The organism is Rhodanobacter sp. sgz306013, assembly GCF_057031145.1.
Window position 1 is genome coordinate 283,570 of record NZ_JBXCIJ010000004.1, and the last position, 57,671, is coordinate 341,240.

Consider the following 57,671-nt stretch of genomic DNA (forward strand, 5'->3'; position numbering starts at 1 on the left):
GGTCGGCGGGGATCTGCGCGGTCTTCAGCCAGCCGCCGTTGGCGTAGTCGAAGAAGTTGTCGCCCGGCTTCACCGCGTGGTCGATGCCGGCGAGGTCGATGCCGATGTCGGCGCCATGCGCGGCAGGCGCCGCCAGGGCAGGGGAGCCGCAGAGCACGGCGGCGATCGCCGCAGCCAGGATCCATCGGGTGCGTTGCATGGGTCACCTCGTCAGTGTCAGGGGAGTGGTGCGGCCGTGGCCGACGCGCCAGCATGCCATTGTGCGGGGTGGCGGGCATGCGGCGTTGCAGGATGGCGGCGCAGGTTTTTACTTCTCGTAGCGGTAGTTGAAGCTGGCGCGGTTGAATTCGGTGGCGCTCTGCGCCTCGAAGTTCCAGCGGTGGCTGAGCCGGTAGCGCAGGGTCACCACCTCGCCGGGTTCGAACAGGCCCACGCCATAGCTGAGGTAGAGCCGCGGCGAGAGGTACTTGCCCACGGTGAACGCGGAGTTGCCGCCCAGTGCCTCGTTGCTGGAGACGCCGATGTCGTCGACGCCGATCTTCGAGCCGATGCTCTTCGCCAGCAGGTTGCCCGCCGCCGAACCCAGCGCCTGCGCGGCGGCGCCCAGCATGTCGCCCTCGCCACCCTTCACCTGTGACAGCGGCTTGCCGGTGACCAGGTAGGAGAGCGCGTCGGACTGTTCCATCAGCGGATTGGAGAACACCGTGAGCACCGGCCGCTGCGCCGTGCCGGAAATCTGCAGGCCCACTTCCTGGCCCTCGTCGACGGTGGCGTTGGGGTTGAGCTTGCGGACCGCGCGGATGTCCAGGCCGGGGTTGTCGATCGGGGTGCTGGCGAACAGCAACCTGCCGCGCTGGATCGCGAGGTTCTGGCCGTAGGCCTTGTAGGTGCCGCTCACCGTGACCTGACCCTGGCCGGTGGTGGCGCGGCCGGGGCGCTCGTTCACCGTGAGCACGCCCGCGAGCCGCCCATCCAGGCCCATGCCGGCGAGATGTGTCTTGCGGCCCAGGTCCACCTTCACCGTGGCGGTTAAGGGCAGCGATGCGCCGGGCTCGGGCTGCGGGCGGTCGACCACCACCACGTCGCGCGAGGCCTTGCTGGCGCCGGCGCCGGGCAGCTTGTCGAGGTTCACGTCGGCGCTGTCCAGCAGCACCGAGCCGCCGAGGTCCAGGCCTTGCGCGTTGCGCCGCAGGCGCAGGTCAGGGCTGATCGCAACCTTGGCGGCGGGGATGTCGGCGGCGCTGAACTGGCTGCCCCTGATCGCGATGTCGGTGGCGGCATCGCCGCCCAGGCCGGCGACGCCGGCCACCGTCAGCGTGCCCGCGCCGGATTGCACGCTGCCGTCCACCCGCAGGTTGCGGGCGTCGAGCGCGCTCACCACCAGCCGGCCGTTGCCCAGCTTGAGTCCCGCCGCCGGCACTTCCGCGGCGAAGTCGGTCACCGAGGCCTGGCCGCTCACGGCCGGCTGCGCCAGCGTGCCGCCGAGGCGGAAGTTGCCGGCGGCCTGGCCGTGCACGTTCGCCAGTGTGTTGCCGAACAGTTCCAGGAAGGCAAGGTTGTTGAGGCGCAGGTCGAGCTGGCCGGCCAGCGCCTGCTGCCTGCCGCTCACGCTCACGTGGCCGGCGAGGCTGCCGCCGTGGTCGAGATTGGCGCGCAGGTCGAGGCGCTGGCTGTTCGCGCCAAGCTCGGCGTCCAGCGCGAAGTGGTCGTAGCTCAGCAGCGGCGCGTCGGCATGCTCCACATAGGTGACGCTGCCGCGGTCGGAGCCGAGGCTGGCGTGGCCGCTCAGCACGCCGGCGGCGCTGCGGCGCAGCTGGCCGTCGCCCCGCAGGTTGCCGTCCGCGCGCAGCGGCAGGTCGGCCTCGCCGGCGGCGTTGAGCAGCAGCGCCAGCGGTAGCGCGCGCAGCCGGTAGCTGGCGTCGAGGTTGCCGGCCTTGTCCTGCTTCGCGCTCGTGCACAGCAGCGGGTCGCCCGCGCTGAGGCAGGTCTCGGACAGGCTGAAGGCACCATCGCGCCACGCCAGCTGGCTGGGGTGTTGCAGGCGCCAGCCGGGCAGGCCCCGCGGTTCGAGGTCCAGTGTGCCCAGCGTGCCGTTCCAGGCATGGTTCTTCAGTGCGCCGTGCAGCGACAGCGTGCCGGAGAGCTGGGCGCCGCGGGCCTCCAGTTCCAGCCGATGGTCGCCCTGGCTGCCCTCGGCCAGCAGGTGGAGGCGCGCGAACACCAGGCCGCCGAGATGGGCGCCGCCGGCGGTGACTTCCAGCTTGCCCGCGGGATGGCTGATGTCGGGAATGCCGGCGACCAGCTGCAGCGTGTCCACGCGCTGTTGCTGCCAGGCCAGTGCGTTGCCGCGCAGGTGGCCGTTGACGGCCAGCCTGGGCAGCAGGCCGCGGACGCTGAATTGGCCGTCCAGACGACCACCCGCAGCGGGCAGCCAGTCGCCCAGCGAGGCGATGGCGAGCTTGAGCTCGGCGTCATTGACGCGACCCGGTTTTGCGTCGAGTTGCACCGTGCTGCCGCCGGAGGCCAGCCGCAACCGGCCGTCGACCACCTTGCCGGGCGACAGGTGCAGCTTCGCCTCGCCGGCTATCCTGCGCTCGCGCAGGCGGCCGGCGAGTTGTGCAAGGTCCAGCGTGGCGTCGGGGCCGGCCGGCGTCAGCTTGCCCGCGCTGGTGAGCGTGAAGTCCAGCGCGCCGCTCCAGCCCGCGAACAGCTGGCCGGGGTCGAAGCGGTTGGCCCGGGCCTCGAGCTGCCAGCCCAGCGCAGGTTGCAGTTGCAGCGTGCCCTGCGCCTGCAACTGCCCTTGCGCCTGCTGCAGGGCGAGCGGATGCAGGGCGATGGCCTGCGGCGTGCCGTCGAGGTCCAGTGCGAGGTGTGCGGGTTTGCCGGGCGGCCCGAGTGTGACGTCGCCGGCGACATGGAAGCGCTCGACGCTGCCGCTGGCATCGAGCTTGCCCGTACTGGCCAGCGGTTGGCCGACCAGGTCGGCGGGCAGTTGCAGGTCGCTCCACTGGATCGCGAGCTGGCCGCCCAGCGGTTTCGCGTCCAATCGCAGCGTGCCGCTGGCGTCGAGCCGGCCACGGATCTGCGGCGAGCCCAGCGCGAGTTGCTGCAGCGCCAGCGTCTTGCCGTCGTCGCTGATGCGGGCGCGCAGCGGCTGCAGCAGCACGCGGTAATGGTTCAAGTCCAGCGTGCCGTCGAGTTCGCCGCCATGGCGGTCGCCGTGGCCCTGCAGGTCCAGCGCGACAGATTTCAGTGCGCTTTCGCCCAGCAACGGTCCGGGGTCGAAGCGCGGCGCGCTCAGCGTGGCCTTCCAGTCGTAGTCACGGCCCTGGCCCAGTTCGAGATGCAGGCGTGCCGTCATCGGCTGCTGCAGGCCGAGGTCGAGTCGCGCCAGCTTGCCGTCGCCGCTGGCGACCAGCTGGCCCGCATACGTGGTGCCGCCCAGCTTCCAGGCGAAGTCGGCCTTGCCCTTGCCGAGCGGGCGGCGCGCGAACACGAGTCGTCCTTCGAGATCGGCATGGCCGTCCGGCGTGCGCAGCTTCAAGGTCTCGATGGCGATGCCGACCTGCGTCCAGCGGCCGGCAAGGTCCAGGCTGTCGGAGGCGAACACGGGCTGGCCGGCCTGGCTCACGCGCACCGTGCCCACGTGGACGCGATCCAGCAGCAGGTCCACCGGTGGCTTGAGCGAGAGGCTGCCGGAGCCGCTGCTGTTCTCCGCGCTTTTCGGCAGCGCCACGTCCACGCCTTCCACGTCGAGGTCGCGCACATGCACGCGGCCCGCCAGCAGTGGCCAGAAGCGCAGGTCGAGCCGTGCCCGTGCCGCGTCCGCCACGGTGCCGTGGCCGTCGTCGTAGCGCAGCCCGTCAAGCTGCAGCGGTCCGAGCAGCGAACCCCGTGCCTGCTTCCATTGCAGCGCGCCGTGCGTGGCCGATTGCGCGCGCGCCAGCGCGAAGCGCAGGCCGGCGCCGGTGGCGAGCAGCCACCACGTTGCCGTTGCCAGTACCAGCAGCAGGGCGGCGAACGCGACGGCGAGGCGCTTGAGCCACTTCATGGTGCGGGAGGCCTCCGTGGCGGTGTTGTCGCGGTGCTTTGGTGAGTGTTGAAGCCAGAGCCTTCACCCATGCCGAAGCACGGGCTCCTGCCCGCGCTTCGGCTCGCCCTGCCCGCAGGCGGGCAGGGCTCCCCTGCGCAGCCGCTACGCGGCTGCGCAGGGTGCGGCCCATCCATGGGCCGCCCGTTCACAGGTCGGGCCCGATGACGAGGTGCAGCACCACGCCGTGCCGCTGCGAATCGTGGATCGGCGTGCCCAAGTCCACCCGGATCATGCCCACCGGCGAGCGCCAGCGCACGCCGATGCCGGTGCCGAGCTTCGGGCGGTAGTCGGTGCCGTCGAAGGCGTTGCCGGCGTCGATGAAGGTGGCGATGCCCCAGTTGCTCGTGACGTAGTGCTCCACCTCGGCGCTGGCGACCAGCAGGTTCGTGCCACCGAGCACGCGGCCGTAGCTGTTCTCCGGACCGATGGACTGGTAGCCGTAGCCGCGTACCGAGCGGTCGCCGCCGGCGAAGAAGCGCAGCTGCGGCGGCAGCGCGGCGAAGTCGTCGGTCCAGATCTTGCCGGCGCTGCCGCGCAGGATCAGCCGGTTGCGCCGCTTCGCGCCGAACGCATGGATCCATTTCGCGTCGGCGGTGAGCTGGCTGAAACTGGCCGAGGAGAGCAGGTCGCCCGCGGTGCTGCGCGCGGCGACGTTCAGCGACCAGCCGTCGTGCACGAAGTTGAAGTTGTCCGCCTGCTTGCGCGACAGCGAGGCTTCCGCGAACAGCAGGGTACTGCGGCCGTGTTCGATGCCGGGCGTGCTGTCCGGTTCGTCGCCGCGCTTGCCCACGGTGAAGGTGCCGGACAGCGCGTGCAGGCCCACGGTGCGGGTCCAGCCGTGCCACAGCCGCGTCTCGTTGCCCACCAGCTCCAGCGTGCGCGACTGCGAGGTGCTGGTGTTCGCGTCGCGGAAGTTCGCGCCCACGTTGAAGCTGCGCTGGTCGTTGCCCGGCATCGGGATGGAGTACAGCGTCGACAGCGTCTTCAGCCGCTGCGCCAGCACCAGTTCGTTCTTCCACTTGTGGCCGCGCCGGTTCACCCAGCGCCGCTCCACGCCGGCGCGGACGCCGAAGCCGGTGTCGGTGCCGATGAACGGGCCGCCGGTGTAGATCGTGCGCTTCGCAGGCGCCAGCTCGACATTGATGTCGACCTTGCCGTCGGCCTTCTCGTCGATCTGCGGCAGCACGTTCACCACGGCGAAGTAGTCCGCGCCGTTCAGCGCCTGCTGCAATTGCAGCAGCTGGTCCTGGTCGAAGTAGTCGCCGGACTTGAACGGCAGGTAGCGGTCCAGGAAACCCTGCCTGAACTGCGATCCCTCGAAATGCACCGTGCCGTAGCGGTAGCGCGGGCCCACCTGCCAGGCCAGCCGGATCGCCGCGCTGTGCTGCGCGGTGTTCACTTCCACGCGATGCGTCACCAGCTTCGCGTCGAGGAAGCCGCTCGCGGTGAGCGCGGCCGACAGCGCGTCGCGCGCGGCGTCATACGTGGCATCGTCCAGCCGCTTGCCGCGCATGCGCTCGATCGCGCTGCGCGCCCGGCGAACCGGGGGCAGCGCGAGCGCCGCGGCGTCGAGCTGCACGTCCACCGTGACGACCTTGACCGGTTCGCCCGTGCGCACGTCCAGCGTTACCTTCCAGTCCCTGCCCGCCGGCTGCAGCTGCGCGGCGACATCCGCCTCGTAGTAGCCGTAGGGTTCCAGCGCCGCCTTCGCCTGCGCCGGCGCCTGCGCGACCAGGCGCCGGATCTGCGCCTCGCTGACCTCGCGGTGCGTGTACTGCGACAGCTCCACCGAGGCAGTGACCGCCTGCTGCAAAGGCTCATCCACCCCGCGCACCACCAGCTGCACGCCGGCCCGCGCCAGCGACGCGAACAGCAGCATCGGCAACAGGACAAGCAGTGCCAGGCGTCGGCGGGGGCGGCGCATGCGAAGGGGATCCATCCTCGTGGGGGCGTTGGCGGAGCCGGGACAGCTTACCGAAGCGGGGATGGGTTGCGGATGAATCCGCGCCGCGCCGTACTCCCATCGCCCGCTGGCCGTTCTCTCTCTCCCCCAGCAGCTTCATCGTTGGGGAAGAGGGTTGGGGGGAGGGAGCTTCTGCTTCTGCGCGTTGGCGAGTGTCAAAGCAGTTTCGTGCGCCCTTTGAGCGCCCGAGTTACTTCTCCTTTGCTTGTCCAAAGGAGAAGTAACCAAGAGGAAACGACACCCCGATGGCGCGCCCTGCGCCCATCCATGGGCTCCGGGTGCGCGGGCGGGTTCCGGGGTTTTTCGACGGCACGTCCCTGTACCGGCGAAAAACTGGCCGGCTTCCTGCCGGCCATCCTGCGGACTTTCCTCCACCCACCCGCCGCGCCATAGGGGCCCCGGTCAAAGCAGCGCGCTCCTGGCGCGCACTCGGACGCAGCCGCTGCGCGGCTGCGGGCGCGTCATGCGGTGTGCTTCTGATTGGGATCGCTGAGAGGGTGATGCTGGAGTTAAGCGGCATGCGGTACGCGTGTCCGCGCGGGCGAGTGGTGTAGGAGTTAGCCTAAAGCGGCAGATCCTCTGAAAGCTTGCCACGCCTGTCAAACACTTTGGCCGCTTCGCCTGCGCGCGAGACAAAATCCGCCCATTCGCTCATTTTGAACACATCGGAGTCGCGAGTGATGTGGCTTGGCGTTGCGGAGCAGAGTAGCTCCCAAGCGGTGTCTAGACAATTTAGAGTATTGATCTCGTCAGCCGTAAAGACAGGAATCGGAAAATTGCCATCACCGATTGGACGTGTAATGAAGTCCTCCCACTGGTTGAGCAACTCGCCCATCCCTATCCTTGGCTCACTTTCGCTTTCATATCCTCGTACCCATTCAACGTACTCGATAAGACGGTTGCGGATACGCTGCTCAATCAATCGAGGGTCTATTGCGTCCATTGAGCGAATCACTCAGAGTTGTAGTCCTAACGCTGGAATTGAGCGGCGGCGAAGCCGTCCGCCTCGAATGAGAGGTTAGACATCATTCCTCGTACCCCATTACTGTTAGCCATTCGGAACCTGAGATCTGATAGTTACGTTCGGAAATTAAGTACTGGAGCGCAGAGCGCATGTGCGCTGCGCCGTACACTACCCCAACCGTTTGTGACGCGCCTCCCTCATGTATCATTTCGTCGATGCATGACATCAGCTTTCGATCTCTTGCACCATGAAAGGCTCGTTCGACGCCAGTCCTTTGCTCTTGGTGGAGAGCTTCCTCTCGACTGGGAAGGTCCTCCAGCCCAAGATGTTTGCCTAGCGACTCTCGACTTGCGGTGAGGTAGAGCCAAAATCCGTAAAGCGGGGAAAGACACATGAGAGCAACTCGCTGTGTCTTGGGAATTTGGCGCCAGCCTTGCTCGAATTCTCCCCCTGTAACGTCCGCGTGTACGAGACGCAAAGGAAGATCGGACAGCTTCAAATCTTGGGATTGAGTGGCTAGGTCAAGGCGAGAGCGTTTGGCAACCCAACGATAGGATGTTGTAAGAAGGCGAGTCCGGAAAGAATGGACTCCTTCAAACAGCACCACGTCACATTCAGAAAGACGTGAGCAAACATCTCGGTAGTACTCCGAGGTTCCGATATGAATCATTGGAAACAGGAGAAACACGGCTTGGTGCCTTTCGCTACATAAGCGATAGCAGGCGGCTCGCAAGCCCATGATGCTGTTCTCGATAAATTGCAGGGCACGGCTCCGTCTGTGTGACGCCTAACGCTAAGTAGATCCAAGATCGGGGCATATGCATGAATGTCCATGCCTTCCGCCTTCATGTCAAGTAGGTGAATCACCTAGTGTGATCAACGGCTTGCTGGCCCACTTCGGTGGCAGCGGTGTTATAGACTGGCATGCATATCACGTAAAACGAGGTGATATCACTTATCGCTGCGAAGCGCGGAATATACAGAGCGATTCGAAGAAAACGGTGTGTTCTCGCTTTTGCTTCTGCGCGCAGGAGCGCGTTGCTTTTCCGGGGCCCCTTTGGCGCGGCGGGTGGGTGGAGGAAAGTCCGCAGGATGGCCCGCAGGGATGCGGGCCAGTTTTCCGCCGGTACAGGGATGTGCCGTCGGAAAACCCCGTAAGCCGCCCGCGCACCCGGAAGGCAGGATGCCTGGAGGGCGCGCTATCGGGGTGTCGTTTCCTCTTGGTTACTTCTCCTTTGGACAAGCAAAGGAGAAGTAACTCGGGCGCCCAAAGGGCGCACGAAACTGCTTTGAACGTCGCGCATTGACGCCGGATCTGGCGAGGGACCGTACCCTCATCCACCCCTTCGGGGCACCTTCCTCGCTCCTCAAAACGGCGCCATCCATGGCGCCTCTCCGCTTCTCCCGGAGGGAGAAGGTAATCCGCGAAGCGTCATTCCCTCATCGGAAACCACATCTCCGCCGTCGGCTGGAACGCCCGCGGCGTCACTCCCAGCAGACGTTCCAGCTCGCCGTTGTCCGCGATGAGGTCCGCATCGAGCCGCGCCAGCGGTCCACGCAGTTTCGCGGGAGCGAGGTGCTGGCCTGCATGCAGCAGCCACGAGGGCAGGGGCAGCGGCAGGTTGGCGTGGGGCAGGGTGCGGCGGACACGGGCGAACATCTCGCCTACAGTGAGGCGTTCGCCGCCGCCGATGGGCAGGATGCGGCCCGCACTGGCGGGGTGGTCCAGTGCGGCGAGCACGGCGAGGGCGATGTCGTCGGCGTGCACCGGCTGGCGCAGGCCGCGGCCGGCAGGCAGCGGGAACACGCGCGTGCGCCAGGCGCGGCGGGCGATCGGGCTGAGGCTCTTGTCGAGTCCGGCGCCGTAGATGAGGGTGGGGCGCAGCACGGTCCACGGTGCGCCATGGCGCGCGCAGGCGGCGGCCAGTGCCTGTTCGCCGTCGCGCAGCTGCTGCGCGACGGCGCGTTCGGCGGCCATGGTGGAGTCGCGTTTGGTTTCCGCGCTCATCGAGCTGGTGGCGATCACGCGCGGCGGTTCGCTGCCGAAGTCGGCGCGGGCCAGCCATTGCGCGAAGGGACCGATCGGGCCGAAGGACACGATGGCGGCGGGATGCGGCAGCTCGGCGGGCAGCGCGTCGGGCAGGCGGCCTTGCAGCCAGCGCAGGCCGGGTTGCGAAGCGTGGGCGCGGCGGCTGAGCGCCGTTGCCGTGGTGCCCTGGGCGAGCAGGCGTGGCAGCAGGAAATGGCCGATCTGGCTGCTGCCGCCGAATACCAGGACCGTCATCAGGAACCCGACTACAGACGGGCGGTGAGGTCGAGTACGCGCGGATGGTTCGGCGCGAGCTTGCGCGCCTGTTCCAGCGCTTGCGCGGCGCCGGCGCGGTTGCCGCTGGCGAGCTGGCGGTCGGCCTGGTCCAGCCAGGCGGTGGCGAGGCGCTGGCGCAGGACGTTCTGCGCGTTGTCGCCGGGAGCGAGGTCGGCGAGGTTGTCCAGCATCTGGCCGGCGCGGGCGAGGTCGCCGGCGGCCAGCGCGCGGTTGAACAGCTGCAGCACCACGCCCGGCAGGGCTTGCAGGCCGTGTTGCGCGACGGCGCTGTTGCCATCGATCGCCAGCGCGTTGCGGTAAAGGTCGTAGGCGCAGTTGCCGGGCGGCAGCATGATGTCGCCGCGTTGCGTGGCGGCCTGCGCCTGTTGCAGCAGGCTGGCGACCTGCTCGCTTTGCTGCGGCGTCAGTGCGGGATGCAGCATGCCGGCGTCGGCGTCGGAATCTTCGTTCGCGGGTGCGGCGGCTTTCGGCGCGGCGCCGGGCGTGGGCGTGGGACTGGACTTGGCTTGCGTCATGCCTTGCAGGCGCGCGCGGGCGGCAGCGAGGTCGGCGGATTTGGGCGCCAGCGCCGCGGCGTGGTCGAGCAAGGTGCCGGCCTGTGCGGCGTCGCCGGCGTCCATGGCCGCGTTGGCCTGTACCGTCAGTGCTTGCGCCACCTTGCCCAGCCCGGCCTCGGCCTGCGGATTGCCCGGGGCGATCGCGAGTGCGGCCTTGTAGTGCGCCAGTGCGGTGTCGTCGCCGGGGCCGTCGATGCGGCCGGCACGCAGCGCCTCGTCGCCTTGCTGCAGGGTGGTGTCGAGCGCGGCGCTGTCCTGCTGGCGCGCCTGTGCGCGGGCGGCGCGCAGGCCGGGCAAGGCGGCGTTGTTCGGCTGCAGCGCGGCGAGCTGTTCGATGTCGGCGTCGGCGGTGGCGCCGTCGTTCGCGTCCAGCGCTTTCTGCGTCTGCGCGGCCAGCGCGTCGCCGACCTGGTCCAGGCCGTGGCGCGCCACCGCGTTGCCGGGATCGGCCGCGAGCACCTGCCGGTACAGCGCGCCGGCGCCGTGCTCGCCGCCGTACTGGCCGGCGGCAAAGGCCTGCTGCGCCTGATCGACCAGGGTCGGGACCTGCACCTGCGAGCCGCGTTTCGCGGCGATCATCCGGTCGAGCCGGTCGACGTCGCTGCCGCCGCCCAGCAGTTCGCGCGCCACCGCCGCCTTCTGCGCGGCCACGTCGAGCCGGCCGGCCTGCAGCGCGGCGTCGGCCTGCGAGACTTCGGCCATGCCGACCTGGTGCAGGCCGTTGCGCGCGGCGTCGTTGTCCGGCTCCAGCGCCACCGCGGCCTGGAACAGTTCGCGCGCGCTGTTGCCGTCGTCGCCATCCAGGTTGCCGGCGGCCAGCGCCTGCTGCGCGCGGCTGAGCACGTCGTTGAGCTCGGTGCGCGGCAGCAGGCTGCGCAGGCGGTTCTGTTCGATCCACGCGCCGCCCACCACGCCGACCAGCGCCAGCACCAGCACGGGAACCAGCCAGCCGCGACGACGCGTGCGGCGCGACAGCGCCGAGGCGCGGCGCCAGCGGCGCGGCTCGGCGTCGACCTCAGGCAGGTCGTCGGGCGGTGCGGCGTCGCGCGGCGGTTCGTCGAGCCCGCCGAGGTCGCCCAGCGTGGGCTCGGTGCGTCCACGGCGGTCGGATTCGTGCTGGTCGCGGCGTCTGCTCATGGGGGTTGGCACGTGGGGAAGGGGGACGACCTGCTTCTTGCTCGTCATTCCCGCGAGGGGCGGAAGCGCGTCATCGCCGCGAAGCCGGTCATCCGGTGGCGTTGCGTTCAGTGGGGCGAAGGCGGGATGACCGGCTTCACCGTTGCGAGGCGCCTCCGGCTTTCGCCGGGATCACAGCCAGGATCAGGGGTTTCAGTGACTTGCTGCAGCTTAGCATTGCCCCGCCACGTCGCCGCGCCGCGCAGGAACGCGCGTTCAGGCAGGCGTGCGCGAGCCGCCGATGCGCCGCGCCTCCAGCACGTTCGGCAGCGCCAGCAGGCGGCCGAGCAGGGTGGAGAGCTGTTCGAAATCGCGCACGCGCAGGGCGAAGCGCATCTCCACCTCGCCGCTTTTCGCGAGGGCGCGGCTGGAGGAGGCCAGGATCGGCGTGCCGGCATTGCTGATCACGCCGGTGACGTCCTTCTGCAAGCCCTTGCGGTCGTAGCCGCGCAGCTCGATGTCCACCTCGTAGGCCTGGGCGCTGGCCTTGCCCCAGCTCACCTCGATCACCCGGTCGGGGTCGCGCCGCGCCAGCCGCGCGAGGCTGGCGCAGTCGGTGCGGTGCACCGACACGCCGCGGCCGCGGGTGACGAAACCACGCACCGGGTCGCCCGGCAGCGGCTGGCAGCAGCGCGCCAGCGTGGTGAGCAGGTTGCCGATGCCCTCGATGCTGAGCGCGCCGGGGTCGCGCGCGGGCGCCGGCCGCGCGGGCGCCAGCGGCACGGCATCGTCGGCCAGCGGCTGCGCGGCTTCCTGCAGCGCCCGCGCGATCTGGCCGGCGCTGATCTCGTTGAGTGCCAGCGCCACCAGCAGCTCGTCCTGGTTCTTCAGGTGGAAATGCGCGGGCAGCTTCGCCAGGTCGACCTCGGGCAGGGCGAGGCGCTTCAGTTCGCGCTCGAACATCACGCGGCCCACCGCGAGGTTGGCGTCGTGCGCCAGCCGGCGGAACCAGGCACGCACCTTGTCGCGCGCGCGCGAACTGTTGAGGTAGCCGTGGTGCGGCGACAGCCAGTCGCGGCTGGGCTCGGCCTGCTTCGCGGTGAGGATCTCCACGCGGTCGCCGCTCTGCGGCTGGAAGGTGAGCGGCACGATGCGGCCGTTGACCTTGGCGCCGCGGCAGCGGTGGCCCACCTCGGTATGCACGTGGTAGGCGAAGTCCAGCACGGTGCCGCCGTGCGGCAGGTCCACCACCTCGCCCTTGGGGGTGAGCAGGTAGACGCGGTCCTCCATCAGCTCGGTGCGCAGGTCGGTGGCCAGCGTGCCCTCGTCCTCGCTGCGCGTCTCCAGCAGCTTGCGCATCCAGGCGACCTTGGCCTCGAACTCGGCGTCGGCGCCGCCGCCTTCCTTGTAGCGCCAGTGCGCGGCCACGCCCAGCTCGTTGGCGCGGTGCATCTCGTGGGTGCGGATCTGCACCTCCAGGGTCTTGTCGCGCGGGCCGACCACCGCGGTGTGCAGCGAGCGGTAGCCGTTGCCCTTGGGGCGCGCGAGATAGTCGTCGAACTCGCGCGGCAGGTGCGGCCACAACGTGTGCACCACGCCCAGCGCGGCATAGCAGTCGGCCACCGAGTCCACCAGCACGCGTACCGCGCGGATGTCGTACAGCTCGGCGAACTCCACGCCCTTTTTCTGCATCTTCTTCCAGATGGAATAGATGTGCTTGGGCCGTCCGGCCAGTTCGGCGCGGATGCCGGCGGCGGCCAGCGCGCGGCCCAGCTCGTCCAGCGATTCGCGGATGAAGGCTTCGCGGTCGGCGCGGCGCTCGTCGAGCAGTCTGGCGATGCGCCGATAGGTGTCCGGTTGCAGGTGGCGGAAGGCGAGATCCTCCAGCTCCCACTTCAGCTGCCAGATGCCGAGGCGGTTGGCGAGTGGCGCGTGGATGTCGCGGGTGAGCCGCGCCAGTTCCTGCCGTTCGGCCTCCGGCAGCGCCGCCGCCGCACGCAGGCGCGCGAGCTGGCGCGCCAGCAGCACGAACACCACGCGCAGGTCGCGGATAATCGCCAGCAGCAGCCGGCGCAGGCCCTCGGAGCCGCCGCCCTGCGTGCGCTGCGCGTGCAGCGCCCAGACCTGCTCGGCGGCTTGCTGGCCTTCCACCAGCCGGCGCACGTCCGCCGGCAATCGAGAAGCCTCGGCCTGCCACGACGCGGCATCGACGCGCGACAGCTCGAACCACAAGGCCGCCGCCTGGGTGGGGGCATCGCAGCCCAGCATCGCCAGCAGGTCGAGCACCTCGGCGCATTCGGCCTGGTCGACCGGCCGTGTCAGGCATGCGTCCAGTGCCGCGGCCAGCGTGGGCGGCGGCGTGCCGGCGCGGTCACGCCAGGCTTGCAGGCGGGCGGGATGCGAAGGTGTGGTCATGGCCGGCATCGTATCGGGTGCGTCCATTTTAGGTGGATCGCCCGTGCCTCGCTTCGCCGGCCGTTGGGCACGGAATCGCGCCGACTCCTCTCACGGTCCCGGCAGGACTCGCTTATGCGCTGCTTGCGTTCCCTGTGGGCGGTGCTGCTGGCCGCCGGCATCACCTTGTCCGGCGCCTGGCCGGTGATGGCATGGAGTGACGCGGGCGCGCCATCACTGCCGGACGCGATGCATCGGCACCCTGCGCCGGGCCCGGCCTCCGGCGTGTTTTCCAACGGGTTCGTGGTGGCGTCGGCGTGGTGACGGCGCCGGCGGCGCAAGTCACGCTGAGGCGATGGCTTCCAGCGCCTTCGCCAGGCGCTTCGCCGATACCGGCTCGGCGGTCTTCAGTTCCTGCGCGAACAGCGACACGCGCCATTCCTCGATCAGCCATCGCAGTTCGTCCAGGCCTTCGCTGCCGGCGGCGCGGTGCTTCAGGTACTCGCGCCAATACGGCAGCACCTGCAGCATGCGCTGCTGGTCCTTGGCCGGGTCCTGGCGCAGGCGTTCGCCGCGCAGGCGCATCGCCTTGAGGTAGCGCGGGTAGTGCGCCAGGCGGGTCGTCGGCAGTTCGCGCAGGAAACCGGGGGCGAGCAGGGCGTCGAGCTGTTCGTACAGGTCGTCGTAGCTGGCGCGGGCGAAGCCCAGCAACGGCGGCTGCAGCCACGGCCGCAGCTCCGCCTGCGCCTCGATGACGGGCTCGGCCAGTTTCAGCCGTTCCACCGCGGCGGCGAACAGCTCGCGTGCGGCCCGCGTGCGCAGCGCCTCGAACGCGCCGGCGCTGCGGACATCGAGATCGAGGCGCGCCACAAGGTCGGCGAGGCCGCCTTCCACCAGGTCCTCGCGCAGGCCTTCCACGCCGCCCAGCGACGCGTATTTCAGCGCCAGCGGGTTGCCGATGGGCAGGCGCCGGCGCGCCTGCTTGAGCTCGCCGGCCAGCGCGTTGCGCAGCAGGCGCAGCACGCCGCCGAGGTGCGCGGCGGCGGCCTCGTCGCGGCGCTCGAACACGCGCAGCGCCACCGCGTCGCCGAGATCCACCAGGGCCGGGAAGGCGAGCAGGTTGCCCTTGGAGCGCACTTCGCGCGGGATCTCCTCGAAATCCCACGCGGTGACGTCTTCGCGGGCGAGCGCCACGTCGGTCTTCCTGGAGAATGCCTCGCGCGCGCGGCCTTCCCATTCGGCGCGCAGCGCGGCGAGGTCGCGGCCGGCGGCCAGCGTGCGGCCGCTGTCGTCGTGCACCCGGTAGCGCATCAGGAAGTGCGGCGCGAGTTCGATGGCTGCGAATTCGGCCGGATCGAGCGCGACGCCGGTGGTGCGCGTGAGAAAGGCGGCCAATGCCTTCGCCAGCGGCTCGTCGCGCGGCGCCTCGGCCGCGGCGAAGGCGCGCGCGAAGTCCGGTGCGGGCACGAAGTTGCGGCGCAGCGCCTTGGGCAAGCCGCGGATCAGTTCGGCGGCCTTGTCGGCCAGCAGGCCCGGCACCAGCCATTCGCAGCGCGCGGCAGGCAGGGCATTCAACATCGCCAGCGGCAGGTGCAGGGTGACGCCGTCGGCCTCGTCGCCGGGCACGAAGCGGTATTCGAGGCGGTGGCGCTGCACGGGACCGTCCTTCGGGGCGATCTCCAGCGCCGCGGGAAACGCCCGCGGGTCCAGCCCCGCCCCGCCCACCATCACGTCGTCCAGCGACCAGCGCAGCGCGGCCTGCTCGGCGGGGCGGGCATGGCGATACCACGCATCCAGCGCGCGGCTGGAAGAGATGTCCCCCGGCAACTTGCCGCGGAAGAAGTCGACCAGCTCGTCCTCGTGGCGGATCAGCCCTTCGCGGCGCTGCTTCGCCTCGATGCCTTGCGCGTCCTCCAGCACGCGCTGGTTGGCACGCACGAAGTCGGCTTTCGCCTCGATGTCGCCGCGCGCCAGCGCCTCGCGCAGGAAGATGGCGTGGGCCAGCGCGGGGTCCTGCTTCTCGAACGTCACCGCGCGGCGCTCGACCAGGTTCAGGCCGAACAGGCTCACTTGCTCATAGGCCACCACGCAACCGCGCTTCTTCGACCAGTGCGCGTCGCGGCAGCTGGACTTCAGCAAGTGCGCGGCCTGCTGCTCGATCCAGGCCGGCTCGATGCGCGCGCACATCATGGCCCATACCTTGCCGCCGACATCCAGGATCTGCGCCGCGAACACCCAGTTCGGCGGCACTTTCGACAACGCGGAGCCGGGAAACACCTGGAACTTGCGCTCGCGCGTGCCCTGGAAAACGCCGCGCTCGTCCTTGCGGCCCACCTGGGTGGGCAGGCCGGCAAGGAGCGCGCGATGGATGTTCTCGAATTGCCGGGCAGCCTCGTCCTCGCTCCCTCTCCCCTGCGGGGAGAGGGTTGGGGTAAGGGTTTGGGGCTTGCGGGAACGTTCGTGTGAGGCGCGCTTGTTCTTTCCAACACCTCGCGAGTTCGGTCCCTCACCCCGGCCCTCTCCTCGCTCCTCAAAGCCGGCGCCATCCCTGGCGCCTCCCCGCGTGCCCCGCAGGGGAGAGGGGGTGCCAGCATGGCCTCCCCGCAGTGGAGCGACAGCGTCGAGCTTCCACCCCAGCTCCTGCACCACCAGCAGCAGCTGCCGGTGCAGCTCGCGCCACTCGCGCATGCGCATGAAGCTGAGGAAATGCCGCGAGCACCAGTCGCGCAATTTCGACTGGGTGAGTTCCTCGTGTGCCTGGTCGTACGCGCGCCACAGGTTCAGCACGCCGACGAAGTCGGATTTCGGGTCGGCGAACGCGGCGTGCGCGGCGTCGGCCTGCTGGCGCGCGTCGGCGGGGCGCTCGCGCGGGTCCTGGATGCTGAGGAAGGCGACGACGGTGAGCAGCTCGCGCAGCGCGCCGAGCTTTTCCGCTTCCACCAGCATGCGCGCCAGCTGCACGTCGATGGGCAGTTTCGCCAGCGTGTGGCCGATGCGGGTGAGCGCGCGCGCCGCGTCGATGGCGCCGATCTCGGCAAGGCGGCGGTAGCCGTCGGCGACCACGCGCGGATCGGGCGCATCGAGGAAGGGGAAGTCGTCCACCTCGCCCAGCTTCAGCGCCAGCATGCGCAGGATCACGTTGGCCAGCGAGGAGCGCAGCAGTTCGGGGTCGGTGAATGCGTTGCGCGTGGCGAAGTCCGCCTCGTCGTAGAGGCGGTAGCAGATGCCGGGACCGATCCGGCCGCAGCGGCCCTTGCGCTGGTCGGCGGCGGCCTGCGAGACCGGCTCCACGTGCAGGCGTTCGAGCTGGCTGCGCTGGCTGTAGCGCTTCACGCGCGCGCTGCCGGTGTCGACCACGTAGCGGATGCGCGGCACGGTGAGCGAGGTCTCGGCCACGTTGGTGGCCAGCACCACGCGCCGCTTCGGGCCGGGCTTGAACACGCGGTCCTGGTCGGCGGCGGAGAGCCGCGCGTACAGCGGCAGGATCTCGGTTTCGCGGTACTGGCGGCGCGACAGCAGCAGGTGCGCGTCGCGGATCTCGCGCTCGCCAGGCAGGAACACCAGCACGTCGCCGGGGCCGCCGCCCAGGCTGCGGTCGGCCATGATCTCGTCGAGTACGGCGGCGATGTGCTCGGCGCCGCCTTGCTGAATGTTCGATCGTAGGAGCGCACCCTGTGCGCGATCGCTTTTTGCTCCGCTCGAAGCATCAGAGCCGTCGCGCACGGGGTGCGCTCCTACGGGCACGTCGGCCGGCCGCCAGCGCAGCTCCACCGGATACGCGCGCCCCTCCACCGACACCACCGGCGCGCCGCCGAAGTGTTCGGCGAAGCGCGCGGTGTCGATGGTGGCCGAGGTGACGATGATCTTCAGCTCGGGGCGTTTCGCGATGAGGCGCTTCAGGTAGCCCAGCAGGAAGTCGATGTTGAGGCTGCGCTCGTGCGCCTCGTCGATGATCAAGGTGTCGTAGGCGCTGAGCCAGGGATCGCCCTGGGTCTCCGCGAGCAGGATGCCGTCGGTCATGAATTTCACCAGCGTGCGTTCGCTCACCTGGTCGGTGAAGCGCACCTGGAAGCCCACCTGGTCGCCGAGCGGGGTGCCCAGTTCCTCCGCCACGCGGCGCGCCACCGAGCGCGCGGCGAGGCGGCGCGGCTGGGTGCAGCCGATCATGCCGGCTTCGCCGCGGCCGGCGGCGAGGCACAGCTTGGGCAGCTGGGTGGTCTTGCCCGAGCCCGTCTCGCCAGCGATCACCACCACCGGGTGCTCGCGGATCAGCTTGACGATCTCGTCGGCGCGCGCCGTGATCGGCAGCGACTCGTCCAGGCGGATCGCCGGCTTGGCCGCGGCGCGCGCGCGGCGCTTCGCCGCGGAGGCCTCGATGTCCGCGGCGAGCGCCGCCAGTTTCTTCCCGTCGGGCCGCTTCGACAGCCCGCGCCAGCGGCCCAGCAGACGGCCGAAGTCGCGGCTGGCCACGCCGTCCAGCGCCCGGCGCAGGTCGCGCAGGGAGCGGTCGGCGGCGGGTGCGGGGCGCAGTGGGGTCGTGTCACTCATGGAACCCGACATGATAGCGGCAGGCGCCGCGGTCGACCGATAGCCCGCCCCTATCGCGGGCATCGCGAGGATTCATTTCTTCTGCACGGCATGCGTCGCTACTGTTGTCCCATCCCGTCCAAGCAACGCAACCGGAGGAGTACGCCATGGCCACGAACATCGGAATCGCCAGGAAGGACCGTGAAGCCATCGCCAGGCAGCTGTCCAAGCTGCTGGCCGATACCTATTCGCTGTACCTGAAGACCCACAGCTTCCACTGGAACATCACTGGGCCGCAGTTCAACAGCCTGCACGCGATGTTCGAGACGCAGTACAACGAGCTGTGGCTGGCCGCCGACGAGGTGGCCGAGCGCATCCGCACGCTGGACATGTTCGCGCCCGGTTCCTACAGCCAGTTCGCCAAGCTCACTTCGATCAAGGAAGAGGTCGGCGTGCCGGATTGGAAGGTGATGGTGGGCCAGCTGGTGGAAGGCCACGAGATCGCCGCACACACCGCGCGCGCCGCGATCAAGGTGGCCGGCAAGGCCGGCGACGAGGGTACCGCCGACATGCTCACCGGCCGGCTGAAGGCGCACGAGAAGACGGCGTGGATGCTGCGCTCGCTGCTGAAGTGAGCCGGTAGGAGCGCACCCTGTGCGCGATGGCCCTGGCTTCGATCAAGAGCCAGGGCCATCGCGCACGGGCTGCGCTCCGGTGGCGGAGGGGTCAGCCCTTCGGCGCCGGCCCTTTCACTGCGGTGACCAGGCCGTCGGGCCGCACATACTTCGCGAAGGCCTGCTGCACTTCGGGTGCCGTCAGCGATAGGTAGTGCTGTCCGGCGATGGTCATCGCATCGAGCGGCTTGCCTTGCTGCGCCAGCGTGAGCAGCTGGCTGCCGATCGCGCCGAAGCTGGATTCGCCGAGCGGGATGCGGCGCAGCAGGATGCCCTTGGCCTGCTTCAGCTCGGCGTCGCTCACCGGCTGCTGCTGCATCTGCTTCAGGTCCTGCACCACCAGCGTGCTGGCGGCGCCGACCTTGTCCGGGTCGCAGCCGAAGAACACCTTGTAGCTGCCGCGGTGCTTGCGCGCGTCCAGGCCCACACCCACGGTGTAGACCAGGCCATGCTTCTCGCGCAGGTCGCGGGTCAGCCGCGACGCGTAGAAGCCGCCGCCCAACACCTGGTTGCCCAGGTTGATCGCGAAGCGCGCCGGATCGTTGAAGGTGATGTCGATGGTCTGCGCCATGTCCACGCTGTCCTGCACCGCGCTGGTGTCGGGCACGTGCAGCTTGCCGGGCCGGTTCGCCGGCACGGCGGCGTAGTTTGTGTCGGGCTTCGGGCCCGTGGCCTTCCAGTCGCCGAAGGCCCGCTCGATCACGTTCTTCGCCTGCGCCGGATCGACCTTGCCGACCACCACGATGATGGTGAGGTCGGGGCGGAAGGTCTGCGCGTAGTACGCCTTCACCTTGTCCAGGGTCAGCGCCATCACGTTCTGCGGCGTGGGGTGGCGCAGCGAGGGATCGCTGGCGGGCAGCAGGGCCTTGCCCAACCCCTGCTCGAACAGGAAGCCGGGCGACTGCAATACACCGGCCGCTGCACCCGCAACCTGCCGTTGCACCACCGCGAAGGCCTGCGCGGGAAGGGCGGGATGCAGTTCGTTGTCGGCCAGAAGCTTGACGCCCTCGGCGAAGTGCGCGGACGGCACCGCCAGCGAGAAGCTGCTGCCCGCGCTCTCGTGCGCGCTGATCCCGTCCAGCGCCTGCTGGAACGCGAGGCGGTCCAGGTGTTCGGTGCCGAACGGGAACAGGCCCTCCAGCACGTCGGCCACGCCTTCCTCGCGCTTGGGCGCCTGCAGGTCCTGGTTGGTCTGGACGGCGCCGAAGAGCTCCACGGTGTCGCTGGTGGTCTCCGGCTGCACGATCAGCCTGAGGCCGTTCGGCAAGGTGTAGGCGACGGGCTGCAACGAGGACTTCGGCACCTCGAGTTTCGCGAACGCCTGCGCGGCCCAGGCCGGCAGTTGCACCGGCTTGTCGGGCGTCGCCGAGAAGCTCTCGGCGCCGCCGAAGCCCTTGCCCGCCACCGGCTTGCCCGAGCTTTCCGGGGTGAGGATCGCGGTGATCGCGTGCGCCGGATCGAAGGTCTGCTTCGCCAGCGCATCCACCGCCGCCGGCGTCACCGCCTCGATCGCGGCCTTGATCGCATCGGGCGATGCCGCGCCCTGGAAGGCCAGCGCGCTCGACCAGGCATTGGCGAGGCCGTCCACCGAATTCTTCTTGAACTCCAGGTCGGCGATGGCGTTGCGCTTGGCCGCGTCCACCAGTGCGGGATCGACGCCCTTGGTCGCCGCCTCGGCGAGGATGGCCTGCATCTTCGCGAGGATCGGCTGCGGGTTGCCGCCCTTGGGGAAGATGCCCACCGCCATGCCCACGCCGGCCTGCGGCATGCTCTGGTCGAAGAAGCCGCCGTACAGCGCGGTGCCGTCAAAGCCCATGCCGGCCAGAGCCGCGCGCTGCGAGCCCAGCGCCTGGCTCATGACCAGCGCGGTGGCGTAGTCCTTCGAGGTGAGGCCCGGCAGGCGGTAGCCGAGGTAGACCGAGCCGTAAGGGCTGTCGGTGGGCAGTTGCACCGTCTTCGCCGTCACCGGTTTGAATGCGAACGCGGGCCGCGCGGGCAGCGCCTTCCTCGCGATGCCGCCGAACTCCTGCTTCACCTTGGCCAGGGTGGCGGCGGGGTCGACGTCGCCGGCGATCACCAGGATCGCGTTGTTCGGCGCATACCAGGTGTCGTGGAATTGTTTCAGCATCGCCGCCGTGGTCTTGTCGAACGAACCGCGCGTGCCCAGCGGCGTGTGCGCGTACGGCGTGCCGGCGAACATCTGCTGCAGCAGCTGCGAGTAGAACCGGAAGTCGGGGCTGGACAGGTCGCGCGAGACTTCCTGCTCGATCGCGCCGCGTTCCTTGTCCCATTCCTTCGGGGCCATGTCCACGCCGCGCATGCGCAGCGCCTGCACGTGCAGCGCCACGTCGAGATCCTGCGCGGGCGCCAGGAAGTAGTACTGCGTCACGCCCTGCGTGGTGTCGGCGTTGAACGCGCCGCCCATGTTCGCCGCGATCGCCGCGAGCTGGTCCTTGCTGAGCCCCGGACTGCCGCGGAACATCATGTGTTCCACTGCGTGCGCGGTGCCGGGGAAGCCCCCGGGCACCTCGTCGGAGCCGGCGAGGTAGTTCATCTCCGTGGTGACCACCGGTGCCAGCGTGTCGCGCACGATCACCACGCGCAGGCCGTTGTCCAGTGTGGCGCGGGTGACGTCGGCGCCGCCGGCGGCGGCCATCGCGCTGCCCGCCGCCAGGGCCAGGCCGATCGCCGCGGCCAACCGCAGTGCTCGCTTCTTCATCGTTCGATCCTTGGGTTGTTTGCGAAGCGGACGCGAGCCCCGCGTCCCGGGGGTTGCAACGATAGCCCGTGCCGTCAGCCTGCGGGTGCGCCGCGATGCGCTAGGCCGTGCGCGCCCGCGAGGTCGGGCACTCGCTTGCCGGTGTCAGCCCGGAAGCCCGGCGGTGCCGGCGCACGGGCTGATGCTCCCGCTCTGTTCCAGGGCATGGGTCGTGCACTTCGGAATCGAATTCGCCGCGCCACGATTCTGCCGGCGGATCGGCCCGGAGCCTTACTCTAGATGGTGTGCTGGGGGGATCGGTGCATATCCGTACAACAATACACGTCGGCCGGTGGCAAACACGACCCGCAGCGGGGCGTCGTTGTTCCCGCGGAGCCTGTGCCAGACTTGGCCTCTTGCCTGCCAACCCCACGAGGAATCGCCATGGTGACCCGCCGCCGCATGTTGCAAGGTGCCGGAGCGCTGGCCTTGCTGGCTCCTCTCGGCAAGGGCATCGGCGGGGAACAGGCGAAGGACACCGCACAGGTGGCGCAGCAGGAGCATGCCAAGCCCGCGGGCGACGAGTACGTGCCGGCCACCGATCCGTTGGTGAAGGCGAAGCTGGCGCAGTGGTCGGACTGGAAGTTTGGGCTCATCCTGCACTGGGGCATCTACAGCGTGCTCGGCATCGTCGAGTCGTGGACGCTGTGCTCGGAGGACTGGATCACGCGCCCCGGCGGGGTCGGCTACGTGGAGTGGAAGCGGCGCTACGAGCAGCTGCGCACGCAGTTCAATCCGGTGAAGTTCGATCCCGCGCAATGGGCGCAGGCCGCGCACGCCGCGGGCATGCGCTACCTGGTGTTTACCACCAAGCACCACGACGGCTTCTGCATGTTCGACACGGCGCAGACCGCCTACCGCGTCACCGCGCCCGAGGTGCCGTACCACGCCAACCCGCGCGCCAATGTCACCAGGGCGGTGTTCGACGCGTTCCGCCAGCGCGGCTTCGGCATCGGCGCGTATTTCTCCAAGGCCGACTGGCACCACCCGGACTACTGGTCGCCGCTGTGGGCCACGCCGGACCGCAACAACAACTACGACGTGCGCAAGTATCCGGAGATGTGGCAGCGCTTCGTCGGGTTCACCCATGCGCAGGTCAACGAACTCACCACGCAGTACGGCCGCGTCGACCTGATGTGGCTGGATGCCGGCTGGGTGAATGACCGGCCGCACCCCGACGCGAAGGCTCATGGCATGGAAGTGCCGTGGGCGCAGAACATCGACATGCCGGGGCTGGCGGCGATCGCGCGCCGCAACCAGCCGGGCATCGTGCTGGTCGACCGCGACGTCAGCGGCCCCTACGAGGACTACCGCACGCCCGAGCAGACCGTGCCCGACAAGCCGCTGCCGTACCCGTGGGAAACCTGCATGACGATGGGCGGCTCGTGGTCGTGGAATCCGCACGACACCTACAAGTCGCCGCGCGAACTGGTGCACATCCTGGTCGGCATCGTGGCCAAGGGCGGCAACCTGCTGCTGGGCGTCGGCCCGCAGCCCGACGGCGAATTGCCGGCGGCGGCGCTGGAGCGCCTGCGTGCCATCGGTGCCTGGATGCAGGTCAACGGTCCGGCCATCCATGGCAGCCGGGCCATCGCGCCCTACGGCGAGGGCCGGTTCCGCTTCACCCAGGGCAAGGACGGCAGCGTCAATGCGATCTGGCTCGCCGACGAGGGCGAACAGGGACCGCCTGCCAGCCTTGTGCTGCGCTCGCTGCGGCCGGCGCCTGGCGCACGCCTGCAGGTGCTGGGCGCAGTCGGCGAGTTGGCCTGGCGGCAACGCGATGACGGCGTCCACGTCGACGTGCCGGAGGGGGTGCGCCGGAAACTGGCGGGTTCGCTGGCGTGGACGCTGCGCATCTCGGCCGTGCACGCCTGATCCCGAGGGCGCTTTCCTGCTTCGTGCGACCGGCTGCCCCGCTTGTGCGAGGCCCGGCCTGAGCTTGCGCTGACCGCCATCGCCGGCTTTTATTGAGCCTGCCGCCGTGCATTGGTTAAGCTCATGCGGCTTGATCCGCGCCCGGAATGGCGCCCACGGGGACTTTCTTGAGCGCCGATCCTTCCACCCAACGCCGCCCTTCGCTGTTTGCCGCCGTACTGCTGGCCCTGGTGGTGGCCGCGCTCAACATCGGCCTGTGGTGGTGGGGCAACCGCCCGCACGGCCCCGAGGATTGGCATGGTCCGATCGGCGGCTTCGCGTTTGAGCCGTACCAGCGCTACCAGGATCCGCTGAAGGACAGGTTCCCCAGCGACGAGCAGGTCGACGGCGACCTCAGGCTGGTGCGCCAGTACACCTCCAACATCCGCACGTACTCGATGCTACAGGCTCCGCAGATTCCGCGCCTGGCGGAGCGCGATGGGCTGAAGCTGCTGGCCGGCGCGTGGATCGACACCCGGCTGGACAACAACGACAAGGAAATCGCCGCGCTGATTGCGCAGGCACGGCGCTACCCCGGCACCATCAACCGGGTGCTGGTGGGCAACGAGGTGCTGTTCCGCAACAACGTCCCGCCCGAGCAGCTGATGGCCTACCTGGACCGGGTGCGCGCCGCGCTGCACCAGCCGGTGTCCACCGCCGAGCCGGACTACATCTGGGTGAAATACCCGGAGCTGGCCGAGCACGTGGACTTCATCACCGTGCACCTGTTCCCGTACTGGAACGGCATCCCGCGCAAGGACGCGATCGGCGCCGCACTGGGCAGCTACGAGAACCTGCAGCGGCTGTTTCCGAACAAGCACATCGTGATCGGCGAGATCGGCTGGCCGTCCAACGGCGACCGGCACGAATACGCCTACCCGTCGGTGTCCGACGAGGCGATCTTCCTGCGCCAGTGGTTCAACGTGGCCAAGCAGCTGCACCTGGACTACTACGTGATGGAGGCGTTCGACCAGCCGTGGAAGGAGCAGCTCTCGGGCCGCACCGAGGCGTACTGGGGCATGTTCAACGCCGACCGCCAGCCGAAATTCCCGTTCACCGGCCCGGTGACCGAGGACACCGCCTGGCCGTGGAAGGCCCTGGCGGCGAGCCTGCTGGCGCTGCTGCCGATGATCTGGTTCGCACGGCGCTTCGCCCGTTTCAAGCTCACCGGACGCTTCTTTTTCTGTGCGCTGATCCAGCTCGCCTGCGGCCTGATCGTGTGGTCGGCCACGCTGCCGTTCCAGTTCTACCTGAGCTGGGTGGACTGGACGATGCTGGTGCTGCTGTTCCCGGCGCAGATCGCGATCCTCGCCATCCTGCTGATCAACGGCTTTGAGTTCACCGAGGTGCTGTGGCGGAGGGAGTGGATCCGCGAGGCGGGCATGCTGCGCCCGGACATCCCGGAGAAGCAGCCGTTCGTCTCCATCCACCTGGCCTGCTACAACGAGCCGCCGGAGATGGTGCAGGTCACCCTGGACTCTCTGGCGGAGCTGGACTACGCCAACTTCGAAGTGCTGGTGATCGACAACAACACCAAGGACCCGGCGGTGTGGGGCCCGGTGAAGGACTACTGCGAGAAACTGGGCAAGCGCTTCCGCTTCTTCCACCTGGAGCCGTGGCCGGGCTTCAAGGCGGGCGCGCTGAACTTCGGCCTGAAGGAAACCGCGCCCGAGGCCGACGTGGTCGCGGTGATCGACGCCGACTACGTGGTGCGGCCGGACTGGCTGTCCACCCTCACCGGCTACTTCCATGACCCGAAGGTGGCGGTGGTGCAGTGCCCGCAGTCGCATCGCGATTTCGAGCACAACCGGTTCCGCCGCATGACCGCGTGGGAGTTCGACGGCTTCTTCCGCATCGGCATGCACCACCGCAACGAGCGCAACGCGATCATCCAGCACGGCACCATGACGATGGTGCGCCGCTCGGCGCTGGAAGGCACCGGCGGCTGGTCGGAGTGGACGATCTGCGAGGATGCGGAGCTGGGCCTGCGCCTGATGCACGCGGGCTACGAGCTGGTCTACGTCGACGAGCTGATGGGCAAGGGCCTGACCCCGGCCGACTTCAAGGCGTACAAGAGCCAGCGCTACCGCTGGGCCTTCGGCGCGATGCAGATCCTCAAGGGTCGCTGGCGCTGGATGACGCAGAAGGGCCCGCTCTCGGCCGGCCAGCGCTTCCACTTCCTCACCGGCTGGTTCAGCTGGTTCGCCGACGCGCTGCATCTGATCTTCACCCTGATGGCGCTGTTCTGGACCGCGGGCATGGTGGCGTTCCCGCAGTACTTCACCCTGCCGATGCAGCTGTTCCTGATCCCGGTGATCGGCTTCTTCTTCGCCAAGGCGATCTTCGGCATCGTGCTGTATCGCGCCCGCGTGCCCTGCGGCTGGTACGACACCTTGATGGCCTCGCTGGCCAGCATGGGCCTGTCGCACGCCATAGCGCGCGGCATCCTGCACGGCCTCACCCGCGAGAAGACCTCGTTCGTGGTGACTGCCAAGAGCCGACGCATGGGCGGTTCCGGCTTCGCCGCGTTCGCGCCGGTGCGCGAGGAGCTGCTGATGGCGATCGCCCTGGTGCTGTGCATCGTGGGCATGGCGCTGGGCTACGGTACGCACTACATCGAAAGCACCTTGTGGATGTTCATCCTGGCCGCGCAGTCGATTCCCTACGTGTCGGCCGTGGTCGGCGCCTGGATCGCGCACACGGCGGGGGACAAGGCCGGCTGACGCCCGCGGGTCCCCCTCTCCCCCAACATCGTTGGGGGAGAGGGTTGGGGTGAGGGGGCTCTTGCTTCCGTGCTCTGGCGAGATTCAAAGCGGTTTCGTGCGCCCTGCGGGCGGCCGAGCTACTTTTCTCTGCGTGGCCAGAGAAAAGTAGCCACGATCGCCGCAGGAGCGGCGGCGAACGGCGAAGCCGGCCCGCAGGGCGGAGGGCAGGATGCCCGACGTAAAAGAGAGGCCACCCCGATGGCGCGCCCTCCGCCCATCCATGGGCTACGGGTGCGCGGACGGGCCACGGGGTTTTCCGACGGCACATCCCTGTGCCGGCGGAAAACTGGCCCGCATCCCTGCGGGCCATCCTGCGGACTTTCCTTCGCCAACCCGCCGCGCCATAGGGGCCCCGGAAAAGCAGCGCGCTCCTGCGCGCAGAAGCAAAAGCACAGGCACGCCGCCTCCATCGGATCGATGTGCATATCTCGCATTTTGCGGCGATAAGCGATATCAATCACGTTTCGTGCGATATGCACGGCAACCATGCTCGCCATTCAAGCGCAGGTACGGCATGAACGACCGCAAGATCACGTTCGCCAATCAGGAAGATTGGGAGGCATGGCTCAGCTCGAATGGAGACACTGTCGCCGGCGTTTGGCTGCGCATCGCGAAGAAATCCGCGGAGCGGTCGAACCTTACTTATGCCCAGGCGCTTGAGGGCGCCATTTGCCATGGCTGGATAGATGGCCAAAAGCAGGCAGAGAGTGAGCACTATTGGCTTCAACGATTTACTCCCAGAACAACCAAAAGCATTTGGTCGAAAATCAACAAGGCGAAAGCCGAGGCATTGATGTCGGCCGGAAGGATGCGTCCGGCAGGGCTTCGCGAAATCAATCGCGCGAAGCAAGATGGGCGCTGGGACGCCGCTTATTCATCGGCAAGCACATCAACGGTACCTGATGACTTGCAGGAGGCTCTGGACAGGAATCCGAAGGCCAGGCGGTTCTTCGCGACCCTCGACAGGCAGAACCAGTACGCAATCCTGTTCAGAATCCAGAATGTGAAAAAGGCCGAAACGCGTGCGAGAAAAATCTCCCAATTCATTGACATGTTGGGCAACGGCGAAAAAATTCATCCGTAGCTGGAGCCGGCCTGGCAAGGCTCTGCAGCCGCTTACCATCCGCTACGCACTCTGTCGGCGGCAGAGCTTCGGCGTGGTGCCTCGGCAGCGTCCTTGTGCGCTCTTCGATAGCCGCGAAGCCCCCGAAAGCGCCGATTTCGTTCAGATGCGCGCCGGGTAGCAGGCCCTATCATCGGCGCCTGTATGTTCAGGATTCCCCCGCCTTGCTGACCCGCACCCGCTCCTTCCTGCGCGCCGCGTGGCCGTGGCTGCGCATCCCGTTCTGGATTTGCCTGGGCCTGCTGGTCGGCTTCGTGCTGCCGTACACGCTGGTGCTCAACAAGCGCGTGCAGGAGCGCTTCAACGACCTGGTGTTCGCGGTGCCCACCCGCGTGTTCGCGCGGCCGCTGCCGCTGGCGGCAGGCGAGCCGATGACGCCGGCGGCGCTGCAGCTGGAACTCACCTTCGCCGGTTACAGCGAGGACGGCCACGGCCAGGTGCCCGGCAGCTGGGCGCGGCAGGGCACGCGCTACACGATCTCCTCGCGCGGCTACGCCGGACCGGAGGGCGGCGAGCTGCCCAAGCGCATCGAGGTGCGCCTGGGCAACGGTGCGGTCGCCTCGCTGCGCGACCTCGCCACCGGCAAGCCAGTCGAACTCACCCATCTCGATCCCGCGCGCATCGCCACTGTGTACGGTGCGCAGCAGGTCGACCGGCGCATCGTGCACCTGGCCGACCTGCCCCCGCTGCTGGTCAGCGGCCTGCAGGCGGTGGAAGACCGCACTTTCAAGCACAACATCGGCATCGACTTCGGCGGGATCGTGCGCGCCGCGTTCGCCAACCTGCGCGCCGGCCACACCGTGCAGGGCGCTTCCACGCTGACCCAGCAGCTGGTGCGCAACCTGTACCTCAGCCGCCAGCAGACCTTCACACGCAAGATCAACGAGGCGCTGATGTCCCTGCTGCTGGAGATGCATTACAGCAAGGACCGCATCCTGGAGGCCTACGTCAACGAGGTCTTCCTCGGCCAGCAGGGCGGACAGGCGGTGCACGGCTTCGCCGCCGCCGCCGAGTTCTACTACGGCCGCCCGCTGCGCGACCTGCGCCCGCAGGAGATCGCGATGCTGGTGGGCCTGGTGAAGGGGCCGAGCTACTACGATCCGCGCCGCTACCCCGACCGCGCGCTGGCGCGCCGCAACCTGGTGCTGCAGGAATTCGTCGACACCGGCCTGCTCTCGGCGGAGCAGGCCAAGGCTGCGCAGGCCGCGCCGCTGGACGTGATCAGGAACGGCCAGCTGCCGCATGACCGCTTCCCTGCCTTCATGCAGCTGGTGCGCCAGCAGATCACCAGCGATTTCGACGAGGACACGCTGCGCGCGGGCAATCTGTCGATCTTCACCACGCTGGATCCGGCGGCACAGCTGTACACCGAGCAGGCCATCGACACCACGATGAAGGAGCTCGGCAAGCGCGCCGACCCGCTGCAGGCGGCCGGCGTGGTCACCGATGCCCACGACGGCAGCGTGCTGGCGGTGGTGGGCAGCAAGATACCCGGCGACCAGGGCTTCAACCGCGCGCTGGATTCGCAGCGGCCGATCGGCTCCACCATCAAGCCGTTCGTCTACCTGGTGGCGTTGACCGACCCCGCGCGCTGGAACCTCGCCACCGCGCTGGACGACAGCCCGATCAGCATGCGCATGCAGAACGGCACGCTGTGGGAGCCGCACAACGACGACAACCAGAGCCATGGCATGGTGCCGATGGTGGACGCGCTGGCGAAGTCATGGAATCTCGCCAGCATCCGCCTCGGCCTCGCGGTGGGGCTGCCGCGCATCCGCGCGTTCCTGCAGTCCTTCGGCCTGGCCGATGTCAACTCTGGCCCCTCGCTGCTGATCGGCGCGCTGGATCTCTCGCCGCTGCAGGTGGCGCAGCTCTACGAATACATCGCCTCCGACGGCCATGCGCTGCCGCTGCTTGCGGTGCGCGGCGTGGTCGACGGCAACGGCCGCACCATCAAGCGCTACGAGGTGCAGAGCGGCAAGGGCGAGTACCAGGAGGCGGTACGCCTGGTGACCTGGGCGATGCAGCAGGTCACCACCTACGGCACCGCGAGCTCCCTCGGCAGTTCCAGCTTGGCCTCGCTGCACGTCGCGGGCAAGACCGGCACCAGCAACGACCTGCGCGACAGCTGGTTCGCCGGCTTCACCGGCGGGCATCTCGGGGTGTTCTGGATGGGCCGCGACGACAACAAGCCCGCCCACCTGTTCGGCGCCACCGGCGCGCTGCGCGCGTGGCGCAACCTGTTCGCCAAGCTGCCGACCCGGCCGCTCTCCGCCGCGCCGGGCGACGGCCTGCAGATGGCCTGGATCAACCCCGTCGACGGCAAGCCCACCGAGCCGCAGTGTTCGGGCGCGAAGCAGGTGCCGGTGGTGAGCGGCTCGCTGTCCGCCGACGTCGAAGGCTGCGGCTTCTGGCAGACCCTGTTCGGCGGCGGCAGCCCGGCGCCTTCGTCCAGCAGCGGCGGCCCGTCCAGTCCGGGCGTGACGGCGGCCGTCGACCACCCCCTTCCTGGCGGAAACTGACATGTCACGAGTTCGTCGTACCCTGCGCGCTTGGCCGCTGCCCCTGGCGGCAACCCTGCTGGCGGCCTGCAGCACGCCTGGGCCGGTCGAGTCGCCGAAACAACCCGCGTTGGCACCCGCCGCCATGGTCGCGGCGATCCGTGTCGCCGGCGAACGCGAGCAGTCCGTGATCGCGGTGCAGCCGCTGGCCGATCCCGGCATCGAGGCCTGGAAGCAGGCCGCTCGGGCCGACAGCGACGCCGGCCATTACGACGCTGCCGCGGCCAAGCTCGACCAGGCGCTCAAGCACAGCCCCGATTCGCCCGAGCTGCTGCAGGATCGCGCCGAGGTGGCGGTGTACCAGCGCGACTACGCGCTGGCGCAGAAGCTGGCCCGGCAGTCCTGGACGCTGGGCCCCAAGCTCGGCCCGCTGTGCGCGCGCAACTGGGAAACCGTCGCCCAGCTGCGCCAGGAAGCCGGCGACGAGGCCGGCGCCGCCACCGCGCAGAAGTGGGTGGCGAAATGCCACGTGCAGGGCATCAACCGGTTCTGAGCCGGTAGCCGCGGTTCCGCGTGAGCCCGGCCAGGCCCGGGCCGCGGCCATTCCCGCCGGGTGACGGCCGCCATTTCAATTTTCCGTCCCTCATACGTCCAGCTCCCGAGACGGGTTGGAGCGCGTCGCTGCGGCCGTGGCCGGTCCGGGCATCCCGGGCTGTCGCCGCCGTACCCCGCGCGGCCGACCCGACGGATGGGAGTGGTATGCACGCCTTGCCTGGCAAGCGTGCAGGTCTGCGTCGGGAGGGCGCGTTCCGGCTACCCGGCGGTGCCCCCGCACCGCCGGGTGGTCGGAGGACTTCCACCGTTTCGAGGCCCCGGCCGCCGCCGCGCGGACCGGTGCGGCCGGTTTGCCGCGCGCAGCCCCTGGGCGATACTGCGGCGATGATAGCTTCCGACGACACGCTGTCCGACAGCGCCGCTGCGCTGCTGGGTCCCGAGGGTCCGTTCGCCCGCGAGCTGCCCAACTTCGTGCCGCGCGCCGCGCAGCAGGCGATGGCGACGGCGGTGGCGCAGGCCATCGCCGGGCGCGAGACGCTGATCGCCGAGGCCGGCACCGGCACCGGCAAGACCTACGCCTACCTTGTGCCCGCCCTGCGGTCGGGGGAGCGGGTGATCGTCTCCACCGGCACCAAGGCGCTGCAGGACCAGCTGTATTTCCGCGACCTGCCGAAGGTGCTCGGCGTGCTCGGCATGCGGCTGAAGACGGCGCTGCTGAAAGGTCGGGCGAACTACCTCTGCCTGTACCGGCTCGACCAGGCCGTGCGCGACGGCGCGACCTTCGACAAGGCGCAGGCCGCGCACCTGGCGACGATCCGTGCCTGGTCCGCGCGCACGCGCCGCGGCGACCGCATGGAGCTGGCCGAGGTGCCGGAGGAATCGCCGCTGTGGCCGCGCGTTACCTCCACGCCGGAGAACTGCCTGGGCGTGGAGTGCCCGTTCTACGACGACTGCCACGTGGTGAAGGCACGCCGCGAGGCGCAGGAGGCGCAGCTGGTGGTGGTCAACCATCACCTGCTGTTCGCCGACCTTGCCCTGAAGCAGGAGGGCTTCGGTGAGATCCTGCCTGGCGCCGCGGCCTTCGTGCTCGACGAGGCGCATCAGCTGCCCGAGCTGGCCGGGCAGTTCTTCTCGCAGAGCGTGAGCGCGCGCCAGCTCACCGAACTGGCGCAGGACAGCTTGCGGGAATGCGGCGGCGTCACCGGCGCGATCGGCCTGCTGCTGGAGCCGGTGGAAGCACTGCAGGACGCCCTCAGGCGCTTGCGCCTGGCGATGGAGCCGCTGCCGCCGCGCGGCGCGTTCGGCGCGCTCGAAGCCGTGGCCGAGGTGCGCGCAGGGCTGCACGAAGTCGGCGAACTGCTGTCCACGCTCGCCGACCTGCTCGCCTCGCAGGCCGAGCGCTCGCGCGGCCTGGCCAATGCGCACGAGCGTGCCGCGCTGCTGGCCGAGCGGCTGCAGCGCATCGCGGAACAGGCGTCCGAACGCGACGTGCGCTGGTACGAGCTGTTCCCGCGCGGCTTCGCGCTGTACGCCACGCCGCTGGACCTCGCCGCGCCGCTGCGCGCCATGCGCGAACGCAGCGAGGCCGCCTGGATCTTCACCTCGGCCACGCTGTCGGTGGCGGGGCAGTTCGATCATTTCGCGCGCCAGCTGGGCCTGGACGAGCCGCAGGCCCTGGCGCTGGAAAGCCCGTTCGACTATGCACGGCAGGCACTGTGCTACCTGCCGGACGGCTTGCCCGACCCGGCCGCGCGCGACTACACGGAACGCGTGCTCGACGCCGTGCTGCCGGTGCTGCAGGCCTCGAACGGCCGCGCCTTCCTGCTGTTCACCTCGCACCGCGCGCTGCGCCGCGCCGCCGAGCTGCTGGCCGCGCGCGTGCCCTGGCCGTTGTTCGTGCAGGGCACGGCGCCGCGGCACCAGTTGCTGGAGGAGTTCCGCCATTCCGGCCACGGCGTGCTGCTGGGCGCGGCCAGTTTCTGGGAGGGCGTGGACGTGGTGGGCGACGCGCTCAGCGTGGTGGTGATCGACAAGCTGCCGTTCGCGGCGCCCGACGATCCGGTACTGGTGGCGCGGCTGGAAGCGCTGGAACGGCAGGGCGTCAATCCCTTCATGGGCTGGCAGGTACCGGCCGCGGCGATCGCGCTGAAGCAAGGTGCCGGCCGGCTGATCCGCAGCGTCACCGACCGCGGCGTACTGGTGCTGTGCGACCCGCGCATCGCCGGCAAGGGTTACGGCAAGCTGTTCCTCGCCAGCCTGCCGCCGATGCCGCGCACGCGCGCGCTGGCCCAGGTGCAGGCGTTCTTCGCGCCGCCCGTCGAAGACCGCCGGGAGTCGATCGCATGAGCCACGAGCCCGAACTGCGCACCGATCCCGCGCTGGTCGAAGTGCTGGACGAACTGCGCCGGCGCGAGCCGATCTTCCATCGCCCGGAGTTCGGCACGCATCGCGAAGACCATCTCGCGATGACGGCGGAGGATTTCTGGGAGGTCGGCGCCTCCGGTCGCCGCTACAGCCGCGACTACGTGCTCGACGTGCTGGACGAGCGCCAGCGCGACCCGCAGCCCGATCCGTGGGAAACTGCCGACTTCCATTGCCGCCGGCTTGCCGATGCGGTCTACCTGCTCACCTACACCTTGCGCCAGTGCGAACGGCTGACCCGTCGCGCCACGATCTGGCGGCGCGACCCGGACGGCTGGAAGATCCTGTACCACCAGGGCACCGTGGTCGCCGAACCCTGAATCGCCATGCGCGTCTTCTCCCATACCTGTTCCAACACCGAGATCGTCTGCGCGCTTGGCTGCGCGTCGATGCTGGTCGGCGTGGACGCGGATTCCGATTACCCGCCCGAAGTCGTCGCCGGCCTGCCGAAGACGGGGCGCGACCTCGATCTCGATGTGGATGCGGTGCGCAGTCTCGGACCCGACCTGGTACTGACCTCGCTGACCGTGCCCGGCCACGAGCGCGTGGTGGATGCGCTGCAGGCGGCGGCCATGCGGACCCTGGTATGCGATCCGCAATCGCTGGACGACGTGTACGGCGACATCCGCCGCATCGCCGCCGCGCTGGGCGTGCCGGCGCGCGGGGAGGCGCTGGTGGCGTCGATGGAAGCCGCGATGCCCCAGGTGGACGTCGATGGCGCGCGGCCGCGGGTGCTGGTGGAGTGGTGGCCCAAGCCGGTGATCGCCGCGGCGCGCCATTCGTGGGTCAACGACCTCATCCATCGCGCGGGCGGGGTGAATCCCTGGGTCGACGTGGACGCCAGGAGCGTGCCGCTGGAAAACGCCGCCGCGGCGGCGCAGCGGCCCGACGTGGTGGCAATGAGCTGGTGCGGGGTGAAGGTGGCCAACTACCGCGCCGACAGGGTGCGTGCCCGCGAAGGCTGGGGCGAGGTGCCGGCGGTGCGCCACGGCCGCATCCACGCCATCAGCGAAGCGTTCCTGGGCCGCCCCGGCCCGCGGCTGGTGGAAGGCTACCGGCAACTGCGCCGGGCCATCGCCGCCGCTGTGGCGTGAGCCGCCGACATTGCGCGGGGCACCTGCCCGTAGCACAGTGCCGCGCATGATCATTTCCTCGACGCTGGACTATCGTGCGGCTGCGCAGCGCCGCCTGCCGCCCTTCCTGTTCCACTACATTGACGGCGGCGCCTACGACGAGCAGACCCTGCGCCACAACGTCGATGACCTGCGCAGCCTCGCCCTGCGCCAGCGCGTACTGAAGGAAGTCGGCGAGGTCGATCTCTCTACCGAGCTCTTCGGCGAGAAGCTGAGCCTGCCGCTGGCGTTGGCGCCGGTGGGCCTCACCGGCATGTACGCGCGACGCGGCGAGGTGCAGGCGGCGCGCGCGGCGGCGGCGAAGGGCGTCCCGCTCACCCTGTCCACCGTGTCGGTGTGCCCGATCGAGGAAGTGCAGGGACACGCGCGGCCGCTGTGGTTCCAGCTCTATGTGCTCAGGGATCGCGGCTTCATGCGTAACGCGCTGGAACGCGCCTGGGCCGCCGGCGTGCGCACCCTGGTGTTCACCGTGGACATGCCGGTGCCGGGCGCGCGCTACCGCGACAGGCATTCGGGGATGTCCGGCCCGCACGCCGCCTTGCGCCGCGCGTGGCAGGCCTGCCTGCATCCGCACTGGGCCTGGCACGTGGGCGTGCGCGGCCGCCCGCACGACCTCGGCAACGTGTCGGCCTACCTCGGCCATCGCATCGGCCTGGAGGATTACATCGGTTGGCTGGGCAAGAACTTCGATCCCGCGATCGGCTGGCGCGACCTGCAGTGGATCCGCGACGCCTGGAAGGGCGCAATGGTGCTCAAGGGCATCCTTGATCCCGGGGATGCGCGCGAGGCCGCCCGTTTCGGCGCCGACGGCATTGTGGTTTCCAACCACGGCGGCCGCCAGCTCGACGGCGTGCTGTCCTCCGCGCGTGCGCTGCCCGCCGTCGCCGATGCGGTAAAGGGCGAGCTCGCCATCCTCGCCGATTCCGGCGTGCGCTCCGGTCTCGATGTAGTGCGCATGCTGGCGCTGGGCGCCGACGGCGTGCTGCTGGGCCGCCCCTTCGTCTATGCGCTGGCCGCGGCCGGCGAACGCGGCGTGGCGCACCTGCTCGACCTCATCGCCGCCGAGATGCGCGTGGCGATGACGCTGACCGGCGCGAAGTCGATTGTCGAAATCACGCGGGACAACCTGGCCACCGTCTAGTGCGCATGGCGACGGCGCTTCCCGGGCCACGCCATCGCGCCGGCCCGGAATGGGCCGTTGCCGCCTCCGGCAACGCCCGTCGCAATGCTGTGATGTGCACTTCCTGGCCAGGCGCATGCACATGATCTTTCCGGCACGCGGTTGCATGGCGGCAAGTGGCCGAGGCCTGGCCGGCGGGGTCCGGGCATGGCGCCTGCCGCCAGCCGCTATCATGGTGCGGCCATGAACCTGCTCGCGATCGAAACCGCCACCGAAGCCTGCTCTGTCGCCCTGGTCCACGGCGACGAAGTGATCGCGCGCAGCGAACTCGCGCCGCGCCGGCACGCCGAGCGCGTGCTGCCGATGGCGGACGCGCTGCTGGCCGAAGCCGGCCTGGGCAAGCACGCGCTGGACGCCATCGCCGTGGGCCGCGGCCCCGGCGCGTTCACCGGCGTGCGTCTGGCGGTGTCGCTGGCGCAAGGCATGGCGCTGGCACTGGACCTGCCCGTGGTCACCGTCTCCTCGCTCGCCGCGCTGGCGCTGGAGGCGCCGGACGACGTCGACGTCGACAGCGCCATCCTCGCCGTGATCGACGCGCGGATGGGCGAGATCTACGCCGCCTGCTACCGCCGTGACGGCGAAGGCGGCCTGCTCGCACTGGACAACGAACGCGTGTGCACCGCCGACGCGCTGCTGCTGCCGGAAGCAGCAGCGTGGCAAGTGGTGGGTAGCGGCTGGGCCACCTACGGAACGGTGCTGCGCGAAAAGCTGGGCGACGAGCCGCGCTACGCCGACGGTGCCCGCTACCCGCAGGCCGTGCACGTCGCCGAGCTGGCCGTCCGCGAGTTCAAGGCCGGCCGTGCGCAGGCACCGGAACTGGCCTTGCCGGTGTACCTGCGCGACAAGGTGGCGTTGACGCTGGTGGAGCAGGGGAAGGCTTGAGGCGCTGACAGCCAAGGTTACTCGCAAGTCCCGGCGAGAGCGACGCCGGGGGAGTGCGATCTCAACGGGGCGGCGCGCCAAGCGTCTTGCGGAAGAACGCCAGTGCGTCGGCATCCACTTGCCGATGGACCGCGACACGGTCCACGCCGGCGGGATCGATGCAAAGCTCCGGCGCCTCTTTCTTCAGCTGCGGCGAGCAGGGCGACAGGAAAACATAGTGGCCGGCCGCAGGAATCATCCTGATCCCGGCTAGCGTCTTGATTAGCGGTGCAATGTGCAACGCGTTGTAGCGAGGCACCAGCACCTGGTCGTGTTGACCGTAGTACAGGAATACCGGGCGGTTGATATGTGCCAGCCCCGTCCGGTCGAAGGGCAGGCCCAAGGGTGCCATCGAGAAAGCCGCCTTGACGCGCGGGTCATCGGTCGTACCCCAGCGATCGAGCTCTTTCTGCATCGCGTCCATGTACGCCCGTACGTTGGGCTGGCCGGATTGCCGCAACAGGGCGGCAATGAATTCCGGCGTGCCGCAGGATCCGGTGTCGTCGGGGTGGTCCCGGCAATAGGAAGCGAAGCGCTCGAAGCGCGGCACTGCACCGACGGTCAGCAGGGCGGTGTAGCCGCCCGCCGAGAAGCCGGCTACGCCGATCCGGGCGGGATCGATCAAGGCGGCCCAGCGCGGATCGTCCAGCAGGCGGCTGATCGCAGCTTTGACCTGAATGGGTCGTCCCACCAGCACCTGGGCCGTCCCGGTGCCGCCGGCGTCGTGATAGTTGTCCTTGGGATGTTCCAGCATCGCCACCACGAAGCCGTGACTGGCCAGAAACACGGCGAGATCGTGGTGACCCAGGTCGGAGCCGCCGTGTCCGTGCGAGATCACCACCAGCGGTTTCGTGCCAGCAATCGGACGTGCATCGCGCGCGGCGTGCAGCAGATAGGGGCCGATCCGGGTCGCGCCGTTCGCCTGCGCACTGGGATAGAACACGTAGCCCGGCATTGTGCCGCCGTTGACTGGGTCATGGATGGTGATCGCGGCGAAACCGACGCCAGTCGGGGTTTGCGCCGCAGCAGCGAAAGCGCAGGCCAGCCACAGTGCGAGCCAGCACGAAATCCGCAAGCGATGGTGATGCATGCTCATGGCAAGGTTCCTGGTGGAAGACGAATGACGGCCGAGGGGCCAGCGACCGGACCGTGATCGATCCTGCAGCAGCGATCCCCGCCGCGGCACTATGGGTCGCGGTTGCCTGGTTGTATTGAACAAATTGGCAAAGCGGCCCGGAAGCAATGCCACCGCGGTCACTCTGCGGAAGGCGGCTCGGTCAGGGGCAGAAACGGGTTGCGTCTGCTCCAGACGGATGGCGGTTCGCCCAGAAGTTCCGAAAATTCACGGACCAGGTGTGCCTGGTCCGCATAGCCGCAGCGGGCCGCGACATCGCTCCACGGCCCGACGCGGTTCGTGGAGCTGGCGATGGCGCGATGCAGGCGCTCGATGCGAAGCCAGAGTTTGGGCGCCAGGCCCACGTTCTGGGTAATCTGGTAATGCAGCGTTCTCGTGGCCAATCCCGCGATTTCCGCCAGGTCTCGGACGCTGTCGGCGCGTTGCACCGGGAGCGGTCGGAATCGCGAGTGCTTCGCGAACTCGCGGGCAAGGAAGGCGGCCAGACGCAGCGGCGCCTCGGTCCATGAGGACGGCTCGCTCAGCTGCTCCAGCAAGTGCCGGCCGCGGGCGCCGAAGATATCGGCGACCGACCATGCGTGGCCGGCCATTTCAAATGCCGGCAGGCCGGTCAGCAGAGGAAGCACGCCGGGTCGAAGCCGAACGCCGCAGGTGAATATGCGGCCATGCACCGGGATGTCCAGAAAGCCCGCGCATGGACCGACCAGCACGCAGCGGGTGCGGGGGCCGCCTGCAGCCGACGCCCATGCCGTGAAGATCAGGTACGGATTGGCGTCCGGTGGGATGCGCCACGCCAAGTCGACCGGGGCGGAAATATCTCCTTGCGTCCAGATGTGTTCGACGAAGGCTTGCAAGGGTAGCGGCGCCGCGAATAGGTTCGCAGTCCGCGTTCCTGCACCCGCTTGGTCAAACAGTATCAACGACGTATCGCCGGGACGAGTCGGGAGAGCCTGAGCATAGCGTTACCGGCAACGCATCCCCAACGTTTCGACCGGCTCGTGCCGGATCCTGCCGATGCGCGCGTATCCCGTGCGGACGGCAGCCTGGCTTCAGGAGCGAGGCTGCCATCGGCGTGGCCGGTATGTGGGTGTCCAGGAGGGGCAGTTGCGACCGCCGCCGGGGCTCAAAGCTGCCCGATCACCAACTGCACCGCCAGGCTGCTGACCGACACCGCCGCCCACACGCCCAGCCCCAGCAGGATCGGCCGCGCGCCGCTGGCGATCATCCTGCGCAGGTTGGCGGAGAGGCCGATCGCGGTGAGCGCCACGATGATCAGGAATTCGGCGGCGGCATGCAGCGCGGGCAGGATGGCAACGGGAACCAGCCCGGCGGTGCGCAGCGCCGAGGCCACCAGGAACCACAGGATGAACCACGGGAAAATGCGGCGCAGGCTGAAGTCGGTGGCGCCCTTCTTTTTCTCGCGCGCGGCCACTGCGAACGCCAGGATCAGGCAGATCGGGATGATCAGCGTGGCGCGGGTGAGCTTGACGATGGTGGCGTAGTCGCCCGCCGCATGGCTGTAGCTGTAGCCGGCCGCCACCACCGACGAGGTGTCGTTGATCGCGGTGCCGGCCCACAGGCCGAAGCCGAGGTCGGACAGGTGCAGCAGGTGGCCGAGCAGCGGGAACAGCAGCACTGCCACCACGTTGAACAGGAAGATGGTGGAGATCGCGAACGCGGTGTCGTGCTCGTCGGGCTTGATGATCGGCGTCACCGCGGCGATCGCCGAGCCGCCGCAGATCGCGGTGCCCACGCCGATCAGGATCTTCAGCTTGTCGTGCACGCCCAGCCAGCGGCCCAGCGCCCAGGCGCTGAGAAAGGCCACGGTCAGCGTCACCAGGGTCACCGACAGCGACTCCAGCCCGGTCTTCGCCACCTGGGTCAGGCTGAGGCCGAAGCCCAGCGCGATGATCGACCACTGCAGCACCTGCTTGCCGCCGAACGCGATGCCCGGCGTGAAGCGCGCGTCGGGCGAGAACAGGTTGCGCACCGCGATGCCGAGCAGGATGCCGAACACCGGGCCGCCGATCAGCGGATACCGGCGGCCCAGCCACCAGGCGAGCAGGGCGATGGCGATGGCCAGCAGCAGGCCGGGCGCGCGGCTGCGCAGGGTGGGGCGGGCGAGGGCGGTGGCGAGTGGGGTGTTCATGGGCACGACGCGCTGTGGGGATGCGCGCCATTGTCCTCGTGCCAGTCGATCAGAAAAACTTGGAAAATCTGATCGTTTATATAAGATATGGTGATGAACAACATCAGTCCGCGCCAGCTCGAGGTGTTCGTGCAGATCGCGCTGCTGGGCAGCGTGCGCGCCGCCGCCGAGCGCCTGTACCTGACCCAGCCGGCGGCCAGCATGGCGCTGGCCGAACTGGAGCGGCAGCTGGACGCGCCGCTGTTCGCCCGCGAACGCGGCCGGCTGCGGCTCAACCCGCGCGGGCGCGAGCTGCTGCCGCTGGCGCAGGAGCTGCTGGAGCGCCACGCCGAGTTCGGCCGGCGCGGCCGCGAGGACGGCGCGGCGCTCAGCGGCGAGCTGCGCATCGGCGCCAGCAACACGGTGGGCAACTACCGCGTGGGCGAACTGCTGGGCGCGTTCGTGCGCGCACAGCCGCAGGTGGCGATCCGCCTGCGCGTGGCGAACACCGACGCGATCGCAGCGGCGATGCTCGACCACAGCCTGGACCTTGGCTGCGTGGAAGGACCGGTGACGCACCCGCAACTGGAGGTACGGCCGTGGCGCGACGACCTGCTGGTGGTGTGCGCGCCGCCCGACCATCCGCTGACGCGCAAGCGCGGCCTCAAGCCCGCCGATTTCGCCGGTACACGCTGGGTGATGCGCGAGCCGGGCTCGGCCACCCGTGCCACCAGCGAACGCGTGCTGTCGCAATTGCCGCCCGGCGAGACCGTGCTGGAACTCGACCAGATCGAGGCGATCAAGCAGGCGGTGATCGCGGGCCTGGGCATCGCCTGCCTGCCGCAGGTGGCGGTCACCGATGCGCTTGCCACCGGCCGCCTGAAGGCGCTGAAGACGCCGTTCCTCGACCTGCGCCGCAAGCTCACCATGCTGGTCCACCGCCAGAAATACCGTGGCGCGCTGCTGGACGCCTTCATCGCCCAGGCCGGCCTCGGCCGCTGAGCCGCGCCAACGCGCGTCGGCGTCAGTCGTCGTCGTTGCCGAGGTCGAGCAGGTGCGCGGGCAGGCCGGTGCGGGCGCCCCAGTAGTAGATGAGCAGGCCGGCCAGCGCGACGGCCGCGGTGTCCCAGGGATGGCCGATGATGCCGCGGCCGCCGAAGGTGCCCAGCCAGGACAGCGCGATGAGCAGCGCGTAGTAGGCCACCAGCCACCACGACGAGTACACCTCCTGGCGCAGCCTGGCGCGGCCGGCGGGCGAGGGTAGCCGGTACAGCACGTAGACCGCGAACAGCACGATCTGCAGCCCCAGCAGCCACGACACCGTCTGCCAGCTCGACCAGTACACGATCAGCGTGGCGATCACGAAGGACGCCGGGCCGATCACGCCGAAGCCGCGCACCCGGAACGGCCGCGGCAGCTGCGGCGCGTTGCGGCGCAGCGCCGCCACGGTGATCGGCGCCACCGCGTAGCTCAGCACCAGCGCGGCCGAGACCACGCTGATCAGCGCCTCCCACGAGGGAAACGGCAAGGTCCAGAAGATCGACAGCGCGAAGCTCAGCCACAGCGCGGGACGCGGAATGCCGGACTTGCCGTCGATGCGGGTGAACACCTTGAAGAACGAGCCGCTGCGCGCCCAGCCGTAGACCACCCGGGGCGTGGCGTTCATGTAGATGTTGCCGGTGCCGCTGGGCGAGATCACCGCGTCGCAGACCACCAGCGCGGCCAGCCAGGCGATGCCCAGGGTCTGCGCGATGTCATGGTACGGCAGCGCGAACATCGTGCCGGTGGCGCCCCAGCCCTGGGCCAGCAGGCGGGTGGGGATGCTGCCGAGGAAGGCCAGCTGCAACAGCAGGTAGATCACGGTGGACAGCAGCACCGAGAGGATCAGCGCGACCGGGATCGTGCGTTGCGGGCTGCGCACTTCGCTGGCGACCGAGATGATCGGCGTCAGGCCCAGGTAGGCGAAGATGATGCCGCCGGCGGAAACCGCCCCTTCCACGCCGCTGAAGCCGTTCGGGGCGAAGCCGTGCACGCTCATGTTCCGGGGCTGGAAGTGCGCCAGCAGCACGACGACCACCAGCAGCGGCACGACGAACTTGAAGATGCTGATGAGGTTGTTGGCCTTGGCGAAGGTCTTCACGCTGAAGTAGTTGAGCGCGAAGAACAGCGTCAGCAGCGCCAGCTGCACCAGCCAGCCCAGCACGGTGGGATTGCCCGCCGCGTCGCGGCTCAGCGCGGGGAACCAGGCTGCCGCGTATTGGCGGCAGGCCACGGTCTCGATCGCGATCAGGCTGGAGAACGCGATCAGGGTGATGAAGCCCATCAGCGAACCCAGCAACAAGCCGTGCGAATACTCCGGGTAGCGCACCACGCCGCCGGCGCGGGGCAGAGCGGCGCCCAGCTCGCAGTAGACGATGCCGAGCAGCAGCACGGCGGCGCCGCCGATCAGCCACGAGAGCATCCCGGCCGGCCCGGCGATGGCCGAGACATGGCTGGCCGAGAACAGCCAGCCGGAACCGAAGATCGCGCCCAGGCCGATGAAGGTCAGATCGGTGAGGCTGAGCTGGCGGTGGAACTTTCCCGTCGTTGGCATACGGTGCGATCCGGTGGCTCGTGGCAGGCGGCCTGCAACCATGGACATTCAGTCACAGGAACGGCGAGGACTCCGTCATGCGGGCAGCGGCGGTGGCCATGGCGCCGGCATCGCCCGTGCCCGGGCGGCGGCGAGGGTGCCGAGCCGACCGACCGGCATCATGCGGCCGGCGTCCACGCGTCGACGTCGTCGACGCACCAGCGGCCGTCGATCTGCCGCGCCACGCCGCCCGGGTTGCGGTCGCGCAGTTCCGGCGGCAGTTGCGCATCCGGCACGTGGTCGTAGCAGTGCAGCGCGGTGAAGCGCTGGATCGCCGCCGGCATGCCGACCGCGGTGAAGCCGGGGTGGCCGGTGCTGGGCCAGGGGCCGCCGTGGTTCATCGCCGGGCTCACCGCCACGCCGGTGGGCATGCGGTTGCCGATCAGCCGGCCCACACGGGGGCGCAGCACGCCGGCGACCTGCGACCAGGCGGCCGCGTCGCTGCCGTCGGTGGCGCTGTACAAGGTGCCGGTGAGGTTGCCTTCGAACGCTGCCGCCAGCGCGGCCATCTGCGCGACGTCGTCGGCGCGCACCAGCAGGCCGACCGGGCCGAACGCCTCGGTCTGCAGGGCCTGCGGCGCGCGCAGGAACTGCGCGGCATCCACCTGCAGCAGGGTCGGCCGGTAGCGGTAGCCCGGCCCGGTCGCGGCGCCGCCGGCGAGCAGCTCGGCGCCGGCCCCGCGCAGGATGTCCACGTTGCGCTGCAGGTGCTCCAGCACGCCGCGCGAAAACAGCACGCCCGCGGCGGCGTTGCCGAAATGCGCCACGGCGGCGGCGACGAAGGCATCGCCGGCGGCGCCGCGCGGCACCACCACCACGCCGGGATTGGTGCAGAACTGGCCGCTGCCCATCGTGCAGGAGCTGAAGAATTCCTGGGCCAGCGCGGCGCCGCGCTCGGCCACTGCGCCGGGCAGCAGGAACACCGGGTTGACGCTGGAGAGCTCCAGATACGCCGGCACACCGGCCGCGTCGGCGGCGGCTTTCAGCGCCAGGCCGCCGGCGCGGCTGCCGGTGAAGCCGATCGCGCCCAGGCGCGGATCGCCGGCCAGTTTCAGGCCCAGCGCCGGGTCGAACTGGTACAGCATCTGCACCGCCGCCGCGGGCAGGCCGGCTTCGCGCAGCGCCGCATGGGCCAGCTGCGCCAGCCGCTCGCTGGTGGCCGGGTGCGAGGGATGCGCCTTCGCGATCACCGGATTGCGCGCCGCGATCGCCGAGGCGAAATCGCTGCCGGCGATCGCGTTGAAGGCGAACGGGAAGTTGTTCGGCCCGAACACCAGCACCGGCTTGTGCAGCGGTGCGCGATGGCTGCGCAGGCCCGCCGCCGTGTCGATCACCGGCTGCGTCCAGCTGAAGCCGCGCACGGCGCGCGCGGCCTGGCGCAGCTGGCCGCTGGTGCGCGGCAGTTCCACCTTGGCCAGCCGGGTTTCCGCGGGCAGTGCGGTCTCCGCGTGGGCCAACGCGACCAGCGTCTCCGCGTCGCGCTCGATGCCGTTGGCGTAGGCGTCGAGGAAGGCGGCGATCCGTTCCGGCGGCGTCCGCGCCAGTTCATCCGCCACCGCGGCGGCGGCGGCGACGGCGGCCTCGACGTCGGCCGCGCCGTTGACCGGGAACTCCGCGCCGATGGCGCCGCCGGTAGCCGGGTCCTCGGCGCGGAAGGTGGCGGACAGTTCGCGGGCCGGCCGCCAGTCGCCCGCGATCAGCAGGGGCTGCGCGGCCATCTCAGAGCACCGGCGCGTGGGCGATGGCGTGGTCGATCACGCGCAGGGCGGCCTCGCGTTCCGCGCCATCCAACGCCAGTCGCGGCGCGCGCACGCGCTCACTGCCCAGGCCGACCCTTTCCTGCACCAGCTTGATCAGCTGCACGAACTTCGGCACGGTGTCCAGGCGCAGCAGCGGCAGGAACCACGCGTACAGCTCGGCGGCCGCGTCGGCGCCGCCGTCGCGCGCCAGTTCGAACAGCTTCACCGATTCCTTCGGGTAGGCGTTGACCAGGCCGGCGATCCAGCCGCGCGCGCCCATCGCCACGCCTTCGACGACCGCATCGTCCATGCCCACCAGCAGCACCAGGCGGTCGTCCAGCAGCGCACGCAGCGCGGCGAAGCGGCGCACGTCGCCGGAGGATTCCTTCACCGCCTGCACGTTGGGGAACTCGCTCGCGAGCTCGGCGATCTGCTCGGGCGAGAAGTCGGTCTTGTAGGCGATCGGGTTGTTGTAGAGCATGCAGGGCAGGTCGGTCGCCGCGATCACCGCGCGCAGGTGCGCGCCCATCTCGCGCCAGTCGGTGGAGTACACGTAGGGCGGCAGCACCATCAGGCCGGACGCACCCAGTGCCTTGGCCTCGCGGGCGAGGCGCACGGCCTCGTCGGTGGACAGCGCGGCGATGCCCGGGACCACCGGCGCGCGCCCGTCCAGCGCCTTCACCAGGGTGCGGATGATCGCCAGCTTTTCGTCGAACGAGAGCGTGGCCGCCTCGCCCAGCGAGCCCAGCGGCACGATGCCCTTGCAGCCGCTGTCGATCAGCATGCGCGCGTGGCTGGCGAGGAAGTCGTGGTCGACCTGGCCACCGGCGGTGAAGGGCGTGGTGATGGCGGGAATCACGCCGTGCCAGATGGATGCGTTGCTCATGGTCAGCTACCTCGTCATGCGTCGTCAGAAGAAAGGGTGGCGAGCCCGGCCAGCGTGGCCAACCGGGCGGGAAAGAGCGGCGGGCGCGCGCCGCCGCGGGAAAAGCGCCCCAGTTCGGCCAGGGCGGTGCCGCAGATGCGGCCCTGGCAGGCACCCATGCCGCAGCGCGTGGCGAGCCTGGCGGCACGGGCGTCGCCGAAGCCGGCGAGGGCGCCGAAACGGACGTCCTCGCAGCGGCAGACCAGCGTCTGGTCGTCGGCCAGCGTGCGCAGGCGCGGATCGAGCGCGAAGTGCCGGGCCAGCAGCGCGCCGAAGCGCCGCGCGCGGTCGCGCCGCGGCAGCAAGGCGCGGGCAGACGCGATGTCGCCGGTCGCCATGTGGCCGGCCATCGCGCCTTCGATGCGCGCGACAGCCAGGCCGCCGATGCCGCAGGATTCGCCGGCGGCATGGATGTTGGCCACGCTGGTGCGCAGCAAGGTGTCGACGCGCACACGCGGGTGCGTTGCCGTTTCGTCGAGGGCGCAGCCGAGCAGCGACGCCAGTTCGGTATTGGGCACCAGCCCGTAACCCACGGCGAGCAGGTCGCACTCGACGCGCTGCGCGCCGCGGGGCGCCTCAATCGCCACGCTGTGCACGGCATCGTCGCCGATGGCTTCGCGCACGAAGCAGCCGCAGCGATAGAGCATGCCCGCAAGGCGCAGGCGCAGACCGGCGGCCTGCCACGCGCGGGCAGGCCATCGGCGCAGCTGCCATGCGAAGGAACGGATCGAGTCGGCGGAGGCCTGCTCGTAGATGCCCAGCACCTGCGCACCGTGCTTGCGCAAGGTATCCGCGGCCGCCAGCAACAGCGGCCCGCTGCCGGCGACCACGACGCGTTTGCCGGCCACGGGCCAGCCCTGCTTGGCCAGGGCCTGCAGGCCGCCGGCGCCGGTCACGCCGGGCAGTGTCCAGCCGGGGAAGGGCAGCAGCAGTTCGCGCGCGCCGGTGGCCAGCACCAGCGCGCCGTACGACAGCCGCCGGGAATCCTGCGGCGTCTCCACCCGCAGCGCCCCCGGCTCCACCGCGACTACGCTGTGGCGCGCCAGCAGTTCGACACCCCGCAGCGAGGCCATGGCCTGGCGCGCCGCGCGCGACGCCGGCAGGCGCGCGTCGTGCCGCCAGACCTGCCCTCCGGCACGCGGCTGTGCGTCGAGCAGGCCTACGCGCGCGCCCCGCGATGCGGCGACCTGCGCCGCCGCCAGGCCGGCCGGGCCTGCGCCCGCCACGAGGACGTCGTAGTGCTCACGCATCGGTGACCACCTGCATGCCTTCGCCGGCCGGCGTCATGCATGCGCACACGTGGGCCACGCCATCCACCTGCACGCGGCACTCGAAGCACACGCCCATGCCGCACAGCGGCGCGCGTGGCGCACCGTCCACCGAGCGGCGGAAACACGGCGTGAGCTGCGCCACCGCGGCGGCGACGCTGGCGCCGGCGGGTACCTCCACCGGATGGCCGTTCACGACGAGCCGTACCGGCGCGCTCATGCGGCCATCCGCTGCGGCGCATAGGGCGCGGGATCGATGGCGGGCCGGCGACCCAGGATCAGGTCGATCATCAGTTTCGCGCTGCCCAGCGCGGTGGTGACGCCCAGCCCTTCATGGCCGGCGGCGACCCACTGATCGGCGGCGTCGGGCACGGCGCCGAGGTAGGGCCGTCCATCCGGCGTGGTCGGACGGAAGCCGGTCCAGATGCGCAGCGCCTGCAATTCCCGCAGGCGCGGCACGAAGGCGAAGCTGCGTTCCAGCATGCGCCGCACCATCGATGGCGAGACGCCGGCGTCGTCGGCGTGGAATTCGCGCGAGGAGCCGATCAGGATCTGCCCGGTCGGCCGCGGCTGCACGTTGAAGGCTACGCTGCTGTCGGCGTCGCCGTGGGCGCTGTCGGCGTAGCCCAGTTCCAGCAACTGGTGGCGGATCAGGCCGGGATAGCGGTCGGTGATGACAAGGTGCCCCTTGCGCGCGCGCATCGGCAGCGCCGGCAGCAGGGCGGGCAGCGCGCAGCCGGTGGCCACCAGCACAGGGCCGTACAAGTGCGTGCCGTCGTCGAGCAGCGCGCCGCCGCGCTGCAGGGATTGCACGCGGCGGCCCGCATGGAGCCGTGCACCGCGCGACTGGGCGCGCTGCACCAGGTGGCTGGCGACGCGCGGCGGGTACACCACTGCCTCGCGGGACACCAGCATGCCGCCCGCCAGCCCCGGCGCCAGGGCGGGCTCCTGTTCGTACAGCGCCGCGGCGTCGAGCAACCGGGCCTCGATGCCGACGGCGCGCAGGCGCGCGATGCGCTGGCCGGCGGCGGCGAGTTCGTCGTCGTTGCGCGCCACCCACAAGGTGCCGCAGCGGCTGAATTCGGCTTCCTCGAGATCGGCGAACGCCTCCCACAGGCCCAGCGAGTAGTGGGCCAGCGCGAGTTCGGCGGGATCGTCGTCCATCGCGACGAGATGGCCCATGGCCGCCGCCGTGGCGCCACCGCCGACCGGACCCGGCTCCACGATGGCCACGCGCATGCCTTCCGCGCTGGCGGCATCGGCGCAGCTGGCGCCGACGATGCCGGCGCCGACCACGATCAGGTCGAACGTGGCGGTGGTGCCGTTCATTCCGCGCCGCTACCCCAGGTGAAGGCGTCCGCTTCGTCGAACAGCAGCGTGCTGCGCGCCACCACGAAGGCGGTGCCGGTGATCTGCGGGTGCACGCCGCGCTCGCCCTGCGTGTATCGGCCTTCGAACACGCTGCCGAGGATGCTTTCCTGTTTCCAGGTTTCGCCCGGCGCGAGTTTGCCGTCGGCGGCCAGGCAGGCCAGCTTGGCGCTGGTGCCGGTGCCGCAGGGCGAGCGGTCGTAGGCGAGGCCGGGGCACAACACGAAGTTCCGGCCGTCCAGGCCGTCCACCGGCGACCCGGTGTTGACCTCGATGTGGTCGATCTCGCCGCCTTCCGCGCCGCTGATGCCGTTCGCTTCGAGTGCCTGGCGCACCGCCTCGGTGTAGCGGGTGAGCGCGCGCTGGTGCCGGATCTCCAGCGGCAGCGGCGTGTCGTGGGTGATGAAGAACCAGTTGCCGCCCCAGGCGACGTCGCCGGTGACGCGGCCGTACTCCGGCACGTCCACGCTGACGCCCGCGGCGTGGCGATAGCTTTCCACGTTGTCGACGGTGACACGGCCGTCTTCGTGCAGCTCCGCGCCCACGGTGCCCACCGGTGTGTCGATGCGGTGCCGGCCGGGGCCGATCCGGCCCAGGTGCTGCAGCGTGCGCACCACGCCGATGGTGCCGTGGCCGCACATGCCGAGGTAGCCGACGTTGTTGAAGAAGATCACGCCGGTGCAGGCATCCGGGCTCTGCGGCGGCACCAGCAGGGCGCCGACCACGGTACTGGAGCCGCGCGGTTCGCAGGCGATGGCGCTGCGCCAGCGGTCAAAGTCGCGGCGGAAACGCTCGCGCTGTTCCAGCAACGGGCCGCTACCCAGGTCGGGAAAGCCGCGGATGACGACGCGGGTGGGTTCGCCGCCGGTATGCGAGTCGATCACGTCTATCGTAGTCATGCGCCTATCCTCGTCCCGCCACCGCGGGGCGTCTATGGGCACTTGTGGTCTACGGGTGCGGAAATCTGCATACTTTTGGGCGCTCGCCGGAGCCGGCGATGCATCGCCCCGCATCTGCCGGAGTTGCACCGTGGAAATGAGGATCTCGGCGGACGAGCTGGAAGCGTTGTTCGATGCGCTGCCCGACGTGGTGTTTTTCGTGAAGGACGTGGCGGGCCGGTACACGCACGCCAATCTCACCCTGGTGCGCCGGCTCGGCCTCCGGCGCCGGGAGGAGGTGATCGGCCGCAGCGTGACCGAGCTGTTTCCCGCGGCCATGGGCGGCTCGTACGCGTCGCAGGACCGGCGCGTGCTGGGCGGAGAGGTCATCGAGAACCAGCTCGAGGTGCACATCTTCGCGAATCGCGCGCCCGGCTGGTGCCTTACCTGCAAGCGGCCCTTGCGGCTGGGCGAAGGCATCGACGGCGTGATCGGCATCTCGCGCGACCTGGGGCAGCCGGATGGCCGCCATCCGACCTATCTGCGACTGCGCCGCGTGCTTGCCCACCTGCAGGAGCACTATGCGGAAGGCGTCCGCGTGGCGACGCTGGCGGAGCTGGCCGAGCTCTCGGTGGCGCAGCTCGAACGGCATTTCCGCCGGGTGTTCCAGCTCACGCCGCAGCAGGTGCTGACCAAGCTGCGCATCGAGGCTGCGATGCGGCTGCTGCAGGGCGGCGACAGCGTGGCGGCGATCGGGCTGGCCTGCGGCTTCGCCGACCAGAGTTCATTCGCACGCCAGTTCAAGGCCACGGTGGGCATGTCGCCGCGCGACTACCGGAAGCTGACCGCGGCGGCGTGAGCGGCCTGGTTCCGTCCTGCGCCGCAGGACGCCGGTGCACCGCGGTCAGGCTTCGAGTTGCGCCAGCAGCGCCGCGACCTGCTCGTGGGTCGTGGCGCGCAGCAGGCGGGTGGCGTGGCCGCGCAGCGCGGCATGGTCGAGCGCGGCGAGCCGGTCGCGCACCTGCAGCAGCTGGCTGGGGTGCATGCTGAATTCATTGAGGCCGAGCGCGAGCAGCATAGCGGTGAAGTGCACGTCGCCGCCGATCTCGCCGCACAGGCTCACCGGCTTTCTGGCGCGACGGCCCGAGCTGATCACGTGCGAGAGCAGGCGCAGCATGGCCGGTTGCAGCGGGGTGTAGATGTTGTCCAGCGCGTCGTTGCCGCGGTCGGCGGCGAGCACGTACTGGGCGAGGTCGTTGGTGCCGATGGCGAGGAAGTCGGCGTGTTCGAGCAGGGCGCGCACGTTGATCGCTGCGGCGGGCACCTCGATCATCGCGCCCAGCGGCAGCTTCTCGGGCAGGTCGATGCTCTCGCGCTTCAGGTCCTGCCGCGCCAGCTTGAACAGCGTGCGCACCGCGATGAGTTCGTCCGGCTGGGTTACCATGGGCACCAGCACGCGCACCGGGCCGTAGCAGGCGGCGCGCAGGATCGCGCGGATCTGGGTGGTGAACACGGCCGGGTAGCGCAGCGACAGGCGCACGCCGCGCACGCCCAGCGCGGGGTTGTCCTCGCCGCGCAGCACCAGGCCGGCGGCATCGGCCTTGTCGGCGCCGAGGTCGAGCGTGCGGATGGTGACCGGCAAACCGCCCATGCCCAGCACCAGGTCGCGGTAGGCGATGAACTGCTCGTCCTCCGAAGGCAGGCCCTTGTGGCGCAGGAACAGGAATTCGGTGCGGTACAGGCCCACGCCGTCGGCGCCGCGGGTGCGCGCCAGCGCCACGTCGGCGGGGGTCTCCGCATTCGCCAGCAGGCGGATATCCATGCCGTCGCGGGTCCGGGTGGCCGCATTCGCCAGCGTAGCGAGGCGGCGCCCTTCGGCGGCGGCTTCGCGCTGCCAGGCGCGGTAGCGGGCGAGATCCTGCGCAGTGGGGTGCACGATCGCCTCGCCGTGCTCGGCATCGAGCAGGATCAGGTCGTCGTCATGCAGCAGCGCCAGCGCGTCGCGCGCGCCGACCAGCATCGGCAGGCCGAGGCTGCGCGCGAGGATCGCACTGTGCGAGTACGCGCTGCCGGAGCTGGTGACCACGCCGAGCAGGCCGTTGCCGGCGAGCTGGGCCATGTCGGCCGGCGCGATCGTGTCGGCGACCAGGATCTCGCCCACGCGCGCGGCCAGCTTGCGCTCCTCGACGCTGGTCTGGCGCTGCAGCGCGGAGACCACGCGGGCGATCACCTGGTCGATGTCCTCCTTGCGGCTGCGCAGGTAGGGATCGTCCATCGCCTCGAATACCGCGGCGAGCCGGTCGCGCTGTTTCTTCAGCGCGGCGCCGGCGCGGTAGTGGCCGATCTTCACCAGGTCGTCGAGGCCGCGCAGCAGCTCGGCGTCGTCCAGCAGCAGGCTGTGCGCGTCGATGAATTCGTTGACCTCGCGGGCCAGCGCGCCGTGCAGCTTGCCGCGCAGCTCGCGCAGCTCCTGCCGCGCAGTGTCCAGCGCGCGGTGCAGGTGCTCCAGCTCGCCCGCCACCTCGTCCTCGGCCAGCGGGCGGGTGTCCACCGCGTAGCGGCTGGGCTGCACCAGCCGCGCCCGGCCCAGCGCCATGCCGCGCGACGCCTGGGTGCCGGGAAGGACGTGCCTCATGGGCTGCCCCGTCGAGCCGCGGGACCCGGACCCCTAGATGCGCGACGGGGTGACGCGGGCCGCCGAAGCACCAGCTGCGCGGTTTGTGCCCCGCCGTATCCCGTATCCCGCACCCCGGATCCCATCGCCCTCACGCTCCCTCGTCGAACTTGCGCTCGAACAGCGCCACCACCGCGTCCAGCGCCGCCTGTTCGTCCGGACCGTCGGCGCGGATGGTCAACGGCGTGCCGATGCCGGCGGCGAGCATCATCACGCCCATGATGCTCTGCGCGTTCACCTCGCGCCCCCTGCTTACCAGCAGCACGGTGGATTTGAAGCCCTGCACCAGCTGCACCAGCTTGGCCGAGGCGCGGGCATGCAGCCCCAGCTTGTTGGACACGACGATTTCTTTTTCAAGCATGGTCAATGAAGATCCCCCCGCGGCCGCCGCTTGCCGCGATCTCGGCCAGTTCGTCCAGTGGTTTTTCCGCGTAGTTGAGCACGCGCAGCAGCATCGGCAGGTTGAGGCCGGAGACGCAGCGCAGGCGCACGCCCAGCGAGCTGAGCGACAGTCCGATGTTGCACGGCGTGGCGCCGTAGAGATCGGCCAGCACCAGCACGCCCTCGCCCTGGTCGAGCACGCGCGCGTGATGGGCGGTGAGCGTGCGCATCACGTCGGGATCGGCCTGCGGGGGCACCTCGACGGCGTCCACCTGCAGCGGCAGCTTCGGCATCACGTGGTGCGCGGCGGAGATCAGCGCATGGCCGACCGCCTCGTGGGTCATCAGCAGCACGCCAACGCTCATGGCCTTGTACCCGCCTGCCTGCTTCGCGGTGTCATTGCTCAGTCCAGCTCGCGGTGGAAGGTCAGGACGCCTTCGCGCGTTTCGCGGTAGTGCCCGGCGAGCTGCTCGACCAGGTACACCGAGCGATGGCGGCCGCCGGTGCAGCCGATCGCGATGGTGACGTAGCTGCGGTCGTCCTGTTCGAAGCGCGGCAACCAGGTGTCCAGCCAGCGCGCGGTGTCGGCGAGGTATTCGGCGACCAGCGGCTCGCCGTCCAGGTACTCGCGCACCGGCGCGTCCTTGCCGGAGAGCGGGCGCAGCCGCGGCTGCCAGTGCGGGTTGGGCAGGCAGCGCGCGTCGAACACGAAATCCGAATCCAGCGGCAGCCCGCGCTTGAACGCGAAGGACTGGAACATCAAGGTCATGCCCTCGGTCGCCTGCGCGTAGCCGGTGGCGACCAGTCGGCGCAGCTGGTGCACGTTGAGCTCGCTGGAGTCGATCACCTTCTCGGCGATCGCCATCAGCGGGCGCAGCAGGCGGCGCTCCTTGCCGATGGCATCGGCGAGCGACATGCCGCGTGTCGCCAGCGGGTGGCGGCGGCGGGTCTCCGAGTAGCGCTTGAGCAGCACGTCGTTGCTGCAGTCGAGGAAGATCAGGTGCAGCTGCACGCCGGTGGCGGCCAGCGCGGAGAGCACTGCCGGCAGGTGTTCGAAGTCGTCGCCGCGGTTGCGCACGTCCACGCCCACCGCGATGCGCCGGCGCCGGCCGGCACCGCGGCCCACTGCCTCGACCAGCTGCGGCAGCAGGGCCGGCGGCAGGTTGTCGACGCAGTAGAACTCCAAGTCCTCCAGCGCGCGCAGCGCCACCGTCTTGCCGCCGCCGGACATGCCGGTGAGCACGATCAGGTGCGTCTCGTGCGGGTCGGTGTAGGGGCTGGGCAGCGGCGAATGGTCTTCGCTCATGGCATCACCAGGGCGGCAGTCGGCGCAGTTGGTGCGCCTGGCGGTCGATGAAGGTCTGCGCGGGATCGATGCCCTTGCTCTTCAGCGCATGGCTGCGCACCGCCGCCTCGACCAGCACGGCGATGTTGCGGCCGGGCGCCACCGGGATGGTGATCATCGGCACTTTGACGTCGAATACCTCGCGGTGGCCGATGTCGCCGGTGAGGCGGGTCAGCGCGTCGATGTCCTCGCCCTCGCGCAGCGGCTTCAGGTGGATCACCAGGCGCAGGTACTTGGACGGCTTCACGGACATGTGCCCGAACATCTCGCGCACGTTGAGCACGCCGAGGCCGCGCACTTCCAGCAGGTCCTGCAGCAGTTCGGGGCAACTGCCGTCGATCACATCCGGCGCGATCAGGGTGAATTCGGTCGCGTCGTCGGCGACCAGGCGGTGGCCGCGGCTGATCAGCTCCAGCGCCAGTTCGCTCTTGCCGGACCCGGGCTCGCCGGTGATCAGCACGCCGATCGAGAACACTTCCAGGAACACGCCGTGCAGGGTGGTCTTCGCCGCCAGCTGGCGCGCCAGGTGGTATTGCAGGAAGGTCAGCAGCTCGTGGCCGCGCTTGGTGCTGACCCACAACGGGGTGTCGGTCTCCTCGGCCACTTCGCGCAGGTCAGAGGGCACTGACTGGTCCTTGGTGACGATCAGTGCCACCGGCCGGCTGGCGGCGATCTTGTGGATCACCTCCCAGCGCTGGCGCGAGTCCAGGCCGTCGAGGAAGTTCAGCTCCTCCGTGCCGATGATCTGGATCTTGTTCGGGTAGATGACGTTGAGGTAGCCGATCAGCGAGGGACGGCGTGCCTGCGCGGCGCCCGGCTCCAGCGCGCGCGATTCGCCGCGCATGCCGGCCAGCCAGCGCAGCGCCATGCGTTCGTTGACGCCGTCGTAGAGTTGTCGTGCGGTGAGCCGGTCCAAGCCTTCGGTCCTTTGCGTCGCGTGCCGCCGGTGGGCTTCGCGGCGGGGCAGGGCCATTGTGCCAGCTTGGGCGCGGGGTGTGTTCCGGCGGGAGGGCGGGCCGCCCGGTGCCGGGCGACCCGCGGCGGATCGATCAGCCGTACTGGCGCTCATCGCGCACGGCGCGCTGGTGCTTGTCGACGATCTTCTCGCGATGGCGGCGCAGCTGGTTGACCAGCTTGTCGAACAGCATGTCGATGGAGGCGTACATATCGGCCTCGGCGGCTTCCGCATGCAGGGTGGCACCGGTGACGCCGAGCGTGGCGTCCGCACGGTGCTTCAGCTTGTCCACGGAGAGCACCACGGCGAGGCTGATCAGCTTGTCATCGAGGCGTTGGAGGCGGTCGAGCCTGGATTCGACGTGGGCGCGCAGCGCGGGGGTGACTTCGATCTGCTGGCCGCTGAGTTGGAATTGCATGGTACGCCTCCTCTGGTGGTGCTTGCCGCGTTTGGCGGCGGGATGGACGCGCGCCGGAGGAACCCGGGGTGCGTCGTCGATCATCCTTCACTGCAGGTAATGGGAGCGTTTTTCCGGGGGGCAAGTTCCCGTGCAAGGTGTTTCGGCCAGTTTCGGGATATCCCTCAGCCGATGCGCTGGCGTTCGCTGGAACTTGGGATGCGCAGCCCCTCCCGGTACTTGGCCACGGTGCGCCGGGCGACCTGGATGCCCTTGCCTTTCAGCTCTTCGGCCAATGCCTGGTCGGACAGCGGCTTGCGCGGGTCCTCCGCCTCGATCAGCTTGCGCAGCATCGCCTGGATCGCGGTGGCCGACGCGCTGCCGCCGTCCTCGGTGGACACGCCGCTGGAGAAGAAATACTTGAGCTCGAAAGTGCCGCGCGGCGTGTGCAAGTACTTACGCGTGGTGACGCGCGAGATAGTCGATTCGTGCATGCCCACCTCCTCGGCCACCTCGCGCAGCACCAGCGGGTGCATCGCCTCGGGGCCGTAGTCGAGGAAGGCACTTTGCCGCCGCACGATGGCGCCGGCCACCTTGAGTAGGGTCTCGGCGCGCGATTCCAGGCTCTTCAGCAGCCAGCGTGCCTCCTGCAGCTGGCCCTTCATCCAGCTCGCGTCCTCGCCGCGGGCGCGGGCGATCAGGTTGCAGTAGTGCTGGTTCAGGCCCAGCCGCGGCTGGGCCTCCGGGTTCAGGCGCACCTGCCAGCGGCCACCCTCGCGCACCGCGTAGACGTCGGGTGCCACGTATTCCACCGGAGTGGCGTCCAGCGCCGCACCGGGGCGCGGATCGAGGCTGCGGATCAGCGCGGCGGCGGCGGCCACCTCGTCCTCGCCGGCGCGCAGCTTGCGCGCCAGCTTCGCGATGTCGTTGCGCGCGAGCAGTTCCAGTTCGCCGTCGACGATGGCGAGCGCCAGCTCGCGCTGCGGGGTGGCGGCGTCGAACTGCTCCAGCTGGCTGCGCAGGCAGTCGCGCAGGTCCAGGCTGGCCACGCCCAGCGGATCGAAGCCCTGCAGGCGGCGGCGCACCGCCTCGATCTCGTCGAGTCCAGCGGCCAGGTTCGCCGGCAGCGCCGCGCGCACCGCCTCGATGCCGTCGGCGAGGTAGCCGTCGGCATTCAGCGCGTCGATCAGCACGGTGGCGATCGCGGTCTGGCGCGGGTTGAAGCCGGCGAGGTTGAGCTGCCACAGCAGGTGCTGCTGCAAGGTCTCCGGCGCGACGTTCTGCGGCTCGAAATCCTCGTCGCCGCGCGTGGCGCCGCTGCTGCTGCCGCTGCCGTTGGAGAAGTCGATCGGCGTCTCGACGCTGCCACCACCGTCCTCGGCCCAGTCGGCGCTGTCGCCGCCGTCGACATCCTGGTTGGCGGCCGCCTCGGCGGGGCCGGGCACCGGCACGTATTCGGCTTCCGGCGCGGCATCGTCGGAGACGGCCTCGTCCTCGCTCTCGTCGGCGAATTCCAGCAGCGGGTTGCCTTCGGCGAGCTGCCGCAACTCGGCCTCCAGCTCCAGTTGCGACAGTTGCAGCAGGCGGATGGCCAACTGCAGCTGCGGCGTCAGGGTGAGCTGCTGGTGGAGGCGGAACTGGAGTGCGGGTTTCATGCCGGCCGGGGGGGTGGACTGGAGCCCATCCTACCCGCAGCCGGCGGGGGCGGCCATAGTCGCGCGCCGGGATGAATACCCCGTCACAGGCGGAATTCGCGGCCCAGGTAGACCTCGCGCACCTTTTCGTCGGCGAGGATGTGGGCGGGCGTGCCGCGCGACAGCACTTCGCCCTCGTTGAGGATGTAGGCGCGGTCGCAGATGCCCAGGGTTTCGCGCACGTTGTGGTCGGTGATCAGCACGCCGATCCCGCGTTCCTTGAGATGGCGCACGATGCGCTGGATCTCGCCCACCGAGATCGGGTCGACGCCGGCGAACGGCTCGTCGAGCAGCATGTAGCGCGGGTTCGCGGCCAGCGCGCGGGCGATCTCCACGCGGCGGCGCTCGCCGCCGGACAGGCTGATGCCCTTCTGGCCGGCGATGTGGGCGATCTTCAGCTCGTCCAGCAGGCTTTCCAGCTCGCTGTCGCGTTGCTGGGGCGTGAGGCCTTCGCGCAGCTCCAGCACGGCCATGATGTTGTCCGCCACGCTGAGCCGGCGGAACACCGAGGCTTCCTGCGGCAGGTAGCCGATGCCCAGGCGCGCGCGCAGGTGCATCGGCAGGCCGGTGATCTCCTGCTTGTCGAGCTTGATCGTGCCGGCGTCGGCCTCGATCAGGCCCACCACCATGTAGAAGCAGGTGGTCTTGCCGGCGCCGTTGGGCCCGAGCAGCCCCACCACCTCACCTTCGCGGATGGAGAAGCCGAAGTCGCGCACTACCTGCCGCGACTTGAAACTCTTCTGCAGACCTTCGGCTGACAGCATGCTTACTTGCCGCCCGCCGGTGCGCTGTGGGCGGGAGCGGGAGACGCCTGCTGGCCCTGCTTGGGCTTGGGCAGGAAGGTCATGTGCACGGCGTTGTCGCCGCTGCTGCTGCCGGTCATTTCGCTGGTCTGGGTGTTGTAGGTGAGCTTGTCGCCGTGCGCCTCGCCGCGGCCCTGCTGCTTGACCACGGCATTGCCGGTGAGCACGGCGATGCCGTTGATGTTGTCGTAGTCGAGCCGGGCGGCGTCGCCGGTCATCAGGTTGCCGCTGTCGTCCAGCTCCTGGATGTGCGCGGGCGCGCCGGTGACCTGCACGTGGTCGACGTTCTGGTCGGCGTCGAAATGCACCGTGGCCAGGTCGCCGGTGATCTTCATGGTGCCCTGGGTGATCACCACGTGGCCGTGCAGCTTGACCGTGCTGTTGGGGGCATACGTGCCGTCGAACGAGTCCGCGTGCTCGACGTTCATCGGCTGCTGGCGGTCGGACTTCTTCGCCAGGGCCAGCGCGGGCAGCAGCGCCAGCGCCGCCACGGTGAGCAGGCCGGCGACGAACTTACGACTTGCGCTTGCGCGGCGGGAACGTGGCATGGACATTGTCGAGCAACTCCAGGTGATTGTCGTTGAGGTTGGCACGCATGCCGACCCCGTCCATTCTACTGTCGCCCTGCGTCATCTGCGCCGGCGCGGCGGTCTCCATGCGATTCTCCTTCGGCCACACGGTGACGTCCGAAGAGACTAGGTCCGTCGCCGCGGTATCGGCCCAGGCGGGACGGTGCATGGTCACCGGGCCCTGTAGCTTGATCAGGCCGCCGCTCTTGTCCACCCAGCCGTATAGCGACTGGCCGTGCCAGTCCGGCACGCCGGGCTTCCTGGACGAGAGGTCGAACACGGGCGAGTTGATGTACAGCGAATCGTCGCCCTCGCGGCGCTCCAGGCGCGGCGCCTGCATGCGGAAGGCGAGCTGGCCTTCGGGGTTGTAGGACCAGAGCCTGAAGTTGGTGAGCGTGTAGCCCGAGCGGGGCGGCCCCACGAAATCGTTCGGCTTCGGCGCCGGCCCCATCCACCACAGCAGCAGCTGGGCGAGGCCGGCGGCCAGCCCGACCAGCACGATCGTGCTGGCCAGTTTGCGGTCGCGCAGCCAGCGGCGCAGGCGCAGGATCACCGCCAGCGCTCCCGCTCGGCGGTGCTCTTGCCCTGCGCGTGCAGGAGCAGGTCGCAGACTTCGCGCGCCGCGCCCATGCCGCCGGGCTGGCGGGTCTGCCAGTGCGCGGCCTCGGCCACCCAGGGGTGGGCGTTGGCCACCGCCACGGCGAGGCCGGCGATGCCCATGGGCGGCAGGTCGGGCAGGTCGTCGCCGACGAAGGCGGCCTGTTCGGGTGCGAGGTTCAGCGCTTCCAGCAGGGCCTCGAGGCAGGCGCGCTTGTCGCCCTGGCCCTGGTAGACATGGGCGATCTCCAGCTCCTCGGCGCGCAGCGCCACCGGATGGCTGATCCGTGCGGTGATC

44 protein-coding genes (2 of these 44 only partly in view) are annotated in these 57,671 nt (G+C 69.8%); 14 read left to right on the forward strand and 30 right to left on the reverse strand.

The genetic code is table 11. The features are described 5' to 3' along the window. The 7 genes from AC2EWF_RS14255 to AC2EWF_RS14285 all read right to left on the reverse strand — a co-directional run. Positions 1-199, reverse strand: the 5' end (the start) of a protein-coding gene (locus AC2EWF_RS14255; protein WP_483640043.1) for a M13 family metallopeptidase. It extends 1,865 nt beyond the left edge of the window; only the first 199 of its 2,064 coding nucleotides appear in the window; the start codon lies at positions 197-199; its stop codon lies off the left edge, out of view. A gap of 108 nt (positions 200-307) precedes the next feature. After that, positions 308-4,051: a translocation/assembly module TamB domain-containing protein gene (locus AC2EWF_RS14260; protein WP_483640044.1), complete on the reverse strand. Its 3,744-nt coding sequence runs from the start codon at positions 4,049-4,051 to the stop codon at positions 308-310. Between the two features lie 187 nt (positions 4,052-4,238). After that, complete coding sequence (locus tag AC2EWF_RS14265) at positions 4,239-6,017, reverse strand: autotransporter assembly complex protein TamA (RefSeq protein WP_483640045.1); 1,779 nt, start codon at positions 6,015-6,017, stop codon at positions 4,239-4,241. A 601-nt stretch (positions 6,018-6,618) separates the two neighbouring features. Then, entirely contained in the window at positions 6,619-6,999 is a 381-nt protein-coding gene (locus AC2EWF_RS14270; protein WP_483640046.1) for a hypothetical protein, read from the reverse strand. A 1,453-nt stretch (positions 7,000-8,452) separates the two neighbouring features. Then, positions 8,453-9,304: an NAD-dependent epimerase/dehydratase family protein gene (locus AC2EWF_RS14275; RefSeq protein WP_483640047.1), complete on the reverse strand. Its 852-nt coding sequence runs from the start codon at positions 9,302-9,304 to the stop codon at positions 8,453-8,455. Between the two features lie 11 nt (positions 9,305-9,315). Continuing rightward, the gene (locus AC2EWF_RS14280; RefSeq protein ID WP_483640048.1) at positions 9,316-11,040 is read right to left on the reverse strand and encodes a hypothetical protein; all 1,725 of its coding nucleotides are present in this window, start codon (positions 11,038-11,040) and stop codon (positions 9,316-9,318) included. A gap of 255 nt (positions 11,041-11,295) precedes the next feature. Beyond that, positions 11,296-13,443, reverse strand: coding sequence for a RelA/SpoT family protein (locus AC2EWF_RS14285; protein WP_483640442.1), 2,148 nt, complete (start codon positions 13,441-13,443; stop codon positions 11,296-11,298). 105 nt (positions 13,444-13,548) lie between these two features. Between AC2EWF_RS14285 and AC2EWF_RS14290 the strand changes: the two genes are divergently transcribed. Next, positions 13,549-13,737 (forward strand): hypothetical protein, encoded by a 189-nt coding sequence (locus AC2EWF_RS14290; protein ID WP_483640049.1) that lies wholly within the window; start codon positions 13,549-13,551, stop codon positions 13,735-13,737. Positions 13,738-13,755: 18 nt separating this feature from the next. Here AC2EWF_RS14290 and hrpA read toward each other — a convergent pair whose 3' ends face one another. Next, the gene (hrpA, locus tag AC2EWF_RS14295) at positions 13,756-17,961 is read right to left on the reverse strand and encodes an ATP-dependent RNA helicase HrpA (RefSeq protein WP_483640050.1); all 4,206 of its coding nucleotides are present in this window, start codon (positions 17,959-17,961) and stop codon (positions 13,756-13,758) included. A 146-nt stretch (positions 17,962-18,107) separates the two neighbouring features. Here hrpA and AC2EWF_RS14300 point away from each other — a divergent pair, with 146 nt between their 5' ends. Beyond that, positions 18,108-18,575, forward strand: a complete 468-nt coding sequence (locus AC2EWF_RS14300; RefSeq protein WP_483640051.1) for a Dps family protein — start codon at positions 18,108-18,110, stop codon at positions 18,573-18,575. A gap of 91 nt (positions 18,576-18,666) precedes the next feature. Here AC2EWF_RS14300 and AC2EWF_RS14305 read toward each other — a convergent pair whose 3' ends face one another. Then, positions 18,667-21,333: a M16 family metallopeptidase gene (locus AC2EWF_RS14305; RefSeq protein ID WP_483640052.1), complete on the reverse strand. Its 2,667-nt coding sequence runs from the start codon at positions 21,331-21,333 to the stop codon at positions 18,667-18,669. 423 nt (positions 21,334-21,756) lie between these two features. Here AC2EWF_RS14305 and AC2EWF_RS14310 point away from each other — a divergent pair, with 423 nt between their 5' ends. The 10 genes from AC2EWF_RS14310 (at position 21,757) to tsaB (ending at position 35,846) form a co-directional block, all read left to right on the forward strand. Continuing rightward, a complete protein-coding gene (locus AC2EWF_RS14310; protein ID WP_483640053.1) occupies positions 21,757-23,247 on the forward strand; it encodes an alpha-L-fucosidase in 1,491 nt (496 codons plus the stop codon). A 146-nt stretch (positions 23,248-23,393) separates the two neighbouring features. Further along, the gene (locus AC2EWF_RS14315; RefSeq protein ID WP_483640054.1) at positions 23,394-26,009 is read left to right on the forward strand and encodes a glycosyltransferase family 2 protein; all 2,616 of its coding nucleotides are present in this window, start codon (positions 23,394-23,396) and stop codon (positions 26,007-26,009) included. Positions 26,010-26,565: 556 nt separating this feature from the next. Beyond that, positions 26,566-27,135, forward strand: coding sequence for a YdeI/OmpD-associated family protein (locus tag AC2EWF_RS14320; protein ID WP_483640055.1), 570 nt, complete (start codon positions 26,566-26,568; stop codon positions 27,133-27,135). A 203-nt stretch (positions 27,136-27,338) separates the two neighbouring features. Beyond that, positions 27,339-29,696: a penicillin-binding protein 1B gene (mrcB, locus tag AC2EWF_RS14325; protein WP_483640056.1), complete on the forward strand. Its 2,358-nt coding sequence runs from the start codon at positions 27,339-27,341 to the stop codon at positions 29,694-29,696. Position 29,697: 1 nt separating this feature from the next. Further along, complete coding sequence (locus tag AC2EWF_RS14330; protein ID WP_483640057.1) at positions 29,698-30,228, forward strand: tetratricopeptide repeat protein; 531 nt, start codon at positions 29,698-29,700, stop codon at positions 30,226-30,228. 386 nt (positions 30,229-30,614) lie between these two features. After that, positions 30,615-32,576, forward strand: coding sequence for a DNA repair helicase YoaA (yoaA, locus tag AC2EWF_RS14335; protein ID WP_483640058.1), 1,962 nt, complete (start codon positions 30,615-30,617; stop codon positions 32,574-32,576). Next, on the forward strand, positions 32,573-32,971 hold the full coding sequence (locus tag AC2EWF_RS14340; protein WP_483640059.1) for a nuclear transport factor 2 family protein: 399 nt from the start codon (positions 32,573-32,575) through the stop codon (positions 32,969-32,971). The genes yoaA and AC2EWF_RS14340 overlap by 4 nt, the downstream gene beginning before the upstream one ends. Before the next feature lie 6 nt (positions 32,972-32,977). Further along, on the forward strand, positions 32,978-33,745 hold the full coding sequence (locus AC2EWF_RS14345; RefSeq protein WP_483640060.1) for an ABC transporter substrate-binding protein: 768 nt from the start codon (positions 32,978-32,980) through the stop codon (positions 33,743-33,745). Between the two features lie 46 nt (positions 33,746-33,791). Beyond that, positions 33,792-34,925 (forward strand): FMN-dependent L-lactate dehydrogenase LldD, encoded by a 1,134-nt coding sequence (lldD, locus tag AC2EWF_RS14350; protein ID WP_483640061.1) that lies wholly within the window; start codon positions 33,792-33,794, stop codon positions 34,923-34,925. Between the two features lie 222 nt (positions 34,926-35,147). Continuing rightward, complete coding sequence (gene tsaB / locus AC2EWF_RS14355) at positions 35,148-35,846, forward strand: tRNA (adenosine(37)-N6)-threonylcarbamoyltransferase complex dimerization subunit type 1 TsaB (protein WP_483640062.1); 699 nt, start codon at positions 35,148-35,150, stop codon at positions 35,844-35,846. Positions 35,847-35,907: 61 nt separating this feature from the next. Here tsaB and AC2EWF_RS14360 read toward each other — a convergent pair whose 3' ends face one another. From AC2EWF_RS14360 to AC2EWF_RS14370, 3 genes are all read right to left on the reverse strand, one after another. Further along, complete coding sequence (locus AC2EWF_RS14360) at positions 35,908-36,981, reverse strand: alpha/beta hydrolase family protein (protein WP_483640063.1); 1,074 nt, start codon at positions 36,979-36,981, stop codon at positions 35,908-35,910. A 158-nt stretch (positions 36,982-37,139) separates the two neighbouring features. Next, on the reverse strand, positions 37,140-37,940 hold the full coding sequence (locus AC2EWF_RS14365) for a helix-turn-helix domain-containing protein (protein WP_483640064.1): 801 nt from the start codon (positions 37,938-37,940) through the stop codon (positions 37,140-37,142). Positions 37,941-38,143: 203 nt separating this feature from the next. Continuing rightward, positions 38,144-39,169, reverse strand: coding sequence for a YeiH family protein (locus AC2EWF_RS14370; protein ID WP_483640065.1), 1,026 nt, complete (start codon positions 39,167-39,169; stop codon positions 38,144-38,146). A 93-nt stretch (positions 39,170-39,262) separates the two neighbouring features. Between AC2EWF_RS14370 and AC2EWF_RS14375 the strand changes: the two genes are divergently transcribed. Beyond that, positions 39,263-40,150, forward strand: coding sequence for a LysR family transcriptional regulator (locus tag AC2EWF_RS14375; RefSeq protein ID WP_483640066.1), 888 nt, complete (start codon positions 39,263-39,265; stop codon positions 40,148-40,150). 22 nt (positions 40,151-40,172) lie between these two features. On the opposite strand, the gene AC2EWF_RS14380 is transcribed toward AC2EWF_RS14375, so the two are convergent. The 7 genes from AC2EWF_RS14380 to AC2EWF_RS14410 all read right to left on the reverse strand — a co-directional run bounded on the left by AC2EWF_RS14380 (position 40,173) and on the right by AC2EWF_RS14410 (position 47,979). Further along, the gene (locus AC2EWF_RS14380; protein ID WP_483640067.1) at positions 40,173-41,741 is read right to left on the reverse strand and encodes an APC family permease; all 1,569 of its coding nucleotides are present in this window, start codon (positions 41,739-41,741) and stop codon (positions 40,173-40,175) included. A gap of 158 nt (positions 41,742-41,899) precedes the next feature. Continuing rightward, positions 41,900-43,498 (reverse strand): aldehyde dehydrogenase family protein, encoded by a 1,599-nt coding sequence (locus AC2EWF_RS14385; protein WP_483640068.1) that lies wholly within the window; start codon positions 43,496-43,498, stop codon positions 41,900-41,902. A gap of 1 nt (position 43,499) precedes the next feature. Then, a complete protein-coding gene (locus AC2EWF_RS14390) occupies positions 43,500-44,405 on the reverse strand; it encodes a dihydrodipicolinate synthase family protein (RefSeq protein WP_483640069.1) in 906 nt (301 codons plus the stop codon). A 14-nt stretch (positions 44,406-44,419) separates the two neighbouring features. Continuing rightward, complete coding sequence (locus AC2EWF_RS14395) at positions 44,420-45,694, reverse strand: FAD-dependent oxidoreductase (protein ID WP_483640070.1); 1,275 nt, start codon at positions 45,692-45,694, stop codon at positions 44,420-44,422. Further along, positions 45,687-45,932: a 2Fe-2S iron-sulfur cluster-binding protein gene (locus AC2EWF_RS14400; protein WP_483640071.1), complete on the reverse strand. Its 246-nt coding sequence runs from the start codon at positions 45,930-45,932 to the stop codon at positions 45,687-45,689. The genes AC2EWF_RS14395 and AC2EWF_RS14400 overlap by 8 nt, the downstream gene beginning before the upstream one ends. Beyond that, the gene (locus AC2EWF_RS14405) at positions 45,929-47,041 is read right to left on the reverse strand and encodes an NAD(P)/FAD-dependent oxidoreductase (RefSeq protein ID WP_483640072.1); all 1,113 of its coding nucleotides are present in this window, start codon (positions 47,039-47,041) and stop codon (positions 45,929-45,931) included. Before AC2EWF_RS14405 ends, AC2EWF_RS14400 begins: the two co-directional genes overlap by 4 nt. Continuing rightward, positions 47,038-47,979 carry a 4-hydroxyproline epimerase gene (locus tag AC2EWF_RS14410; RefSeq protein ID WP_483640073.1) on the reverse strand — a complete coding sequence of 314 codons (942 nt, stop codon included), beginning with the start codon at positions 47,977-47,979 and terminating at the stop codon, positions 47,038-47,040. Before AC2EWF_RS14410 ends, AC2EWF_RS14405 begins: the two co-directional genes overlap by 4 nt. A 136-nt stretch (positions 47,980-48,115) precedes the next feature. Here AC2EWF_RS14410 and AC2EWF_RS14415 point away from each other — a divergent pair, with 136 nt between their 5' ends. After that, the gene (locus AC2EWF_RS14415) at positions 48,116-48,817 is read left to right on the forward strand and encodes an AraC family transcriptional regulator (protein ID WP_483640443.1); all 702 of its coding nucleotides are present in this window, start codon (positions 48,116-48,118) and stop codon (positions 48,815-48,817) included. A gap of 45 nt (positions 48,818-48,862) precedes the next feature. On the opposite strand, the gene ptsP is transcribed toward AC2EWF_RS14415, so the two are convergent. The 11 genes from ptsP to AC2EWF_RS14470 all read right to left on the reverse strand — a co-directional run. After that, complete coding sequence (gene ptsP / locus AC2EWF_RS14420; protein WP_483640074.1) at positions 48,863-50,593, reverse strand: phosphoenolpyruvate--protein phosphotransferase; 1,731 nt, start codon at positions 50,591-50,593, stop codon at positions 48,863-48,865. Positions 50,594-50,723: 130 nt separating this feature from the next. Continuing rightward, on the reverse strand, positions 50,724-50,993 hold the full coding sequence (locus tag AC2EWF_RS14425) for an HPr family phosphocarrier protein (RefSeq protein ID WP_483640075.1): 270 nt from the start codon (positions 50,991-50,993) through the stop codon (positions 50,724-50,726). Beyond that, positions 50,986-51,378 carry a PTS sugar transporter subunit IIA gene (locus AC2EWF_RS14430; protein ID WP_483640076.1) on the reverse strand — a complete coding sequence of 131 codons (393 nt, stop codon included), beginning with the start codon at positions 51,376-51,378 and terminating at the stop codon, positions 50,986-50,988. Before AC2EWF_RS14430 ends, AC2EWF_RS14425 begins: the two co-directional genes overlap by 8 nt. Positions 51,379-51,416: 38 nt before the next feature. After that, positions 51,417-52,319: an RNase adapter RapZ gene (gene rapZ / locus AC2EWF_RS14435; RefSeq protein WP_483640077.1), complete on the reverse strand. Its 903-nt coding sequence runs from the start codon at positions 52,317-52,319 to the stop codon at positions 51,417-51,419. 4 nt (positions 52,320-52,323) lie between these two features. Then, entirely contained in the window at positions 52,324-53,274 is a 951-nt protein-coding gene (gene hprK, locus AC2EWF_RS14440; protein ID WP_483640078.1) for an HPr(Ser) kinase/phosphatase, read from the reverse strand. 133 nt (positions 53,275-53,407) lie between these two features. Then, positions 53,408-53,731: a ribosome hibernation-promoting factor, HPF/YfiA family gene (gene hpf / locus AC2EWF_RS14445; RefSeq protein ID WP_483640079.1), complete on the reverse strand. Its 324-nt coding sequence runs from the start codon at positions 53,729-53,731 to the stop codon at positions 53,408-53,410. A gap of 164 nt (positions 53,732-53,895) precedes the next feature. Beyond that, complete coding sequence (locus tag AC2EWF_RS14450) at positions 53,896-55,365, reverse strand: RNA polymerase factor sigma-54 (RefSeq protein WP_483640080.1); 1,470 nt, start codon at positions 55,363-55,365, stop codon at positions 53,896-53,898. A gap of 83 nt (positions 55,366-55,448) precedes the next feature. Further along, on the reverse strand, positions 55,449-56,168 hold the full coding sequence (gene lptB / locus AC2EWF_RS14455; RefSeq protein WP_483640081.1) for an LPS export ABC transporter ATP-binding protein: 720 nt from the start codon (positions 56,166-56,168) through the stop codon (positions 55,449-55,451). Between the two features lie 2 nt (positions 56,169-56,170). Continuing rightward, the gene (lptA, locus tag AC2EWF_RS14460) at positions 56,171-56,755 is read right to left on the reverse strand and encodes a lipopolysaccharide transport periplasmic protein LptA (protein WP_483640082.1); all 585 of its coding nucleotides are present in this window, start codon (positions 56,753-56,755) and stop codon (positions 56,171-56,173) included. Beyond that, positions 56,721-57,323 (reverse strand): LPS export ABC transporter periplasmic protein LptC, encoded by a 603-nt coding sequence (gene lptC, locus AC2EWF_RS14465; RefSeq protein WP_483640444.1) that lies wholly within the window; start codon positions 57,321-57,323, stop codon positions 56,721-56,723. Before lptC ends, lptA begins: the two co-directional genes overlap by 35 nt. Positions 57,324-57,325: 2 nt before the next feature. Then, a protein-coding gene (locus AC2EWF_RS14470) for a KdsC family phosphatase (protein ID WP_483640083.1) crosses the window boundary here: on the reverse strand, positions 57,326-57,671 show its 3' portion. It continues 197 nt past the right edge of the window; the window shows 346 of its 543 coding nt (coding positions 198-543); its start codon lies beyond the right edge, outside the window; the stop codon is at positions 57,326-57,328.

Bases quoted from the DNA above. Each gene is read 5' to 3' on its own strand.
- hrpA (WP_483640050.1), bottom strand. From the start codon at position 17,961: ATGAGTGACACGACCCCACTGCGCCCCGCACCCGCCGCCGACCGCTCC.
- AC2EWF_RS14305 (WP_483640052.1), bottom strand. From the start codon at position 21,333: ATGAAGAAGCGAGCACTGCGGTTGGCCGCGGCGATCGGCCTGGCCCTG.
- AC2EWF_RS14415 (WP_483640443.1), top strand. From the start codon at position 48,116: ATGAGGATCTCGGCGGACGAGCTGGAAGCGTTGTTCGATGCGCTGCCC.
- AC2EWF_RS14280 (WP_483640048.1), bottom strand. From the start codon at position 11,040: ATGAGCAGACGCCGCGACCAGCACGAATCCGACCGCCGTGGACGCACC.
- AC2EWF_RS14380 (WP_483640067.1), bottom strand. From the start codon at position 41,741: ATGCCAACGACGGGAAAGTTCCACCGCCAGCTCAGCCTCACCGATCTG.
- AC2EWF_RS14310 (WP_483640053.1), top strand. From the start codon at position 21,757: ATGGTGACCCGCCGCCGCATGTTGCAAGGTGCCGGAGCGCTGGCCTTG.
- hpf (WP_483640079.1), bottom strand. From the start codon at position 53,731: ATGCAATTCCAACTCAGCGGCCAGCAGATCGAAGTCACCCCCGCGCTG.
- lldD (WP_483640061.1), top strand. From the start codon at position 33,792: ATGATCATTTCCTCGACGCTGGACTATCGTGCGGCTGCGCAGCGCCGC.
- AC2EWF_RS14370 (WP_483640065.1), bottom strand. From the start codon at position 39,169: ATGAACACCCCACTCGCCACCGCCCTCGCCCGCCCCACCCTGCGCAGC.
- AC2EWF_RS14265 (WP_483640045.1), bottom strand. From the start codon at position 6,017: ATGCGCCGCCCCCGCCGACGCCTGGCACTGCTTGTCCTGTTGCCGATG.
- AC2EWF_RS14275 (WP_483640047.1), bottom strand. From the start codon at position 9,304: ATGACGGTCCTGGTATTCGGCGGCAGCAGCCAGATCGGCCATTTCCTG.
- AC2EWF_RS14270 (WP_483640046.1), bottom strand. From the start codon at position 6,999: ATGGACGCAATAGACCCTCGATTGATTGAGCAGCGTATCCGCAACCGT.
- AC2EWF_RS14385 (WP_483640068.1), bottom strand. From the start codon at position 43,498: ATGGCCGCGCAGCCCCTGCTGATCGCGGGCGACTGGCGGCCGGCCCGC.
- lptA (WP_483640082.1), bottom strand. From the start codon at position 56,755: ATGCCACGTTCCCGCCGCGCAAGCGCAAGTCGTAAGTTCGTCGCCGGC.
- tsaB (WP_483640062.1), top strand. From the start codon at position 35,148: ATGAACCTGCTCGCGATCGAAACCGCCACCGAAGCCTGCTCTGTCGCC.
- AC2EWF_RS14400 (WP_483640071.1), bottom strand. From the start codon at position 45,932: ATGAGCGCGCCGGTACGGCTCGTCGTGAACGGCCATCCGGTGGAGGTA.
- AC2EWF_RS14320 (WP_483640055.1), top strand. From the start codon at position 26,566: ATGAACGACCGCAAGATCACGTTCGCCAATCAGGAAGATTGGGAGGCA.
- AC2EWF_RS14430 (WP_483640076.1), bottom strand. From the start codon at position 51,378: ATGAGCGTTGGCGTGCTGCTGATGACCCACGAGGCGGTCGGCCATGCG.
- AC2EWF_RS14340 (WP_483640059.1), top strand. From the start codon at position 32,573: ATGAGCCACGAGCCCGAACTGCGCACCGATCCCGCGCTGGTCGAAGTG.
- AC2EWF_RS14375 (WP_483640066.1), top strand. From the start codon at position 39,263: ATGAACAACATCAGTCCGCGCCAGCTCGAGGTGTTCGTGCAGATCGCG.
- AC2EWF_RS14260 (WP_483640044.1), bottom strand. From the start codon at position 4,051: ATGAAGTGGCTCAAGCGCCTCGCCGTCGCGTTCGCCGCCCTGCTGCTG.
- AC2EWF_RS14360 (WP_483640063.1), bottom strand. From the start codon at position 36,981: ATGAGCATGCATCACCATCGCTTGCGGATTTCGTGCTGGCTCGCACTG.
- AC2EWF_RS14345 (WP_483640060.1), top strand. From the start codon at position 32,978: ATGCGCGTCTTCTCCCATACCTGTTCCAACACCGAGATCGTCTGCGCG.
- AC2EWF_RS14395 (WP_483640070.1), bottom strand. From the start codon at position 45,694: ATGCGTGAGCACTACGACGTCCTCGTGGCGGGCGCAGGCCCGGCCGGC.
- AC2EWF_RS14285 (WP_483640442.1), bottom strand. From the start codon at position 13,443: ATGCCGGCCATGACCACACCTTCGCATCCCGCCCGCCTGCAAGCCTGG.
- AC2EWF_RS14410 (WP_483640073.1), bottom strand. From the start codon at position 47,979: ATGACTACGATAGACGTGATCGACTCGCATACCGGCGGCGAACCCACC.
- lptB (WP_483640081.1), bottom strand. From the start codon at position 56,168: ATGCTGTCAGCCGAAGGTCTGCAGAAGAGTTTCAAGTCGCGGCAGGTA.
- AC2EWF_RS14425 (WP_483640075.1), bottom strand. From the start codon at position 50,993: ATGCTTGAAAAAGAAATCGTCGTGTCCAACAAGCTGGGGCTGCATGCC.
- ptsP (WP_483640074.1), bottom strand. From the start codon at position 50,593: ATGAGGCACGTCCTTCCCGGCACCCAGGCGTCGCGCGGCATGGCGCTG.
- AC2EWF_RS14405 (WP_483640072.1), bottom strand. From the start codon at position 47,041: ATGAACGGCACCACCGCCACGTTCGACCTGATCGTGGTCGGCGCCGGC.
- AC2EWF_RS14330 (WP_483640057.1), top strand. From the start codon at position 29,698: ATGTCACGAGTTCGTCGTACCCTGCGCGCTTGGCCGCTGCCCCTGGCG.
- AC2EWF_RS14450 (WP_483640080.1), bottom strand. From the start codon at position 55,365: ATGAAACCCGCACTCCAGTTCCGCCTCCACCAGCAGCTCACCCTGACG.
- rapZ (WP_483640077.1), bottom strand. From the start codon at position 52,319: ATGAGCGAAGACCATTCGCCGCTGCCCAGCCCCTACACCGACCCGCAC.
- AC2EWF_RS14315 (WP_483640054.1), top strand. From the start codon at position 23,394: ATGGCGCCCACGGGGACTTTCTTGAGCGCCGATCCTTCCACCCAACGC.
- AC2EWF_RS14300 (WP_483640051.1), top strand. From the start codon at position 18,108: ATGGCCACGAACATCGGAATCGCCAGGAAGGACCGTGAAGCCATCGCC.
- yoaA (WP_483640058.1), top strand. From the start codon at position 30,615: ATGATAGCTTCCGACGACACGCTGTCCGACAGCGCCGCTGCGCTGCTG.
- AC2EWF_RS14390 (WP_483640069.1), bottom strand. From the start codon at position 44,405: ATGAGCAACGCATCCATCTGGCACGGCGTGATTCCCGCCATCACCACG.
- AC2EWF_RS14290 (WP_483640049.1), top strand. From the start codon at position 13,549: ATGCGCTGCTTGCGTTCCCTGTGGGCGGTGCTGCTGGCCGCCGGCATC.